This window comes from Oceanobacillus sp. J11TS1, assembly GCF_018333215.1.
Classification (GTDB): Bacteria; Bacillota; Bacilli; order Bacillales; family Amphibacillaceae; genus Oceanobacillus.
Genome location: NZ_BORO01000012.1, coordinates 57,672 through 115,342, shown reverse-complemented (window position 1 = coordinate 115,342; position 57,671 = coordinate 57,672). Strand labels below are relative to the sequence as shown.

General features: G+C 38.6%; 55 protein-coding genes, 3 pseudogenes and 1 riboswitch (1 of these 59 only partly in view). Of the genes and pseudogenes, 50 read left to right on the top strand and 8 right to left on the bottom strand.

Going from position 1 to position 57,671, the window contains the following annotated elements; translation table 11 throughout:
- From KI343_RS11405 to KI343_RS11395, 3 genes are all read left to right on the top strand, one after another.
- Positions 1-396, top strand: the end of a protein-coding gene (locus tag KI343_RS11405) for an MsnO8 family LLM class oxidoreductase (protein WP_212926543.1). 537 nt of this gene lie to the left of the window's left edge; the window shows 396 of its 933 coding nt (coding positions 538-933); the start codon falls outside the window, past its left edge; it ends in the stop codon at positions 394-396.
- 173 nt (positions 397-569) lie between these two features.
- Positions 570-1,184 (top strand): DedA family protein, encoded by a 615-nt coding sequence (locus tag KI343_RS11400; RefSeq protein ID WP_212926542.1) that lies wholly within the window; start codon positions 570-572, stop codon positions 1,182-1,184.
- 137 nt (positions 1,185-1,321) lie between these two features.
- The gene (locus tag KI343_RS11395) at positions 1,322-2,404 is read left to right on the top strand and encodes an Rpn family recombination-promoting nuclease/putative transposase (RefSeq protein WP_212926541.1); all 1,083 of its coding nucleotides are present in this window, start codon (positions 1,322-1,324) and stop codon (positions 2,402-2,404) included.
- Between the two features lie 266 nt (positions 2,405-2,670).
- Here the strand turns inward: KI343_RS11395 and KI343_RS11390 are convergent, their stop codons facing one another.
- On the bottom strand, positions 2,671-3,684 hold the full coding sequence (locus KI343_RS11390) for an aromatic acid exporter family protein (protein WP_212926540.1): 1,014 nt from the start codon (positions 3,682-3,684) through the stop codon (positions 2,671-2,673).
- Positions 3,685-4,111: 427 nt separating this feature from the next.
- Here KI343_RS11390 and KI343_RS11385 point away from each other — a divergent pair, with 427 nt between their 5' ends.
- From KI343_RS11385 to KI343_RS11375, 3 genes are all read left to right on the top strand, one after another.
- Entirely contained in the window at positions 4,112-5,581 is a 1,470-nt protein-coding gene (locus KI343_RS11385) for a C40 family peptidase (RefSeq protein WP_212926539.1), read from the top strand.
- A gap of 1,036 nt (positions 5,582-6,617) precedes the next feature.
- Positions 6,618-7,937, top strand: coding sequence for a hemolysin family protein (locus tag KI343_RS11380; protein ID WP_212926538.1), 1,320 nt, complete (start codon positions 6,618-6,620; stop codon positions 7,935-7,937).
- Between the two features lie 270 nt (positions 7,938-8,207).
- Positions 8,208-8,939 carry a VLRF1 family aeRF1-type release factor gene (locus tag KI343_RS11375; RefSeq protein WP_212926537.1) on the top strand — a complete coding sequence of 244 codons (732 nt, stop codon included), beginning with the start codon at positions 8,208-8,210 and terminating at the stop codon, positions 8,937-8,939.
- 100 nt (positions 8,940-9,039) lie between these two features.
- Here the strand turns inward: KI343_RS11375 and KI343_RS11370 are convergent, their stop codons facing one another.
- From KI343_RS11370 to KI343_RS11355, 4 genes are all read right to left on the bottom strand, one after another.
- Positions 9,040-9,483, bottom strand: coding sequence for an SH3 domain-containing protein (locus tag KI343_RS11370; protein ID WP_212926536.1), 444 nt, complete (start codon positions 9,481-9,483; stop codon positions 9,040-9,042).
- Between the two features lie 304 nt (positions 9,484-9,787).
- Positions 9,788-10,201 carry a Fur family transcriptional regulator gene (locus tag KI343_RS11365; RefSeq protein WP_212926535.1) on the bottom strand — a complete coding sequence of 138 codons (414 nt, stop codon included), beginning with the start codon at positions 10,199-10,201 and terminating at the stop codon, positions 9,788-9,790.
- Positions 10,202-10,216: 15 nt separating this feature from the next.
- A complete protein-coding gene (locus KI343_RS11360; RefSeq protein WP_212926534.1) occupies positions 10,217-11,041 on the bottom strand; it encodes a metal ABC transporter permease in 825 nt (274 codons plus the stop codon).
- 21 nt (positions 11,042-11,062) lie between these two features.
- Positions 11,063-11,812, bottom strand: a complete 750-nt coding sequence (locus tag KI343_RS11355; protein ID WP_212926533.1) for a metal ABC transporter ATP-binding protein — start codon at positions 11,810-11,812, stop codon at positions 11,063-11,065.
- A gap of 357 nt (positions 11,813-12,169) precedes the next feature.
- Between KI343_RS11355 and KI343_RS11350 the strand changes: the two genes are divergently transcribed.
- The 3 genes from KI343_RS11350 to KI343_RS11340 all read left to right on the top strand — a co-directional run bounded on the left by KI343_RS11350 (position 12,170) and on the right by KI343_RS11340 (position 17,682).
- Positions 12,170-14,563 (top strand): 3-hydroxyacyl-CoA dehydrogenase/enoyl-CoA hydratase family protein, encoded by a 2,394-nt coding sequence (locus KI343_RS11350; RefSeq protein WP_212926532.1) that lies wholly within the window; start codon positions 12,170-12,172, stop codon positions 14,561-14,563.
- 43 nt (positions 14,564-14,606) lie between these two features.
- Complete coding sequence (locus KI343_RS11345; RefSeq protein ID WP_212926531.1) at positions 14,607-15,782, top strand: acetyl-CoA C-acetyltransferase; 1,176 nt, start codon at positions 14,607-14,609, stop codon at positions 15,780-15,782.
- A 115-nt stretch (positions 15,783-15,897) separates the two neighbouring features.
- Positions 15,898-17,682 carry an acyl-CoA dehydrogenase family protein gene (locus tag KI343_RS11340; protein WP_212926530.1) on the top strand — a complete coding sequence of 595 codons (1,785 nt, stop codon included), beginning with the start codon at positions 15,898-15,900 and terminating at the stop codon, positions 17,680-17,682.
- Between the two features lie 152 nt (positions 17,683-17,834).
- Here KI343_RS11340 and KI343_RS11335 read toward each other — a convergent pair whose 3' ends face one another.
- Positions 17,835-18,641 (bottom strand): ion transporter, encoded by an 807-nt coding sequence (locus KI343_RS11335; RefSeq protein ID WP_212926559.1) that lies wholly within the window; start codon positions 18,639-18,641, stop codon positions 17,835-17,837.
- 318 nt (positions 18,642-18,959) lie between these two features.
- On the opposite strand from KI343_RS11335, the gene KI343_RS11330 reads away from it, so the two are divergent.
- From KI343_RS11330 to KI343_RS11205, 27 genes and pseudogenes are all read left to right on the top strand, one after another.
- The gene (locus KI343_RS11330) at positions 18,960-19,436 is read left to right on the top strand and encodes a DinB family protein (RefSeq protein WP_212926529.1); all 477 of its coding nucleotides are present in this window, start codon (positions 18,960-18,962) and stop codon (positions 19,434-19,436) included.
- A gap of 33 nt (positions 19,437-19,469) precedes the next feature.
- The gene (locus KI343_RS11325) at positions 19,470-19,826 is read left to right on the top strand and encodes an arsenate reductase family protein (protein WP_212926528.1); all 357 of its coding nucleotides are present in this window, start codon (positions 19,470-19,472) and stop codon (positions 19,824-19,826) included.
- Positions 19,827-20,008: 182 nt separating this feature from the next.
- Complete coding sequence (gcvH, locus tag KI343_RS11320) at positions 20,009-20,389, top strand: glycine cleavage system protein GcvH (RefSeq protein WP_212926527.1); 381 nt, start codon at positions 20,009-20,011, stop codon at positions 20,387-20,389.
- A gap of 177 nt (positions 20,390-20,566) precedes the next feature.
- Positions 20,567-20,932, top strand: a complete 366-nt coding sequence (locus KI343_RS11315) for a toprim domain-containing protein (protein ID WP_212926526.1) — start codon at positions 20,567-20,569, stop codon at positions 20,930-20,932.
- 81 nt (positions 20,933-21,013) lie between these two features.
- Positions 21,014-21,331, top strand: coding sequence for a thioredoxin family protein (locus KI343_RS11310; protein WP_212926525.1), 318 nt, complete (start codon positions 21,014-21,016; stop codon positions 21,329-21,331).
- A gap of 103 nt (positions 21,332-21,434) precedes the next feature.
- Positions 21,435-21,534, top strand: a riboswitch (SAM riboswitch).
- Between the two features lie 147 nt (positions 21,535-21,681).
- The gene (locus KI343_RS11305; RefSeq protein ID WP_212926524.1) at positions 21,682-22,701 is read left to right on the top strand and encodes a methionine ABC transporter ATP-binding protein; all 1,020 of its coding nucleotides are present in this window, start codon (positions 21,682-21,684) and stop codon (positions 22,699-22,701) included.
- Positions 22,694-23,362 carry a methionine ABC transporter permease gene (locus KI343_RS11300; RefSeq protein ID WP_212926523.1) on the top strand — a complete coding sequence of 223 codons (669 nt, stop codon included), beginning with the start codon at positions 22,694-22,696 and terminating at the stop codon, positions 23,360-23,362. The genes KI343_RS11305 and KI343_RS11300 overlap by 8 nt, the downstream gene beginning before the upstream one ends.
- Positions 23,363-23,424: 62 nt before the next feature.
- Positions 23,425-24,276: a MetQ/NlpA family ABC transporter substrate-binding protein gene (locus tag KI343_RS11295; RefSeq protein WP_212926522.1), complete on the top strand. Its 852-nt coding sequence runs from the start codon at positions 23,425-23,427 to the stop codon at positions 24,274-24,276.
- A 198-nt stretch (positions 24,277-24,474) separates the two neighbouring features.
- Positions 24,475-24,627 (top strand): YuzK family famiily protein, encoded by a 153-nt coding sequence (locus tag KI343_RS20710; RefSeq protein ID WP_483874250.1) that lies wholly within the window; start codon positions 24,475-24,477, stop codon positions 24,625-24,627.
- Between the two features lie 431 nt (positions 24,628-25,058).
- Positions 25,059-25,847, top strand: a complete 789-nt coding sequence (sufC, locus tag KI343_RS11290) for a Fe-S cluster assembly ATPase SufC (protein WP_212926521.1) — start codon at positions 25,059-25,061, stop codon at positions 25,845-25,847.
- Between the two features lie 16 nt (positions 25,848-25,863).
- Positions 25,864-27,174, top strand: a complete 1,311-nt coding sequence (gene sufD, locus KI343_RS11285) for a Fe-S cluster assembly protein SufD (protein WP_212926520.1) — start codon at positions 25,864-25,866, stop codon at positions 27,172-27,174.
- Positions 27,175-27,188: 14 nt separating this feature from the next.
- A complete protein-coding gene (locus KI343_RS11280; protein ID WP_212926558.1) occupies positions 27,189-28,412 on the top strand; it encodes a cysteine desulfurase in 1,224 nt (407 codons plus the stop codon).
- Complete coding sequence (gene sufU, locus KI343_RS11275; RefSeq protein WP_212926519.1) at positions 28,399-28,827, top strand: Fe-S cluster assembly sulfur transfer protein SufU; 429 nt, start codon at positions 28,399-28,401, stop codon at positions 28,825-28,827. Before KI343_RS11280 ends, sufU begins: the two co-directional genes overlap by 14 nt.
- 39 nt (positions 28,828-28,866) lie before the next feature.
- Complete coding sequence (sufB, locus tag KI343_RS11270) at positions 28,867-30,264, top strand: Fe-S cluster assembly protein SufB (RefSeq protein ID WP_212926518.1); 1,398 nt, start codon at positions 28,867-28,869, stop codon at positions 30,262-30,264.
- A gap of 450 nt (positions 30,265-30,714) precedes the next feature.
- A pseudogene (locus tag KI343_RS11265) lies at positions 30,715-31,039 on the top strand (DMT family transporter).
- 21 nt (positions 31,040-31,060) lie between these two features.
- Entirely contained in the window at positions 31,061-31,408 is a 348-nt protein-coding gene (locus KI343_RS11260; protein WP_212926517.1) for a DMT family transporter, read from the top strand.
- 421 nt (positions 31,409-31,829) lie between these two features.
- Complete coding sequence (locus tag KI343_RS11255) at positions 31,830-31,946, top strand: YezD family protein (protein ID WP_374705432.1); 117 nt, start codon at positions 31,830-31,832, stop codon at positions 31,944-31,946.
- Positions 31,947-32,076: 130 nt separating this feature from the next.
- Positions 32,077-32,790 (top strand): phosphoadenylyl-sulfate reductase, encoded by a 714-nt coding sequence (locus tag KI343_RS11250; RefSeq protein ID WP_212926515.1) that lies wholly within the window; start codon positions 32,077-32,079, stop codon positions 32,788-32,790.
- 32 nt (positions 32,791-32,822) lie between these two features.
- Positions 32,823-33,968 (top strand): sulfate adenylyltransferase, encoded by a 1,146-nt coding sequence (gene sat, locus KI343_RS11245; protein ID WP_212926514.1) that lies wholly within the window; start codon positions 32,823-32,825, stop codon positions 33,966-33,968.
- A gap of 37 nt (positions 33,969-34,005) precedes the next feature.
- A complete protein-coding gene (locus KI343_RS11240; RefSeq protein WP_280530133.1) occupies positions 34,006-35,082 on the top strand; it encodes a sulfate permease in 1,077 nt (358 codons plus the stop codon).
- Positions 35,083-35,132: 50 nt separating this feature from the next.
- Entirely contained in the window at positions 35,133-35,753 is a 621-nt protein-coding gene (gene cysC / locus KI343_RS11235; RefSeq protein ID WP_244856890.1) for an adenylyl-sulfate kinase, read from the top strand.
- Between the two features lie 76 nt (positions 35,754-35,829).
- On the top strand, positions 35,830-37,656 hold the full coding sequence (locus tag KI343_RS11230) for an assimilatory sulfite reductase (NADPH) flavoprotein subunit (RefSeq protein ID WP_212926513.1): 1,827 nt from the start codon (positions 35,830-35,832) through the stop codon (positions 37,654-37,656).
- Positions 37,657-37,676: 20 nt separating this feature from the next.
- Positions 37,677-39,398, top strand: coding sequence for an assimilatory sulfite reductase (NADPH) hemoprotein subunit (gene cysI, locus KI343_RS11225; RefSeq protein WP_212926512.1), 1,722 nt, complete (start codon positions 37,677-37,679; stop codon positions 39,396-39,398).
- A 152-nt stretch (positions 39,399-39,550) separates the two neighbouring features.
- Entirely contained in the window at positions 39,551-41,032 is a 1,482-nt protein-coding gene (gene cobA, locus KI343_RS11220) for a uroporphyrinogen-III C-methyltransferase (protein ID WP_212926511.1), read from the top strand.
- 81 nt (positions 41,033-41,113) lie between these two features.
- Positions 41,114-41,884 (top strand): sirohydrochlorin chelatase, encoded by a 771-nt coding sequence (locus KI343_RS11215; protein ID WP_212926510.1) that lies wholly within the window; start codon positions 41,114-41,116, stop codon positions 41,882-41,884.
- 4 nt (positions 41,885-41,888) lie between these two features.
- Positions 41,889-42,503: a precorrin-2 dehydrogenase/sirohydrochlorin ferrochelatase family protein gene (locus tag KI343_RS11210; RefSeq protein ID WP_212926509.1), complete on the top strand. Its 615-nt coding sequence runs from the start codon at positions 41,889-41,891 to the stop codon at positions 42,501-42,503.
- Positions 42,504-42,998: 495 nt separating this feature from the next.
- Positions 42,999-45,311: a polyprenyl synthetase family protein gene (locus tag KI343_RS11205; protein WP_244856889.1), complete on the top strand. Its 2,313-nt coding sequence runs from the start codon at positions 42,999-43,001 to the stop codon at positions 45,309-45,311.
- Positions 45,312-45,464: 153 nt separating this feature from the next.
- On the opposite strand, the gene tlp is transcribed toward KI343_RS11205, so the two are convergent.
- Positions 45,465-45,725, bottom strand: a complete 261-nt coding sequence (tlp, locus tag KI343_RS11200; RefSeq protein WP_212926508.1) for a small acid-soluble spore protein Tlp — start codon at positions 45,723-45,725, stop codon at positions 45,465-45,467.
- A gap of 194 nt (positions 45,726-45,919) precedes the next feature.
- Here tlp and KI343_RS20145 point away from each other — a divergent pair.
- The 11 genes and pseudogenes from KI343_RS20145 to KI343_RS11155 all read left to right on the top strand — a co-directional run.
- Positions 45,920-46,054: pseudogene (locus KI343_RS20145) on the top strand (hypothetical protein); the annotation flags it as partial.
- Positions 46,055-46,056: 2 nt separating this feature from the next.
- Positions 46,057-46,296: pseudogene (locus tag KI343_RS11195) on the top strand (SMI1/KNR4 family protein); the annotation flags it as partial.
- Entirely contained in the window at positions 46,274-46,564 is a 291-nt protein-coding gene (locus KI343_RS20140; RefSeq protein WP_280530131.1) for a DNA/RNA non-specific endonuclease, read from the top strand. The pseudogene KI343_RS11195 and the gene KI343_RS20140, both read left to right, overlap by 23 nt.
- Entirely contained in the window at positions 46,554-46,712 is a 159-nt protein-coding gene (locus KI343_RS20135) for a DNA/RNA non-specific endonuclease (protein ID WP_244856892.1), read from the top strand. The genes KI343_RS20140 and KI343_RS20135 overlap by 11 nt, the downstream gene beginning before the upstream one ends.
- 19 nt (positions 46,713-46,731) lie before the next feature.
- A complete protein-coding gene (locus KI343_RS11185; RefSeq protein WP_212926554.1) occupies positions 46,732-47,187 on the top strand; it encodes an immunity protein YezG family protein in 456 nt (151 codons plus the stop codon).
- A gap of 306 nt (positions 47,188-47,493) precedes the next feature.
- Complete coding sequence (locus tag KI343_RS11180) at positions 47,494-47,676, top strand: hypothetical protein (RefSeq protein ID WP_212926506.1); 183 nt, start codon at positions 47,494-47,496, stop codon at positions 47,674-47,676.
- A 755-nt stretch (positions 47,677-48,431) separates the two neighbouring features.
- Complete coding sequence (locus KI343_RS20130; protein WP_244856888.1) at positions 48,432-48,605, top strand: hypothetical protein; 174 nt, start codon at positions 48,432-48,434, stop codon at positions 48,603-48,605.
- A gap of 154 nt (positions 48,606-48,759) precedes the next feature.
- The gene (locus KI343_RS11170; protein ID WP_212926505.1) at positions 48,760-49,188 is read left to right on the top strand and encodes an SMI1/KNR4 family protein; all 429 of its coding nucleotides are present in this window, start codon (positions 48,760-48,762) and stop codon (positions 49,186-49,188) included.
- 240 nt (positions 49,189-49,428) lie between these two features.
- The gene (locus tag KI343_RS11165; protein ID WP_212926504.1) at positions 49,429-49,671 is read left to right on the top strand and encodes a hypothetical protein; all 243 of its coding nucleotides are present in this window, start codon (positions 49,429-49,431) and stop codon (positions 49,669-49,671) included.
- Positions 49,672-49,679: 8 nt separating this feature from the next.
- Positions 49,680-50,567, top strand: a complete 888-nt coding sequence (locus KI343_RS11160) for an HNH endonuclease signature motif containing protein (RefSeq protein WP_212926503.1) — start codon at positions 49,680-49,682, stop codon at positions 50,565-50,567.
- Between the two features lie 81 nt (positions 50,568-50,648).
- Positions 50,649-51,101, top strand: coding sequence for a YrhA family protein (locus KI343_RS11155; RefSeq protein ID WP_212926502.1), 453 nt, complete (start codon positions 50,649-50,651; stop codon positions 51,099-51,101).
- A 378-nt stretch (positions 51,102-51,479) separates the two neighbouring features.
- Here KI343_RS11155 and KI343_RS11150 read toward each other — a convergent pair whose 3' ends face one another.
- Positions 51,480-52,736, bottom strand: a complete 1,257-nt coding sequence (locus KI343_RS11150; RefSeq protein WP_212926501.1) for a DUF5068 domain-containing protein — start codon at positions 52,734-52,736, stop codon at positions 51,480-51,482.
- A 303-nt stretch (positions 52,737-53,039) separates the two neighbouring features.
- On the opposite strand from KI343_RS11150, the gene KI343_RS11145 reads away from it, so the two are divergent.
- From KI343_RS11145 to essA, 3 genes are all read left to right on the top strand, one after another.
- Positions 53,040-53,336, top strand: coding sequence for a WXG100 family type VII secretion target (locus tag KI343_RS11145; protein ID WP_212926500.1), 297 nt, complete (start codon positions 53,040-53,042; stop codon positions 53,334-53,336).
- Positions 53,337-53,634: 298 nt separating this feature from the next.
- The gene (gene esaA, locus KI343_RS11140; protein WP_212926499.1) at positions 53,635-57,198 is read left to right on the top strand and encodes a type VII secretion protein EsaA; all 3,564 of its coding nucleotides are present in this window, start codon (positions 53,635-53,637) and stop codon (positions 57,196-57,198) included.
- Positions 57,173-57,670, top strand: coding sequence for a type VII secretion protein EssA (gene essA, locus KI343_RS11135; protein ID WP_212926498.1), 498 nt, complete (start codon positions 57,173-57,175; stop codon positions 57,668-57,670). The genes esaA and essA overlap by 26 nt, the downstream gene beginning before the upstream one ends.
- Position 57,671: the final 1 nt, after the last annotated feature.

The window sequence follows — 57,671 nt, the reverse complement described above, 5'->3', positions numbered from 1 at the left end:
GTGAGTAAGAATCTCCCTTATGTATTTGGGCATTTTATGGGAGCGGATAATGGACCAGAAATTGTATCAGATTATCAAAAGCAGGCAAAGGAGCCGTCTACAATCGTTGCTGTATCTGTTCTTTGTGCAGAAACGGAAAAAGAAGCAATCGAGTTAGCAGAGGAAACAAGACGGAGAAAAGAAGAACAAGCGTCTGAACAGCATGGAGTTAAGGAAGAGAACAAACAAATTGCCGATAAACAGATTGTTGGAGATATCGCCCTCGTTCGAGAAAAACTAACCCAGCTTCAAGATGCATATCAATGTGATGAAATTATGGTACTAACGATGGCGCCAACCTATGAAGCAAGGGAATACTCTTATCGACAACTAGCAGGGATGATTAATAATCATTAAAAAGGAAGGAAGTTCAAAAGTTTTATTGGCGCCTTTTTGAACACATATGAAAGAAGCCGGCTAAATATTTCCCTAAGAATCTTAACACTTATTTTGAAAATGAAATAAAAGCATAGTCTTCCATATGGTAGAATATATCTTAATCATGAAGACAAGTTTAATTGGAGGATTTTATGGGAGAATGGGTTACATCCATTATGGAACAGTTCGGATATTTCGGGATTTTTTTAATGATGACTTTAGAGAATTTATTTCCGCCAATACCATCAGAAGTCATCCTTCCTTTTGGAGGTTTTTTAACGACTTATAGTGCACTAACCTATTTAGGCGTGTTAACTGCTGCTACTTTGGGAGCTATTATTGGTGCAATGCTTTTGTACTGCGTAGGCATGCTATTAGATGTTGAACGCTTGGAGAGAATAGTAGACCGTTATGGTCGCATATTGCGTTTGAAAAAAACGGATATTGATAAAGCAAATAAATGGTTTGAAAAATACGGTTATTGGACGGTATTTTTCTGTCGGATGGTCCCGCTTTTAAGAAGCCTTATTTCTATTCCAGCTGGCATGACAAAGATGAACTTTGGAATTTTTATTCTATTAACAGCCATCGGTTCTCTTATTTGGAATAGTATTTTAATCGGTGTTGGAGTAATCCTGGGTGAAAATTGGCACCATGTAGTTGGTTTCATGGATGGCTATTCAATGATTGTGTATGCTTTAATAATCATAGCGATGATTTTTTTCTTCATTTGGTATATAAAACAGCGGAAGACTGAAAAACTGTAGAAGCCGAGGCGCTCCTGCAGTTTTTTTGTGTTTCACAGGAGAAACTTTTCTCTTGACAAAGGAACGTATGTTTGGTTAACTGTATGTAGATTCGCATCTTTGTAAGTCCTCTATTTAAAAGAAAAGGACGTGTTTCTATGCTATTATCAAACGAAATAAATCTTCAGCAAGCATACGAAGACCAAGAAAACTACATGAATTTAAATGAAAACAATAGGGAAGCAAGAACAAGTAAATTATCTCAGCAAATCGATAGGCATCAACTGATGGATTTAAAGATTGGTTATGCTTTTAAACAGTTGTTTGGCAAGGAGCATCATAAAGATATGATTACAGCCTTCTTGAATGCTATTTTTGATAAAACAGAGATAGCGCCAATTCAATATCTCTCTTTCAAAAATATAGAAATAGCAGGAGAATATGAAGATGGAAAAGAAGCATGTTTGGATATGCTCGTTGAAACAGAAGATAAGGAATCTATCAATGTAAAAATACAATTTACAAATCAGCGTGAGCCAAAGAAACAATCTTTATCTTATTGGTCACAATTGTATCAAAAACAATTTGAAGGAAATAAAGATGACAATGAATTTAACCCCGTAGTCACAATCAATATTTTGAATTTTGATTTAATTGAAGACGACGATAAATTCCATCGTATTTTCCGCCTGTTTGAAAATGAAAAAAACTTTTGGCTAACAAATATGCTGGAATGCCACCTTATTGAGATACCAAAACTCATCCGTGCTTGGAAACAAGAAGCATTAAATCCGTGGGAGGACCATTTAGCAAGATGGCTTCTATTATTTGGGATTGTGGATGAATGGGAAAATTATTTTTATGATGATATCTATCAAGAATTGGAGAAGATTACATCCATTGATAAGACTTTAGAAAAGGCTATAGAGGGCTGGGGAAATTTAAGTAGCAGCAAGGAAGCGCGTTTAATATATGAAGCCCGTCTTAAGCAAATATTCGATCAGCAATCATTGCTGCAAGATATAGAATTAGCGATGCAAAAATGTGAGGTTCTGGAAAGAAAATACGAGCAGCAAAAAATAAAAACAGCGGAACAAAAGAAAAAATGGTTAGAAGCAGAGGAGAAATCGGTGACCGCTCGCCGTGAAGCTGCAAAAATAATCATCCGTTATGGGAAGATTGTTGCACGTAATTTATTAGAACAAGGAATGGATTCTGCCTTTGTTAGGAATGCAACATGATTATCAGAAAAAGAAGTAAAGATTATTCAAGAGGAGATAGAGCAAGAAGAAAAGGAATAGAAATCGTTTATAACAGAGGACCTTTCCGGAAAAAAGCTCCCGCCTGCAAATAGTCAAATAAATAAAGCTGGATAGGCGGGAGGTAATGGGAGTTTGTGCATTTTTATGCGGAAAGATGGATTTCATTATTTCAAAAATAAATTTATTATGAAAATTGCAGTAAACTTGGAGCTTTACTCTACATCGAAAAAGAGTAACATAACGATTTAATTCTTAGAAAAATACGCTTCTATAATTTGCACAATGGATATAAGTTCATAAACCGCAACTAATTCTATTGGCAATTTCGCTGCCTCGGATCTATCAATTTGAGCATCCCTTAATATCTCTTGAAATGTTTGATAGAGCTGGTCCCGTTTAACTTTCCAATCATCCTTATCAAAAGCAGTTTCCCCTCCCAAAACGTTTCCAAAATAAACAACATTTTCGAACATAAGCTTTTGTTTTTTGATATCCCACTTAAATTCTTGAGGAGGCTGCTCCGCGATGTTGGTTACATGATACTGAATCATACGTAAAGAATGAATCTGTTGTCGTAACTGTGTCAACTCCTCTTCATGTTTTTCCAAAATATGATGATATTTCAGATCGTTCTTTTGATAGAGAGAAAGTAATGCTGCGCTCTCAAGCTCTTTATACACGTTTCCTACTTTTTTATCCATTCCATAATCTAATGGCGCCTTTGCAAAAATTAATTCATAGTAGCAGCGTTTCATATGATTGCTTAATCGTTTACGGATGGATTCTATTTGCTTGTGTATCGAATGATGATAATTTGGCGGGAAAACAAACATATTTACCAATGTCGAAACGGATAAACCAATGGTCGTTGTTGCTAACCGTATAAGAAAGCTAAAAAAATAGCTGTCCTCAACTACTTCAATCATTGCAATGGCTGTAAGTGTAGCGACTAACAATCCAGCATGCAGTTTCAGCCGGAAACAAGTAAATATTGTAAGTACAGCCGCTAAGACATAGGTTAGTGGTGAATTATCAAATAGAGCAATAAATATAACTGCATAAGCTGCACCAATTGCTGATGCCGGGAAACGAACTAAACCCTTCTTAATTGAATCGGTAACTGTGGGTTCAATGGTCACAATAGCGGTAATGACAGCAAATGTAGGAGGAAAATCAAGCCATTTACAAATCAGTGCTGTGAAGAATACAGCGATTCCTGTTTTTATTACTCTATTTCCAATTATTGTTTGTATCTTCACATAATCCCCTGCTTTTCCTATCTATCTTAAATTCTATAGATTCTTTCTATAATATCTAACCTTACAAAAGTAGAAGGTTAATTGATTACATACTATTGTATCAAATTTAATGACGAAAAAAATTATATTTGGTATATTAAGCAAGAAAGTGAGAAAATGATGTAAATTTATCATAGTAGAAAGCGTTGATATAGAAGGGATATCTCGTATTCTATGACGAAATTTCGGTGGATTTGTCATTATTGAAACATAAATGTAATATTTCTATAACCTCTATGTCATTTTTATATGATAAGCTGTACGAAGTTATTAAGGAAAAGAAAACAACATTTTTGAGATAAATAATGAAATCGCAAAGCAACGGTACTATTTTAAAATACATAGATAATAGATTTGCGGTGTAAAAAATGAAAGCGGGGGAAAGAAGTTGAAAAATAAAATAATGACATTAACTGCAGCTTCTGTAGTGGGGCTTAGCAGTGTGTTTTTTGCGGGGCCAGTAAAAGCAGAATCAGTGGAAGATTTAGAGAATCAAAAAGTTCAAGTACAGGAAGAACGTGATTCTGTACAAGCTAATCTATCAGATGCGGAAAAAGAAGTAGCGGATGTTCTTGTTGAGCTAGAAGGTTTAAGAAGTGAGATTGAGGACATTAACTCAGCACTTGAAAAAAATCAGCAAACATTAGCTGAAACAGAAGACGAAATTTCTACAACAGAAGACGCAATTAGTGAACTGGAAGCGGAAATTAAAGAGTTAGAAGAAGCGATTGAAAAGCGTACGGAGATTTTAAAAGAACGCGCAGTAGCGCTTCAACAAAGCGGCGGGGATATCAGCTATCTGGAAGTACTATTTGGTGCTCAAGATTTTAGTGATTTTGTAAGTCGTGTTTCTGCAGTAAATAAAATTACAGATTCTGATTTAGCTTTACTTGAAAAACAAGAAGCAGATAAACAGGAAGTAGCTGAAAAACAAGAAACGGTGGAAACAAAACTTGATGAGTTAAATCAATTAAAAACAGATTTAACAGGTATCAATGCAACAATTAAAGAACAAAAAGAGGCTGCAGAAGATAAAGAAGCTTCCTTAAAAGATAAAGAGGCAGATTTAACTGCACTGATTGATGAATTACAAATTGAAGATTCTCAGTTAGCTGCTATTGAAGCGGATGTGTCAGATCGTATAGAAGTTGCAAATGCTCCAGCACCTGAAACTTTAGTAGCGAGTGCTAGTGTAGGGTCTAGTGAAGATAGCAGCAACGAAGACGAAGATACAAGCAGTTCAGAAAATGAAGCTGCTGATAGTGAACCGGCTGAGCAAGAAGAATCTTCCTCAAGCAACGAAGAAAATAGTGAAAGTAACAATAACAGTAATAGCAACAGCAACAGTAACTCTGAAAACAGCAGCAATTCTTCCAGCGCAAATGAATCGAATTCTAACGGTGGATCCAATGATTCAGGTCAACCTGCTGCTAAAAAAGAAACGAAAAAAGCGGAAGAACCAAAACAAGAATCTGCACCAACAGGTTCTGGAATTAGTGCCGTGATAAGCGCTGCACAAAGCCAGACATATCAAAATCAATATGTTTGGGGTGGGAAAAGCCCTAGCACAGGATTTGATTGTTCTGGATTCGTATCTTGGGCGTTTGCTCAAGCTGGATACTCTATCCCATCTTACACTGGCGCATTAGTAGGTACTGGTAAAGCAGTCTCAGCGAGTGATATGCAACCAGGAGATCTCGTATTCTTTGATACTAACGGTCCTAATGGTCATGTAGGAATTTATCTTGGCGGCGGCCAATTCATTGGTTCCCAAAGCAGTAACGGTGTAAAAGTTGCTAACATGTCTAGCGGTTACTGGGCTGATAACTTCAGCGGAACAGTACGTCGCATTCAATAATAATTATATAACCAAGGGTTCTTGCACGAGGAAATGCTTCGTGTGAGGGCCTTTTTTACGCTAATAAACCGACATGACCATCAAAAGAATCTTTTTCAAATATGCCGCGAGAGAAAGAATATATGTATCTATACCCATAAACTAAGACAATAAACCACTTTATATGGCAGTTAGCAGCATAATACAAGAACAATTCCCTTAATGATGCTGGTAATTCTGTTTGTAAAGATTGTTTAAAAGGTTGAGAAGGAACGAAAGCTATAAGCAATCATGTAAAAAAATGAGTCAGCTGTTAATAGGCAGTTGGCTTATTTTGTAAGTTAGTATAATTCCTTGTGTTCCTTTCGTAGTCAAGTAGACATATTATGCTTTTATCCCTTATAATAAAGAGAAGGGAAAGGGTGATTTCGATGGGAAGGTAATATGGAATATAATAGATAATTATCATACGGTGATATCCATGAAGCCTAATCATTGGAATCATCTACGTGTGAGCAACATAACGTTATAAATGTGTATGAATAATGAAATTCATTACGGTGGAGTCCATAAAAAACCTTGCGTTAAAACAGAAAAGCAATGAATCTGTTGAAGCTTGAGAGAATGGAAGGTTACCACTTTAATTTATTCGACTAGCCTTTAGCGGGAGAAGAAACCCGCCATGGAGGAGATATCATTTTATAACGAATATAAAGGGGCTAACACCAAAATTAATGGTTGAAATGAGTAAATAAATATGATAATAAGAACTAGATAGCGGAGGAAAAACACGGAGACTCCTACGGGAAAGCGCAATGGTCTTCGGTGGGGCGAGTAATCGCAGTCCCAGTGGGAAGACCCCGCAGGTAAAAAGCGATCTTCTTTTTACCGAGGAGGCTGAGCTCAAGCCCGTGGAAAGCGCAGTGTTTTTCCGTAGCGGTCGCTATTTATCAAATTTAATTTGTCAACCCTATATTTTAGTGAAGAGCCACCTAAAAAGGAATATTTAAATTTTCAGGAGGTGAAATCCTTGTGCTGTCTTGCGCAAGGATCTTAATTGGACATATCAACCTTGATTAATTTATTTGCGGTTGCCGTTTTAATCGCATTAACTGCTTTTTTTGTTATGTCAGAATTTGCTATTGTTAAAATTCGAAGTACACAGCTAGAAACGCACATTTCTGAAGGGAAAAAATCAGCTGTTTATGCTAAAAAAATCGTAACACATCTTGATGAGTATCTATCTGCTTGTCAACTGGGGATTACGATTACTGCTTTAGGAATTGGACGTTTAGCTGAGCCGACATTTGAGCGCATGCTACATCCAGCGATAGAGCAATTTAATATTGGGGCTGGATTTGTAACAACGCTATCTATCTTTATTTCTTTCCTAATTGCAACCTTTTTACACGTGGTTGTCGGGGAATTAGCGCCGAAGACATTGGCGATACAAAAAGCTGAACAGGTTACGCTCGCAGTTTCTCGGCCATTAACATGGTTTTATCGACTCTTGTTCCCGTTTATTTGGTTATTAAATGGATCAGCCCGTTTATTATCTCGAGCGGTTGGGTTAAAACCAATGAGTGGACATGAGGAGACGCATACAGAAGAAGAATTACGACTAATTCTGGCTGACAGTTATAAAAGCGGTGAAATCAATCAATCGGAAATGATGTATGTAAATAATATATTTGATTTTGATGAACGAGTAGCTCGAGAAATAATGGTTCCTCGGACAGAAATGATTTACTTTTCGTTAGAGGATAGTTTTGAAGAGAATTTGGAAATCATCCGTGAAGGTCAATTTACACGTTATCCAGTAGCTGATGAAGATAAAGATAATATTATTGGTCTAGTAAACTTAAAAGAAGTTTTTACTGGGAAATTAAATAATGACGAACCGGCAACCATTGAGGATTACGTTCGGCCAATAATTCATGTTTCCGAAGCAACACCCATTCGTCAGCTCCTCTTAAAGATGCAAAAAGAACGAATCCATATGGCGATTGTGAATGATGAATATGGAGGGACAGCAGGTTTAGTAACTGTTGAGGATATTCTAGAAGAAATTGTCGGGGATATTCGGGATGAATTTGACACAGATGAAGTGCCTGATTTTGAAAAATTAGATGATACCACTTATTTGGTTTCTGGTCGAGTCAGCCTCGATGATATTAATCAGCAGCTGGGAATTACATTAGAAGATGATGAAGTGGATACCATCGGTGGCTGGTTCTTTACCCATAACCTTGAGGCAGAGGTTGGAACTGTCATGGAATATGAGGGGTATGAGTTTGCCCTTGTTGAAAAAGACGGCTATCAAATCAAACGTGTGAAAATAACAAAGGTTTCTGAGGAAGTTTCCGAGATGGAATAGAAAATATTAAATAAATAGTAGAATAACAGTAAGATAGAAAATCCGAACGAATCTGAATCCTAATGGTAAATGGAATTCTGATGACAGTTCGGATTTTTGGTTTCAAAAAGAAACAATTTCTTCTGCAGTTATTAAGTTTAAGCTTCTTTTATTTCGGCTACATACTAAGTAGAGACTGATGATGAAGGAGGTCTTATTATCAAAGACATTCAAAATATTGTAAAAGAGTTGGAAAATGTAAGAGGAACAGGAGCAAATAAGATATTTTCAATGTATCTTAATACAGATTTAAGCGATCCGGATCAGCAAGGCGGAGAGTGGAAAATTCACTTAAAAAATGGTTTGAATAATTTTGAACATTACTTAAAAGAGGGAGGTAATGACGAAGAGCTGGAGAACTACAGAGAAGTAAAAAAGCAAGTCAAGAAGTTTATGGGAGAAATTGAAAGAAACTTCATGCGCGGAGTCATTATCATAGCTTCTGCTGACGAGGTTTTGTTTGCTGAACGTGTGCAGATGCGTCTGGAAAATGAGTTTGAATGGCAGGAAACGCCTTTACTAGATCAGTTAAAGTCTTTAGCAGAAAAATATCCGAAAACAGGAATTATTCTTGTGCAGCAAAATCAAGTGAAATTGATTGATACAAATTTAAACCAAGTTAAAGATACGACAGAATATGAATTGGATGTGGAAGAAGAAACTTGGAGGATAAAACAAGGTCCCCGCCAAGGAAGATCTGCAACAGGACTTGGTTCAGCCAACTTTCAAAAAGATCTGTTTAATGAACGTTATGAAGCAAATCAATATCGGTGGTATAAAAATATTGCTCCCAAGCTGGACAAGCAGGCAAAGGACAGGGAATGGAAGCGGATTTTCATTGTTGGAGAGGCTCCGGCATCCAAAACACTAGCAGCGGAAATGAACAAAGACGTGGAAGATGTGATCTTAAAAAATATGCTGGATCATGAAGAAAGTAAAGTTATAGAGAAAGTGCTAGACTAAATCTGCTAAGCTTTCTTCTAGAAAGATGCTTAACAACTAAAATCGTACGGCAAGCATGTAAACGTGTTAGCCGTACGATTTTTCTCTCTGAAGTTTTATTTTATTCCTCGTCAACTGATTCTAGATATTTACGGTTGGCATAGCCGGTAATATCTCCGAATGTAATTTCAATCCAGTCACTGCCGTCGTCAATCACTTGCACATGGTCGCCAAGAACCAATGTTTCTACAACCTCGTAATTGGGACCAGGACCACTGCGGATATTTAATAAATCTGCTGTGATTTGCCGTTCCTCTTCAATAATTTCGCCCTCTTCTTTCTCTTTCTCCTCCTCAGGTACAGAGACGTTAGCTTCTTCTTTTTCTGTATTTACATCCGTGTCTTCTTTTTCCTCGTCTTGTTTTGATTGGTGCATGCCCGCTACTTCACTTTGATAATCAAAGTCAGGATTATTGAATTGCCTCTGCATCATGAAAACAAATGCGATAAATATTCCTCCTGCGATACATAATAAAAACAAACGAAGTTTACTATTTTTACCCATATTACGCTGCTCCTAGTTTAATGATTTTAAAGGTAGTATACCTAACTTTTCGACATAAAGAAACAGGATTCCTAAAAAAAATTACATTTGTAACGTAATCAGGGGGAGTGCGATAAACTTAGTATGAACATCATTCTCCAACCTGAAAATATCTTTTCTTCGCAGCCTTAAAAAAACGCTGTGGAAAGTAAGCCTAACTAAAAACCCCGTTTCAAATCCTGAATGAATTTGAAACGGGGCGGTAGAAAAAAGACTTCTTCCACGTAAAGTTTTTCTGTACGTTGATTAGTATAGAAAGAAAATCTTAAGCGTGTTGACATGCAGGGCATCTGCCATAAATCTCAAATTTATGATCATCAATTTCGTAATTTGTCAGTTTTGCTGCAGCTGTATCCATTGGACAGATATCAATTTCTTTTGTCTTCCCACAATCTTTACAAATAAAATGGTGATGGTGGTGATGACTGCAGCTTAAACGGAAATGTTTTTCTCCATTTAAGTTGGTTTTTTCTAATATGCCTAGTTGATGATATAAATGCAGGTTGCGGTAAATCGTATCAAAACTAATTGCGCCATATTTATTTTCTAAATAAGCAATTAAATCTTTTGCACAGCGATAGCCGTCCTCTGACGAAAAGAATTCCAAGATATCTTTACGCTTGCCGGTTGTTTTATATCCTTTTTCTTTTAAAATATTAGTTGCATCTTGAAGATTCATTGAAAAAACCTCCGTTTATTTTCGTAATCTTTTTATTCCAATGGCGATTAGTAAAAGTATTAACGATGTGATGACAATGGTTCCTCCCGGTGGAATGTCCAGGTAGTACCCGGAAATTATTCCGAATACAACGGAAATTTCACCAAAGAGAATCGATAGAAAAATCATTTGCTTAAAACCTTTAGCAATACGCATACTTGCTGCGACTGGCAACGTCATTAATGCAGAAACTAGCAGCACACCAACAATACGGATCGAAGCAGCGATAACAAGAGCTGTTAATACAATAAATAATAAATTAATCCATTTTACATGCAGGCCCGCGATCGTTGCTTGTTCTTCATCAAAAGACATCGTAAATAATTCTTTAAAGAAGAGCCAAATAATGACAAGAACAAAAAGTGTAATGCCAGAAATAATGTAAAAATCATTGATACTTACCGCAGATACAGATCCGAATAAGTAGTTAAATAAATCTGTATTAAACCCATCTGCAATAGAGATAAAAATAACACTTAAGCCTACACCGGCAGATAAAATAATCGGGATGGAGATTTCTTGATAGGCTTTGTACACGGTGCGTAGTTTTTCGATAAAAATGGAGCCAATCACGGAAAAAACCATTCCACTATATATTGGTGATATCACCCAACCATATTTTTTCTCGGTCATTAGGCCAAATGAAATTCCCGCTAAGGTAACGTGTGAAAGAGCATCTGCTATTAGTGATTGCCTTCTCACAACGATAAATGTTCCGAGTAGCGGTGCGATAATACCAATTAAGATACCTGTAAGAAAAGTGTATCTTAAAAAGGGATAAGTTATAAAGTCCAAAAGCATTGTCTTTCCTCCAACTGTGAATTAATGCGTAACCAGGCTTACTGGATGCCCGTAAATTTGCGAAAAGTCCGTTTCCGTAAGGGATGCATATTCATCTGGATTTCCATGGAAATGCAGTGTCTTATTTAAACAAACAATATCTGTCGCATAGTCAGTCATTGTACCAGTATCATGTGTTACAAGCAGTAACGTTTTTTTGAATTCTGTATTAAGCTTATAAAGCAGCTCATAGAACCTTTTCACGTTTTCATAGTCTATCCCTACAGTAGGTTCGTCCAAAATAATCAGTTCAGGATCACTGACTAAGGCACGCGCAATAAATATCCGCTGCTGCTGACCCCCAGATAAGTTTCCTATATTTTGTTTGGTATATTCGGTCATCCCAACTTGAGCGATAGCTTCATGAATCTTTTGTTTATCTTTTTTAGATAAAAATCTAAAATAACCAAGCTGCGCAGTGAGCCCAGAAGCAACTACTTCATATACTGTTGCAGGGAACCCTTTGTTAAAAGCATTTGCTTTTTGTGAGACAAAACCGATTCGATCTTTATTTTTAAGTTTTTGAATAGGCTGCCCAAAAACCATTATTTCTCCCGTTTCCGGTTTTTCTAAGCCGAGGATTAGCCGAATTAAGGTGGTTTTCCCGCCACCGTTTGGACCAACTAATCCCATAAAGGCTCCCTTTGGAATTTCAAAGTTAATATTGTCTAAGACTTTACGAGATTCATAATGGAAGTTAATATTTGACATAGACACAACAGGCGTTGTCATGGTATCCCTCCATTTCAATTTAAACGATTTAATGTTAAAATCTAAATTACCTTACCTATGATATCGTAAGGATTACGAATTGTAAATAGGAATGATTACGATTTTTGAGGGGACCACACTAAACACATATGAAATAGGAGAGAATCGCGGTTTTCCCGTAGCGGCGGCAGGGAATTTTACTAGGTGTGGCGAAATAATAGAAATCGAATTGAAAACCCTTACGAAAATAGGGTTAAATATATTGCTAAAAGATAAATAATCCGTTATAGTATAAATAAAGTGAGATATGCCAATATCTTTATTTTTTGGCTTAAAAATGAATGAGTGTTCATTCAAGAAAGGCTGGAGGATTGTTAAATGACTTATTCCATTAAAAGCGTTGCAGTAATAGGTTCAGGGGTTATGGGATCTGGTATTGCTGCTCATTTAGCGAATTTAGGATTATCCGTAACCATGTTTGACAGAGTACCAGATTCATTGACGGACAAGGAGAAAAAACAGGGACTTACGTTGGAAGACAGGCAGGTAAGAAATCGAATTGTCGAGGAGAGCAAAAAAAAGCTGTTAAAACAAAAGCCATCTCCTATTACGTCTAAAAAGAGCTTAGCATTAATTCATATTGCTAATCTGGAAGATGACCTAGAGATTCTATCTGAGGTAGACTGGATTGTCGAAGTTATTGTGGAGAACTTAGAAGCGAAAAAAGCATTGTTTAAAAAGGTCGACAAATATCGTAAAGAAGGAACGATTGTCAGTTCGAATACATCCGGGATTTCTGTAGAAGCAATGATAGAGGACTCCTCAAAAGATATGCAGGAACATTTTTTAGGAACGCACTTTTTTAATCCGCCGCGTTATTTAAAATTATTAGAAGTCATTCCTACAGAAAAGACAAAACCAGAAGTGCTTTCCTTTATGAAGACTTTTGGAGAAGATGTATTAGGAAAAGGTGTTGTGGAAGCGAAGGACACACCAAACTTTATTGCGAATCGGATTGGGACATATGGACTTTTGGTAACGGTACAGGAAATGCAGAAGCAAGGACTTGGTGTTGGTGAAGTAGATTCTATTACTGGACCATTAATTGGCAGACCGAAAAGTGCAACATTCCGTACACTGGATGTAGTTGGGATTGATACCTTTTATCATGTAGCAAACAACGTGTATCATCATGTGTCTGATTCCAAAGAGAAAGAAGTTTTTAAGGTTCCAGACTTTTTAAAGCAGATGATTGAAAAGGGTTGGATTGGCGCAAAAAGCGGAAAAGGGTTTTATGAAAAGAAAAAAGATAGAACAATTGTTGAAATCAATCCGGATACACTTGACTATCAGGAAAGAAAGAAGTTAAAAACAGCAGCAGTAGAATTAGCAAAGCAGGAAAAAGGCGTTAAACGAAAAATGAAAGCGCTTGTAAATAAAAAAGGGGATAAAGCTTCCGATTTTATCTGGTCCGTTCTGAAACCTACATTATTATACTCTGCTGATTTAGTAGGTGAAATTGCTGATGATGTTGTTTCTATTGATGACGCAATGAAGTGGGGATTCGGCTGGGAATTAGGTCCATTCGAAATATGGGATGCGATTGGTGTGCGTGCTGCAGTTGAACGGATGCAGGATGAAGACGTATCCGTACCGAGCTGGGTGCTGGATATGTTAGAAGGTGGAAATGAAACCTTCTATAAGCAAGAAAATGGAGATATTTACTTCTTCCATGACGATGAATATAAACGGAAAGAAGTAAATAAGAAAGAAATATCGTTAGCAGCGATTAAACAGCAAAAAGGCGTTATTAAGAAAAATACAGGTGCGAGTCTTATTGATATCGGCGATGATGTTGCCTTACTAGAATTCCATTCACGAAGTAATGCGATCGGCCTTGATATTATCCAGATGGTGAATGCGTCCATTGAAGAAGTAAATAAAAATTATAAAGGGCTTGTGATTGGAAATCAGGGCAAAAATTTCTGTGTTGGAGCGAATTTAGCGATGATGCTAATGGAAGCACAGGATGACAATATTTTTGAATTAGATTTGGTTATCCGCCAATTTCAAAATATGACAATGAATATTAAATATGCCGACAAACCAGTAGTAGTTGCACCATTTAATATGACGTTAGGTGGCGGAGCAGAAGTGTCTTTACCAGCTGCTGCTATCCAAGCTTCTCCAGAAACCTATATGGGACTTGTAGAGTTTGGTGTTGGACTGATTCCTGGAGGAGGAGGTACAAAAGAACTTTATTTAAAAGAGCTTAGAAACCTTCCTGAAGGCGTCGATATTGATTTAACAAAGGTTGCAAATGATGTTTTTGAAAAAGTAGCAACTGCGAAAGTATCTACTTCTGCAAAAGAGGCAATGGAAAATGGTTATCTAAATAAAAATGACCGCATTAGCAAGAATCCAGATCATGTCCTCTATGATGCAAAAAATCGCGTCCTATCTTTATTCCATGCAGGATATGAAAAACCTGCCCGGGAAAAGATTCCAGTTGTTGGGGAAGCTGGTTATGCAGCCATGGTAATGGGAGCGAAATCCTTACATTATAGCGGCTATGCTTCAAAACACGATTTGAAAATTGCTGAAAAATTGGCCTATGTTTTATCTGGCGGAAGAATAAAAGAGGGTACAGAGATTGATGAACAGGTAATGCTCGATCTAGAAAGAGAGGCATTCCTTAGCTTAATTGCAGAACCGCTGACACAGCAAAGAATGCAGCACATGCTGGTAAAAGGAAAGCCATTACGTAATTAATCACGAAAAGTGAATGAACACGTATTTAAAGGAGGACACGTCTGTGAAAGAAGCAGTGATTGTAGCTGGTGCAAGAACACCAGTAGGGAAAGCAAATAAAGGATCATTACGGGATGTCAGACCAGACGATCTCGCTGCACTTACAGTAAAAGAAACATTAAAGAGAGCTGGCGATTATCAGGGCCCGATTGATGACGTTATTATTGGGTGTGCTATGCCAGAAGCAGAGCAAGGGATGAATATGGCGCGAAATATTGCCGGGCTGGCTGGATTAAGCCATGATGTGCCGGGAATTACAGTAAATCGTTACTGTGCTTCTGGGCTGCAGACAATTGCCTACGGTGCGGAACGAATTATGGTTGGCGGTGCGGATGCGATTATCGCCGGCGGTGCAGAGTCTATGTCCATGATCCCGATGGGCGGGCATGTTATTAAACCAAATCCGACATTAGTTGAAAATGCACCAGAATACTACATGAACATGGGGCATACAGCAGAAGAAGTAGCAAATCGATTTGAAATTTCCAGAGCAGATCAGGATGCCTTCGCAGTACAAAGTCATGAGCGCGCTGCAAAAGCACTGGAGAAAGGCCTGTTCAAAGATGAAATTGTTCCTGTAGAAGTGAAGCAGCGCTTTGTCGGAAAAAATAATAAGATTGAAGAAAAATCTTTCTCCTTTGAAATGGATGAAGGGGTTCGTGCAGACACCAATATAGAGGTTTTAAGTTCACTGCGTCCGGCTTTTCATGTAAAAGGAAGTGTCACCGCCGGGAATTCTTCGCAAATGAGTGATGGAGCGGCTTCTGTTTTATTAATGGAGAAAGAGAAAGCCGAAGCAGAGGGATTAACGCCGATTTTAAAGTTCCGTTCCTTTGCTGTCGCCGGAGTAGAGCCAGAAATTATGGGAGTCGGTCCGGTAGAAGCTATTCCGAAAGCTGTCAAGATGGCTGGATTAGAGCTGGCTGACATTGGCTTATTTGAATTAAATGAAGCCTTTGCCTCACAAGCATTAAGAGTAATCAGAGCATTAGATTTAGATGTAGATAAAGTAAATGTAAATGGTGGCGCTATTGCATTAGGCCATCCGCTGGGCTGCACGGGAACAAAGCTAACAGTCAGCTTAATGCATGAAATGAAGCGGAGAAATGAACAATTTGGAATTGTAACAATGTGTATTGGCGGCGGTATGGGAGCTGCAGGGGTGTTTGAGCTTCTATGACGCTGAAAAATGTCCGTATAGAAGAAAAATGAATCTATCAGACTGCGATTTTGCGGACGACAACAATCGGAATAAATTTTTATTTTATAATCCAATTGAAAAAGGAGAATGAATGATGAGCGAAACAAAAGAAAAGTTATTTAAAGGCGGCGGATTTTTAGTAGAGGATATTACCGGAGAAGACATTATTACACCGGAAGATTTTACAGATGAGCATAAGATGATTGCAAAAACGACAGAGGACTTCGTGTTAGGTGAAGTTGTTCCTAAGATTGATAATCTAGAAAATCACGAATTTGAGCATTCCGTTGAATTGCTAAAAAAAGCAGGGGAATTAGGTTTATTAGGTGCCGATGTTCCTGAAGCATATGGCGGTCTGGCGCTGGATAAAATTAGCTCTTCTTTAATTACGGAGAAGTTTTCCCGTGCAGGCGGTTTCTCTATTACACATGGGGCGCATGTTGGTATCGGATCACTGCCAATAGTCTTTTTCGGGAATGAGGCGCAGAAGAAAAAGTATTTACCTAAGTTAGCTACTGGCGAGTTGATTGCCGCTTATGCGTTGACAGAGCCAAGTTCTGGTTCTGATGCACTCGGAGCAAAAACAACCGCAAAATTAAACGATGCTGGAACACATTATATTTTAAACGGGGAAAAGCAATGGATTACGAATTCGGCCTTTGCTGATGTCTTTGTTGTCTATGCGAAGATCGATGGCGAGCATTTCAGTGCTTTTATTGTTGAGAGAGAATTTCCTGGTGTGTCTACGGGAGCCGAAGAAAAGAAAATGGGTATTAAGAGCTCTTCTACAAGAACACTTATCTTAGAAGATGCAGAAGTTCCTGTGGAAAACTTGTTAGGTGAAAAAGGCAGAGGGCACGTAATTGCCTTTAATATTTTAAATGTCGGCCGTTATAAATTAGCTGTTGGCGGAATTGGCGGGTCCAAGCGTGCGCTAGAGTTATCCGCAAAATATGCAAATGAGCGTAAACAATTCCAAACACCGATTTCAAGTTTTTCTCTGACTCAGGAAAAATTAGCAACCATTGCTTCTAAAATCTATGCAAATGAAAGTGCTGTATACCGTACAGTAGGCTTATTTGAACAACGAATGGGCTCCTTATCCGATGAACAATTGCAGGATGGACGTGAGGTTGCCAAGGCCATTGCGGAATATCAAATTGAATGCTCGATGACGAAATACATGGCTACAGAATTATTAGATTATGCAGCAGATGAAGCTGTACAGTTGCATGGCGGGTACGGTTTTATGCAGGAGTATGAAGTAGAGCGTATTTACCGCGACTCTCGTATTAACCGTATTTTTGAGGGAACGAATGAAATCAACCGGCTAATTGTACCAGGCACATTACTGAAAAAAGCAATGAAAGGCGAACTGCCATTATTAGAAAAAGCACAGGGACTGCAAGAAGAATTAATGATGATGATGCCAGAAGAAGTAGGAACGGAAGCATTGGATCAAGAAAAATATTTATTAAGAAACGCCAAAAAGTTGATTTTACTAGGTGCTGGATTAGCAGCGCAGAAGTTTGGCAAAAAGTTAGAGCGTGAACAAGAAATTCTTATTAAATTGGCGGATATGACAGCGGAAGTATTTAATATGGAGTCTGCTATTCTGCGCACAGAAAAAGCAATTGCCAAAGAAGGACGAGAAAAGGCACAACAAAAGTTACTTTATACGGAAGTTTATGTTCAGGAAGCATTTAATCGAATGGAAGCAGCAGCAAAAGAAATATTAATTACCGTAGAAGAAGGAGATACATTGCGGACTTTTCTTTCTTCATTACGAAAGCTTACTAGATTTACACCAATCAATGTGGTCAAAAAGAAACGTGAAATTGCTGCAAAAATTATTGAAGAAGAAAAATATATCGTGTAAAGCTACAAAGATAGGAAAAAGGCGCAACTCGAATAGTGCGCCTTCTTCTTAATTTAAGAAAAAAGTGAATGCCTTAATATGTTTATTTTAGAAATTGAAAAAATACCAGTATAAGTTTAAGAAAAATCAACAGTCCCTGAAAAAGGTCTCTCTTAATCTACTGACTTTTCATTTTGAGCGATTTTTTTTAATAAATCTTTCATTTCTTTTATTTCTCTATCCATTTCTTCCAGTTTTTTGTCTGTTGGGGTAGGTGTCTCCTCACGACTTGCTTCTTCGACATTATTAACGATCACACCCACGAATAAATTTACGATAACGAATGCCCCAATTAAAATGAAAGTGACGAAATACCACCAAGAGGAAGGGTCTTGCTCTAGAATAGGGTACATTACCCCGCTTGCCCATGATTCTAATGTGATTACTTGAAATAATGTGAGTAAGCTTCGGTGTAACGAGCCAAAGTATTCAGGTGAAATGGACCCAAATAGTGTGGTTCCAATAACGCCATAGATATAGAAAAATAGTCCTAACAGAATTGTGATGGTTCCCATCGAGGGAATAGTAAGCAACAAGGCATTAACAATTTTTCTAAGAGAAGGGATAATTGATATTGCTCTTAAGACTCGAAGAACTCTTAGAATTCGTAACACAATAATGTAACTAGAGCCAAGGAATACGAAACTCGCAGATACAATAACAAAATCAAATATATTCCATGGATTTTTGAAAAAAGTAATCGGGGAAGAACTCCCTATTAAACGGATAATAATTTCAATGGTAAATACGATTAATAATAGTGTATCCAACCAATAAATGGTGGAACCAAAACGGTTCGAGATGGAAGGATACGTTTCAAATCCGACAATAATTGCATTAAGGACGATGAGTCCAATAATCACGTTTATGAATGTTTTATTTTCTGCAATAGCAGAACACCTTGCTTGCAAAGATTTTATCGTCATGAAATTCCCGCTGCTCCTTTGTCTTTTATAATTACTTTACTGAATCTATAAAAATACGTAGATGCGATTATGGCTCTTATTCTTTTCAACTATTATTGTACGAATTCTTCTCCATCTTGTCACTTTTGATGACAATTGCAATTTGTTATACAGTGACTCAATATACTGGAATACTTCTCTGGATTCATGGTACCCTACATATAAACAGGATACTTCAATCGGTGAGAAAAATGGTGCTTTACCTGCTGTACTTTCTGACCGAAAACAGTTATCCCGCGAAGTAATATTACATTTCCAAAGGAGGAAAAACTTGTGTATCGAAAACTAAACGACTTTTTAACAGAGTGGTCAGAGTCTGCTGACGGAACAAAATCGGTCTTAAAAGCTTTAGAAGATGAAAAACTGAACCAATCGATTACAGAGGGACATAACAGCCTTGGTTGGTTAGGATGGCATTTAGTTAACAGTCCTGTTTTTTTCATGAATTTAGTTGGGGTTGAGCTAGAATCTCCGTATGATCCAGATAAAGTTCCCGCAAAAGCAAGTGAAATTCTAGAAGCTTATGAATATATTTCAAATCTTGTTGTAGAGAAAACAAAAGAGCAGCTGACAGATGATGCTTTGGTAGATGAGGTGGACAACTTTGGCGGACCTGCACCAAAAGGAAGCATTTTGCGTATATTGGTCAACCATCAAATTCATCATCGCGGGCAGATGACCGTTTTACTTAGACAAGCTGGTTTGAAGGTACCTGGAGTTATGGGGCCGACAAAAGAAGATCAGCAATAACAGTGATTACCAAGAAATAGCGGAGGAATAAACATGACATTATCTTTTTACTGGTATCCAAAATGCGGTACATGCAGAAATGCGAAAAAATGGTTAGATGAAAATCAAATCGATTACAAGCCAATTCATATTGTGGAAGAACCACCAAGTGAAAACCAAATACGCAGCTGGATGGAGACAAGTGACATACCGGCGAAGAAGTTCTTTAACACAAGTGGTAAAAAATACCGCGAGTTGCAATTAAAAGAAAAAATAAATGATTTATCCCATCAGGAAATGGCGGAAATCTTAGCTTCTGATGGCATGTTAATAAAAAGACCGATCCTGACAGACGGAGAGAAAGTGACAGTTGGTTTTAAAGAAGAAACTTATTCATCAGTTTGGAAGTAAAGGAAATAGAAGTACGTGGTCAAAAAAGAAGGATAACAAAGACGAAGAAGTTCCTTTTCGAAGTAGTCTTGTTACTGCATTTTTTAGAATAATCTCTAGAAATTAGATTCACTTCGATGTATAGTTAAATAGTAGTTAAATAGAATATTCAATAGTGGAATGAAAATTTGGAGGGATACGAAATGAGCTTACCAGAAGATTATTTATATTCAAAGGAACATGAATGGGTAAAAAAAGAAGATGGAAAAGTTCGTATCGGAATTACTGCCTTTGCGCAAGATGAGCTAGGTGATATTGTCTTTGTAGAGTTGCCAGAAGTTGGTGACACGATCGAAGTAAATGAGCCGTTTGGAAGTGTGGAGTCTGTTAAAACCGTATCCGAGCTATATGCTCCAGTAAGCGGGAAAGTTGTAGAGGTAAACGAAGCATTAGAAGATAGTCCAGAGCTTGTGAATGAATCGCCGCATGAAAAAGCATGGATGGTTGTTGTGGAGTTAGATGATGACAATGATTTAGCTGAATTATTAGATGTTGCAGCATATCAAGCATTGACGGAAGAATAGAATATCTTACCCTCGTTTAGAGATAGTGAAACTGCCAGGTCCTGGACCTGAAGTCTTCAACAGGCTTTAAAAAGGGCTAGAAAAGAGCTGACTTTTCCACAATCGTGTATAGTTTGCTCTTTTCTTTTCATATACTATAGAAAAAAGCATTTTAGTTGCGATAAGGAGTGCAAAACGATGATGGAAGATGATTACAACTCGGTCATAATCGTTGAAGGGTTATCTGATAAAAGGCATATTGAAAAAATCCTGGACGATAATACCATCACCATTGTTTGTACGAACGGAACCATTGGCGTAGAAAAATTTGAAGAACTGTTAGAATGCTATCATTTGGATGACACGGATGTATTTATTCTGGTAGATGAGGACGATTCCGGAATAAAACTTCGAAAACAGTTGTCAAAGGAATTACCGCACGCCGAGCATATTTATATCAGCAGCGAGTTTCGAGAAGTGGCTGCTACACCAATGAAAACGTTGGCGAGTATCTTGGCAGGAAAGCGAATTGGAATTGACCTTAATTATCTTGCAAAGTGGTAAAGAAAAACGTTAAAATGAAGAAAGGATAGGAGGCAGTTCATTCCTTCTAATATTCATGGAAAGTAGAAAGAGGGAAAGACCTTGAAACAGTTTAACGAAACAGAAATAAATAATGACCGCTTTATACTATATATTTATACACCGTTTTGCGGAACTTGTTCTGTAGCCCGTGCTATGCTTGAAAATGTGGAAAGAATGCAGCAAGAGATTATTTTTACAGAGATGAATGCTTCCATGCACCCGGAATTTATGCAAAATCACAAAGTGGAGAGTGTCCCGTGTCTTGCCTTTATGGAAGATGGACAAATGATAGAAAAAGTATATACATTCCAGTCTACAGCGAATATTTATCAATATTTAATGAAGTATAAACCAGAATTATTTGCATCCATGAATTAGGCTGTTTATGGTACGTAAAAGTGAGTGCTTTTAGCATGCCTTTATTGACAATGCACCCGATCGCATGCTACTATAAGGACACTTGATTAATAAAATATGAAAACTCTTATCTAGAGCGGTGGAGGGACTGGCCCTTTGAAACCGCGGCAACCTTCAGTTATTGAAAAGGTGCCAACTCCTGCAAGCAATTTGAAAGATGAGAGGACAATGGACGATATATTATGTTTTGTGGCGTCTTTCTGTTCTCTAGCAGAAAGGCGTTTTTTAGTTCTGTTTTGGGAGTAGAAAAAAATGGTAGTATAAATTGCGGAATAAGAAAACATGGTGGTATACACATAGGAGTGAAAAAATTGATATCCATTGAAGGATTAAGGAAGGTTTTTCCTTTAAATAAAAAAGATGTTATTGCTGTAGATAATATCAATCTTACAGTAGAAGATGGAGACATATACGGCGTAATAGGTTACAGCGGCGCTGGGAAAAGTACATTCGTGCGGCTTATCAATCGTTTGGAGGAGCCCACAGGCGGTACGGTGAAAATAGGTGATCAAGTCATTACCTCTTTATCTAAAAATGATCTGCGAATCGCCAGACAAGATATCGGCATGGTCTTCCAGCATTTTAATTTGCTTTGGTCTCGAACGGTTGCTGAAAATATTGAATTTCCTCTTGAAATTGCCGGTGTAGAGAAAAGCAAACGCAGAAAACGCGTCCTGGAATTAATTGATTTAGTTGGACTAGCCGGCAAGGAAAATGCTTATCCTGCCCAGCTGAGTGGTGGACAAAAACAGCGGGTTGGAATTGCGAGAGCTTTAGCTAACTCTCCAAAGGTATTGCTTTGTGATGAAGCAACTTCCGCCCTTGATCCAGAAACAACAAATCAAATCTTGCGTTTACTACAAGATATTAACGAGAAATTAGGATTAACCATTATCTTAATCACTCATGAGATGCACGTTATACGTAAAATTTGTAATCGAGTAGCCGTGATGGAGCAAGGGAAGGTCGTAGAAGAAGGCGAAGTGATTGATGTATTTACCAGTCCGAAGCAGCCTGTTACCAAGAAGTTTGTAGAACAGCTGACAGGTTCAGATGAAGAGGAAGACATTACTGCGATGAAAGAAAAATATCAAGAAGGCGCCTTGTTACGAATTCAATTTTTAGGAGAAAGCGCTAATCAAACAGTCATCAGTCAGCTGGCAAAAGATCTGGATATTCATATTAATATTCTGCAAGGAAAAATTACACAGACACAGGTTGGAAGCTACGGAACGTTAATCGTTCAACTGATAGGAAATCAGCAGGAGCAAGCTATCCAATATTTAGAGAAACAGAATGCCATTGAATTGGAGGTAATTCAACATGCTTGAGGAATTATTTCCAAACTTAGCAGCAGAGGATTTAGTCGAAGCATCCTATGAAACGCTTTATATGACCGCGATTGCGATGGTAGGAACAACGATCCTTGGTTTACTTTTAGGGTTACTGTTGTTTTTAACTTCGAAAGGGAATTTCTGGGCAAATCGGCCAATTAACTTTATCGTTGCCGTTTTTGTAAATGTGTTTCGCGCGATTCCCTTTATCATATTAATTTTATTATTGTTCCCATTTACCAATTTAGTAGTAGGAACGATACGCGGTCCCAACGCAGCTTTGCCGGCATTAATTTTAGGATCTGCTCCATTCTATGCAAGACTAGTTGAAATTGCCTTGAAGGAAGTAGATAAAGGAGTAGTAGAAGCTGCAAAAGCGATGGGAGCAAAAGCAAGTACCATTATCTTTAAAGTCTTGCTTCCTGAGTCCAAGCCTGCACTTGTTTCCGGCTTAACTGTCACAGCTATCGCTTTGATTGGTTATACCGCGATGGCAGGGGCTATCGGAGCTGGCGGATTAGGAAATTATGCATATTATTTTGGATTCCAGCGAAAAAGCTGGGACGTTGTTTTTGCTTGCACAGTGATTATCGTACTAATCGTATTTATATTCCAATTTATTGGGGATGCTATTACAAGGAAAATAGATAAACGTTAATGAGGTGGCATTCAAGAAATTCTTGATTCACATAATAATTAGAAAAAAAGGGGAGTAATTACATGAAGAAACTTTGGTTTTTAGCTGTAGCGAGCATTATCTTATTACTAGCAGCATGTGGAGGAAATGATGCGTCTTCAGATGATGCTGATAATGGAGATGCTGACCAATCCACAAAAATTACAGTAGGTGCCTCCAGTGTTCCTCACTCAGAAATCCTGGAAGAAGCAAAACCTTTATTGGAAGAAGAAGGAATTACATTAGAAATTGAGCAATACGAAGATTATGTTTTACCTAATGACGATTTAGAAGGCGAAAGAATTGATGCGAACTTTTTCCAACACCAGCCGTTTCTCGATCAGACAGTAAAAGATGCTGGATATGAGATTGAATCTATTGGCGGTATTCACGTAGAGCCAATGGGCGTGTACTCAAAAGGGATTAAAAACATAGAGGATATTCCAGACGGAACAGAAGTTGTTCTTAGTAATTCTGTGTCAGACCAAGGCCGTATTTTATCTTTATTTGAAGCTAATGGATTAATTACTTTGGATGAAAATGTGGATAAAGTAGCGGCAACAATAGATGATATTGTAGAAAATCCAAAAGATTTATCTTTCCACCCAGATGTTGCTCCAGAAGTTACACCTGATATCTATAACGCGGAAGAGGATTCTTTAGTAGTTATCAATACGAACTTTGCCATTGGGGCGGGTTTAAATCCGCTTGAAGATGCGCTCTTCATTGAAGGAGACGAATCTGATTATGTGAATGTCATTGCTGTTCGTTCCGAGGATAAAGATAATGAAGCATTAAATAAATTAGTTGAGGTGTTACAATCACAAGAAATGCAAGATTTTATGCTAGAAAACTATGAGGGAGCAGTTATTCCAACCCCAACAGATGCAAAATAACGAGTATTTAAGAAGAATTATAAGCATCTGGGACTTTATTCTATCGTGAAGTCCGATAATCCATCACTTTTCCGAAAATAAACGTTTAAATCGGTTTTGAGCGGGAATTATACTTGTGTTAACATAATAAATGTGTTAAACAAATTGAAAGGATGATTCATTATTCCCACTGAGAATAGTTTAAACTACACTTCGGAGATGGAAAAAGGGATTGGAAAATCAAGAGGTGTTAACTACGAAGAGTATCGCAGAAGCTTTGAAAAGAAATTAAACGTGGAAAAACAAAGGGAAAAGGAATATCAAGACGCAAAAATGGTCACATCGGGAATAGAATTTAACCGTATTAAATAAGTGAAATAGGAGCTGGTGTCAAACGACATCAGCTTTTTAAAGTGCGAAAACGGCTGATGCAATCTTTAGTCAGATGGATGGTTTCAAATGCGAAGGAAGCTGCCATGCCTGCGAACAACGATTAATTTTAGGAGATAGATATGGCAATGAAACTGACTAGGCCGGAAAAAGGAATCAGGACATTCCATGGTCTGCCAAAGATATTGTGGAAGAGTCATAAGAAGTAATATTAAATTAAATTTTCCTTTTTTTACAAAATTAAGTTGGAAACGTCTAAAAAAATCTTGCTTCAAGCCATATTTCAACACATGTTAAAGACGAACAATAACAGTTGCGAATTAATTTGAAATGCTTTAAGATTGTAATGAGAATAAATTGAGAATGGATATACTATTCATTTCATTTAAAATAAAGTTTTGGAGGTATGATTTATGTCAGGCTCAGTATTAGAAATTAAGAATCTTCATGTATCCATTGAAGACAAAGAGATATTAAAAGGGGTAGACCTAACGATTAAAGGTGGAGAATTCCATGCAATCATGGGACCAAACGGTACAGGTAAATCCACATTAGCCTCTGCTATTATGGGACATCCAAAATATGAAGTTACAGAAGGAACAATCACACTTGACGGGGAAGATGTATTGGAAATGGAAGTAGACGAACGTGCTCGCGCTGGTCTATTTTTAGCAATGCAGTACCCAAGTGAAATTAGCGGTGTAACAACTTCTGATTTCTTACGTTCTGCAATCAATGCACGCCGTGAAGAAGGTGATGAAATTCCTTTAATGAAATTCATCAAAAAATTAGACCAAGATTTAGACTACCTTGATATAGATCAAAATATGGCAACTCGTTACCTGAACGAAGGATTCTCAGGCGGGGAGAAAAAACGTAACGAAATCCTTCAATTAATGCAATTACAACCAGAAATCGCTATCCTTGATGAAATTGACTCTGGACTGGATATCGATGCATTAAAAGTAGTATCAAAAGGAATCAACAAAATGCGTTCTGATGACTTTGGCTGCTTAATTATTACACACTATCAACGTCTATTAAACTACATTACGCCTGACTTCGTACACGTGATGATGCAAGGGAAAGTTGTAAAATCTGGTGGTCCAGAACTTGCAAAACGTCTTGAAGCAGAAGGATACGAATGGATTAAAGAAGAACTAGGAATTGAAGACGAAGAAACTGCAGAACAAAACGCGTAAAGTAAGGAGGGATAACATGACTGTAGAGACAAAGCTTCCATTCAATCAAGAGTATATTCAAGCATTTTCCAAAGACCGTAATGAACCCGGCTGGATGGCTACGCTTCGTTCAAAAGCTTTGGAAATGGCAGATTCACTAGAAATGCCAAAACCGGATAAAACAAAAATTGCAAACTGGAATTTCACAGATTTCCAACATGTCTATAAAGAAGCAGATAAAATTGCTTCTCTTGATGAATTACCTGAACAATTAAAAGCATATTTTGATGAAGATACCAATATGGAGAATCTATATATCCAACGTAACCAAACTGCGGCTTATAATAGTCTCGCTCAGGATCTTCAAGATAAAGGTGTTATTTTTACAGATATATTCACAGCAATCAATGAGCATAGTGACCTTGTCGAAAAATACTATATGAATGATGCTGTTGCAGTTGACCAGAACCGTTTAACAGCGCTTCATGCTGCACTTATGAACGGCGGCGTATTCGTTTATGTTCCTAAGAATGTACAAATCGAAGAACCGCTTCAAGCAATCTTCTGGCATGAAGATGCAGATAGTGCATTATTGAATCACGTTCTTGTTGTCGCAGAAGAAGGCAGCTCTCTAACATATGTAGAAAACTATATTTCTCATAATGATACAGAAGAAACTGTTGCTAATCTTGTAACAGAAGTATTTGCTCACGAGAATGCACAAGTTGCTTATGGTGCAGTTGATAACTTTGCAGCAGGAACAACAACGTACATGAACCGCCGCGGAGTTGCTAAACGGGACGCACAAATTAACTGGGCACTTGGTCAAATGAACGATGGAAATACGGTTTCGGAAAACATTACGTATCTATTAGGCGATAATGCAAACTCAGAAGCAAAAGCTGTTTCTGTCGGACGTGGAAAACAAACACAAAACTTCACATCAAGTATTCGTCAGTTTGGAAAACAAACAGATGCTTATATTTTACAGCGCGGTGTTATGAAAGGTGCAGCTACCACTATCTTTAACGCTATCGGTAAAATTGAACATGGCGGTACAAAATCGAACTCTGAGCAAGAATCTCGCGTATTAATGCTAAGTGAAAAATCTCGTGGAGATGCCAATCCAATCCTTCTTATTGATGAAGATGATGTAACAGCAGGCCACGCAGCTTCTGTCGGCCGTGTGGATCCATTGCAAATGTACTACCTTATGAGCAGAGGATTAGAGCGTGAAGAAGCAGAACGTCTGGTTATTCACGGATTCTTAGATCCAGTTGTATCTCAAATTCCAATTGAGTCTGTTCGTAAGCAATTAACACAAGTAATTGAAAGGAAAGTTAATTAATGGGTGTCAAATCCATTGACGTCAAAGCCATTAAGGAACAATTTCCTATTCTTCAGCAGGAAGTAAATGGGCATCCCTTAGTATACTTGGATTCTTCCGCAACTTCACAAAAACCGATCCAGGTGATCGAAGCGGTGAGTGATTATTATAAATATAATAATTCAAATGTTCACCGCGGCGTGCACACGCTTGGTTCAAGAGCAACGGATCAGTATGAAGGGGCGCGCGAGAAAGTTCGGGAATTTATCAATGCAACAAGCACAAAAGAAATTATCTTTACCCGAGGCACAACAGCAGCACTTAACTTGGTAGCAAGCAGCTATGCAAAAGAAAATGTTGGCCCTGAGGATGAAATAGTGATTACGCCAATGGAGCACCATAGTAATTTGATTCCTTGGCAGCAAGTTGCTAAAGCGACTGGAGCTCGTTTAGTATATTTGCCATTACAAGAAGATGGTACGATTTCGCTGGAAGATGTCAAAAACACGGTTAACGAAAAAACAAAAATTGTTGCTGTCGCGCATGTATCCAATGTCCTGGGAACAATTAATCCAATTAAAGAAATAACGGAAATTGCACATCAGCATAATGCTATTATGGTTGTAGATGGTGCGCAGGGTGCTCCGCATATGAAGGTGGACGTACAGGCTATCAATTGTGATTTTTATGCTTTCTCTGGTCATAAAATGTGTGCCCCGACAGGTATTGGCGTACTTTACGGGAAACAGGAACTTTTAGAAAACATGGAGCCGATCGAATTTGGCGGCGAGATGATTGACTTTGTAAATCTATACGATTCCACGTGGAAGGAACTTCCTTGGAAATTTGAAGGTGGTACACCAATCATCGCGGGGGCGATTGGACTGGCAGCAGCAATCGACTTTCTTCATGAAATCGGGCAAGATGAGATATTAGCTTATGAAACAGAGCTGGCAGCTTATGCGTTAGAGCAGATGCAGACAATTGATGGTATCCAGATTTATGGACCGAAGAAACGAGCAGGTCTGGTTACCTTTAATTTAGATGATGTCCATCCGCATGATACAGCGACTGTTCTTGATGCGGAAGGAATCGCTGTTCGAGCAGGTCATCATTGTGCACAGCCCTTGATGAAATGGCTGGATGTAACAGCAACAGCAAGAGCTAGTTTTTATCTCTATAATACCAAAGAGGATATTGACCTTTTAGTAGCTGGGCTATTAAAGACAAAGGAGTATTTTGGGAATGGCTTTGAATAACCTCGATACACTTTACAGACAAGTTATTATGGACCATTATAAAAATCCGCGTAACAGAGGAAGTCTGGAGAAAGAATCTGTGACTGTGGATATGAACAATCCAACCTGTGGAGACCGCATTCAGTTACAATTAGATGTACAAGATGGCATTGTAAAGGATGCAAAATTCCAAGGAGAAGGTTGTTCGATTAGTATGGCATCCGCATCAATGATGACACAGGCAATTAAGGGAATGGAAGTGGAAGAAGCGCTTCATATGTCGGAAGATTTTTCAAAGATGATGTTGGGCGAAGAGATTGATTCGGAAGAAATGGGAGATATTGAAGCACTTCAAGGAGTTTCCAAGTTCCCTGCACGAATTAAATGTGCGACACTCGCTTGGAAAGCAATGGAAAAGGGTGTCCACAACGAATAAGACAGAAGCTTTAATGCTGTCAGAAGGAGGTTATTAACAATGGCAAAAAATATGCCGGAAATCGAAGAGTATAAATACGGATTTCATGATAAAGACGTATCTATTTTCCGTACAGAAAAAGGATTAACGCCAAATGTTGTTAAAGAAATATCTAAAATGAAGGAAGAGCCACAATGGATGCTTGATTATCGTTTGAAAGCATTAGAGCATTTCTATAATCGTCCAATGCCGCAATGGGGCGGAGATCTTTCTGGTTTAGATTTTGACGAAATTGTTTATTATGTAAAACCTTCTGAAAAACAAGGTAGAACGTGGGATGAAGTACCTGACGAAATCAAGCAGACTTTTGATAAATTAGGTATTCCAGAAGCAGAGCAAAAATATCTTGCTGGTGTTTCAGCCCAGTATGAATCAGAGGTTGTTTACCATAGCTTAAAAGAAGATCTTAAAGATCTTGGTATCGTCTTTAAAGATACAGATACTGCCCTAAAAGAAAACGAAGAATTGTTCAAAGAATATTTCGGAACAGTTATCCCTTATTCAGACAATAAGTTTGCTGCATTAAACTCAGCAGTATGGTCTGGAGGATCGTTTATCTACGTACCGAAAGGCGTAAAAGCAACGACACCATTACAGGCTTACTTCCGTATTAACTCAGAAAATATGGGACAATTTGAACGTACCCTTATTATTGTAGATGAAGAAGCATCTGTACACTATGTAGAAGGTTGTACAGCGCCGGTATATACAACAAACTCGCTTCACAGTGCAGTTGTAGAAATTATTGTTAAGAAAGATGGCTATTGCCGTTATACAACCATTCAAAACTGGGCTAACAACGTATATAACTTGGTTACAAAACGTGCAACTTGTGATGCGAATGCAACCATGGAATGGATTGACGGAAACATTGGTTCTAAATTAACAATGAAATATCCAGCTATCCTTCTAAAAGGAGAAGGTGCACGCGGAAATACACTTTCTATCGCTTTAGCAGGAAAAGGGCAATTGCAAGACGCAGGTGCGAAAATGCATCACTTGGCTCCAAATACGTCTTCCACCATTGTTTCTAAATCAATTTCTAAACAAGGCGGGAAAGTATCCTACCGCGGTTTAGTACACTTTGGACGTAAAGCAGATGGCGCTCGTGCAAATATTGAGTGTGATACACTTATTATGGATAACGAGTCAACATCAGATACAATTCCTTATAACGAAATCCTTAACGATAACATTTCCTTGGAACACGAAGCAAAAGTTTCTAAAGTATCTGAGGAACAGCTTTTCTATCTAATGAGCCGCGGCTTAACAGAAGAAGAAGCAACAGAAATGATCGTTATGGGCTTCATCGAACCATTTACAAAAGAGCTTCCAATGGAATATGCTGTTGAGATGAACAGACTTATCTCATTCGAAATGGAAGGTTCTATCGGTTAATACTTTAAAAAGCTGGATAACAAACTGGCTGGATTAAAAAAGTGGCTTCTGCGGAAGTCACTTTTTTAGTGTGTCATAAAAAATCTTTGGCTATTCAAAATAGGTTCTTCACCAAAAAATCTATGTTTGACAAACTATTGATAACGGGAACTGCCACAAAGCGGCATATATTTCTGAAGCGCGTATTCGCATAGATGAAGTTTGGCATTTGCGGGATAAGAAACACTTGTTTTTCAGCCTCTTTTACATAGCGTTTATGGATTGCAAAAGAAATCATCCAGAGGGTACAATAATAATGTTTGCAAAAATTAGGAGAGATTATGCATCCTATCAAGCAAAAAAACAGCATCTGAGTTTAAATAGTTGATATCATTCAAGTTGCATGCTGCTCCTTGAGGTAGACAACATTATTCAACAATGAATGAAAATGAAAAAATGCGAGGGATAATCATGAATGGATACTTACTATTAATAATAGCAATCATTGGCGAAGTATTTGGGAGTTCCATGCTTAAAGCATCGAATGGATTTAAAAAAATACTGCCCACCTTTGGAATAGTGATTGGTTATGCAGTGGCGTTTTATATGCTATCTTTATCATTAAAGGCGATTCCACTTGGAACGGCTTATGCGATTTGGGCAGGATTAGGAACAGCTCTTACTGCTTTAGTAGGAATTATCATATACAAAAGAAGGCTTCAACAGTAAAAAAATTTTAGGGCTAAGTTTAATCATTGGGGGAGTTATTATCTTAAATCTAGGTGGAACACATTAATTAAAAAAGGACGGATTAGTAATGAGAGCGTATATCTTTTTGACGATATCAATTTTAGGAGAGGTATTTGCGACAACTTTGTTGAAGGTATCGGATGGATTCACGGTATTGCTTCCCGCTATCGGAGCAATTGTTGGATACGGCGTTTCCTTTTTCTGCTTAGGTTTAACACTTAAGACAATGCCATTAAGTCTGGCTTATGCGATTTGGTCTGGGGCAGGTACTGTATTAACTTTATTTGTAAGTATTGCGTTATGGGGTGAAGTTTTAAGTGTTCTTAAGATAATAGGTATAATATTAATCATAAGCGGAGTGGTTGTATTAAATACTTCGAATAGTCGGGAGAAAGCGACAGCATCCTCCAATTAAATTATAATCACCTTTTTATCAAACGATTATGAATGATTGCGAGACGCTCGAACCAAAGCGCAAGATATAACATAAAATGAAACCTTACTACCCATCCATTAAATCATAAGGGATGGGTGTTTGATTAACTGTCTGCGAGAAGAAATAAATTTTAATAGACCAGAACCTCCATTTTTTACTCCATAGGCCATATCCTCTTTTAAAGTTCTTGCATTTCAATTTCCAAAGAATTAAAGTGTTATGATTAAATTTTTTGTTTATTTTGTTAAAAATTTTATAGAATGATTGACAAAAGATGAATTTCTGGATAGAATACTACTAAACTAATAAATCTTATCAAAATACAAGGGATTAAACTTCCTCAAGAATTAAAAATGATGGGGAGGAAGCAAACGTGACGAAAAAACAAGAAGTTAACGATTTGTGTTCAAAGGTGAAGGAATTATTAGAAGGTTTGAATTATGGTACAATTACGCTTGTCGTTCAAGATGGAAAAGTCATTCAATTGGAGAAAAATGAAAAGGTTCGATTGAAGTAAAATCAAAATAAAGTGACACTGCTGACTAGACAACTAGAGGCGGCGTTCACTCCAAGAAGAAATTCTGGAGGAGCGGCGCCTTTTTTTAATGGTCAGGCGTTGTCTTTAGCGGAATAGGGTGTGAGAAAAAATGAAGATAACTTATCAGCAGGCAGTAATCGAGGATTATGAAGCGATTAATCAGAAGCTTGAGAAGAAGGATAGTCTCGAGATTCTAAAATGGGCGTATCAAACGTATGGCGATGAGATTGTTTATGCTTGCAGCTTTGGGGCTGAAGGGATCGTATTAATCGATATGATTCATAAGGTGAAAAAGGATGCGGTCATTGTTTTTTTAGATACAGATTTTCATTTTAAAGAAACGTATGAATTAATTGACCGAGTGAAGCAACGTTATCCAACCCTGAAGATTGAGATGGTTAAACCCGAACTGACACCGGAAGAACAGGCGGAAGCTCACGGTCCTGCGTTATGGAAGGTAAATCCGGATCTCTGTTGTAAAATCCGCAAGCTGGTTCCTTTAGAGCAGGAATTAAATAAATACACCGCTTGGATATCTGGTTTACGGCGGGAGCAATCGCCGACAAGAGCCAATACCCAATTTGTCAATCAAGACCGGCGCTTTCAATCTACCAAAATTTGTCCTTTGATTCATTGGACGGAAGAAGAAATTTGGATGTATATCAAATTGCACCAGCTGCCTTACAATGAACTTCATGATAAGAATTATCCAAGTATTGGCTGTGCCTATTGCACAAAGGCTGTTTTAAATGGAGAAGATACAAGAAGCGGCAGATGGGCGAATACAAACAAAACAGAATGCGGTTTGCATCAAGACAGATAAGAAGAATTTGATGATTATTGGAGGTAAACTTTATGTCAACAATTACGCCACATGGAGGCACATTGATTCAACGGTATGAACCGGACTACGATACCAAAGGGATTACACAGGAACTGGAATTAGATTCCTTTGCGCTTTCAGACTTAGAACTAATCGGTATTGGGGCGTTCAGTCCTTTAACAGGTTTTATGGGGAAAGCAGATTATGGGACAGTCGTAAGAAATATGCGTTTAGCTGATGGCACGGCCTGGAGTATCCCAATCACTTTACCTGTAACAGAAGAGGCTGCAGATGCGCTGGAAATTGGAAAACCAGCAAAGCTTATCTACAACAATGAAGTTTATGGCGTGATAGACGTCAAGGAAGTATATGAACCGAATAAACTGGCAGAAGCAGAACAGGTATATCAAACAGCAGATAATAATCATCCAGGAGTAAAGAAGCTGTTTGCGCGCCCGGATTACTATGTAGCTGGACCAATCACTTTAATAAAACGGGTAAAGCGCGACCGTTTTGAAACGTACTACCTTGATCCAAAGGAAACAAGAGCACAGTTTGACAAGCTGGGCTGGAAGCAAGTCGTTGGCTTTCAAACAAGGAATCCTGTTCATCGTGCACATGAATATATTCAGAAGGCAGCGTTAGAAATTGTTGATGGGTTGTTCTTAAACCCCCTCGTCGGAGAAACCAAAGCAGACGATATCCCAGCTAACGTAAGAATGGAGAGTTATGAAGCTCTCTTAGCAAAATATTATCCGCATGATCGGGTATTTCTCGCTGTATTTCCAGCTGCAATGCGATATGCCGGACCAAGAGAAGCCATATTTCATGCACTAGTGCGTAAAAATTATGGATGTACCCATTTCATTGTCGGGCGTGATCATGCAGGGGTTGGGGATTATTATGGAACTTATGACGCTCAATTGATTTTTCGAAATTTTACGGAAGCAGAACTTGGCATCAGACCGCTCTTTTTTGAGCATAGTTTTTATTGCAAAGCATGTGGAAATATGGCATCCACGAAAACATGCCCGCATGATAAAGAAGATCATGTCATTTTGTCCGGAACAAAAGTACGGGAGATGTTAAGCAATGGAATTACTCCTCCTCCTGAATTCAGTCGGAAAGAAGTTGTTGAGGTGCTTATCCGGGGAATGAAGAAAAAAGTGAATGCGTAGTGCGTAGCCTAGGGAAGAGGGAGAGAGGTGTGGCATCATGCTGATAGCTGTTGCCTTTATAATTGCTTTATTCTTTGCAATGAACATCGGAGCCAGTGGGACAGTTGCCTCTATGGGGCCAGCCTATGGAAGCGGCGCAATTCCTAAAAAACGTGTTGCCATGATTCTAGTCGGTGTTTTCGCGTTGTTAGGCGCATTATCTGGAGGGGAAGTCGTTCGGACAATTGGTCAAGGAATTGTTCCTGGTGAGGTGCTGGATATAGAAATTGTTGTCATTGTATTAGGCGCTGCCTGCTTGACTTTATTTATTGCGAATATGCTTGGCATTCCATTGTCTACGAGTGAAGTAGTCGTGGGTGCAATTGTCGGTGTAGGTGTGGCCTACCAGTCTCTGTTCTGGGATTGGCTGCTTGTGATTGTTTCCTTCTGGCTTATCACTCCATTTATCGCTTTTTTTATCGGTTTGATTTTTGGCAAATGGATACGCTACGCAGAAAATCGCTGGAAAGACTTGACTGGTACCGGAAAGTGGAGAAAACCGCTAGCTTTCTTACTTATCGCTGCCGGCTGTATCGAGGCTTATGCCGCTGGAATGAATAATGTTGCCAATGCCGTCGGTCCATTAGTAGGCGTTGGATTGTTGGATGTGACCACGGCTGTCTTGCTCGGGGGAATCTTTGTATCACTTGGAGCGGTACTGCTGGGCGGACGCGTGATGGAAACAAACGGGAAAAAAATTACGCAGCTTTCCCTGCTGCAAGGAAGTGCGGTTTCCTTAACTGGAGGGAGTCTGGTAATAACAGCATCTGTGTTTGGCTTGCCGGTGCCGCTGACACAAATAACCACCTCTGCTATCGTCGGGATTGGCACAGCAGAGAAAGGGTTTCATATGTGGCAGCAGAGCATTATCAAGCAAATTATCAAGGTGTGGATCGTTTCCCCTGTTTTTTCGCTGGTGATGTCTTATGGACTCATTCTTCTATTCAAGCAGGCTGATTACTATTCACTCTTTGTGATCACGTCCGTTTTCATTGCGACAGTAGGTTTCTATAGTCTATATTTGTCAACTCGCGCAGAACGCCGCTCGACGTATGACGAAGGCGGAGGAATTTAACACATTTAAAACAGAGTAAACATATAAGAATAAAAAAGGTGGGTGCTGATTTGAAACAGGAAGCAGAACATATCGTGTGGCATGATACAGCAGTACAGAAAAAAGACCGGCAGCAGCGAAACGGGCATGGAAGTTGTATTTTGTGGTTTACCGGACTTTCAGGAGCCGGGAAGTCAACATTAGCAAACGCCTTGGAGCACCGGCTGTTTGAGCAAGGTTTAAATAGTTATGTGCTCGATGGGGATAATGTCCGGCACGGGTTAAATCAAGGGCTTGGTTTTAGCGAAGAAGACCGAAAAGAGAATATTCGGCGGATAGGAGAAGTGGCAAAGCTGTTTATCGATGCTGGTTTCATTGTTTGTACCGCATTTATTTCTCCTTTTGCAGAAGACCGGAATAGGGTGCGTGCTCTGGTGGAGGAAAATGAATTTGTTGAGATTTATGTCCGGTGCGCTTTGGAAGCCTGTGAAGACCGTGATCCGAAAGGGCTCTATAAAAAGGCGCGTACAGGTGAGATCAGTAATTTTACCGGAATCAGTTCTCCTTATGAGGAGCCGGAACGTCCAGAATTGGTCGTTGACTCGGACCAACTCTCGATTGACGCCTGTGTTGATAAAATTATCGCATTTTTAAAAGAGAGAAATCATTTGCCTGTGGAAGCAGATATATAGGTTATTCGGCATTTCAAATTTCAAGGCGCTAACAATAAAAAAATTGATAAAAAATAACTTTGTGAGGTAGATAACGTTGCAATTTCAAGTGAAAAATAGTCCATTTAATGAAGAGCAGGTTGATCTGCTCAATCGTCTTTTTCCGACATTGACGGAAACACAACAAATTTGGCTGGGAGGCTATCTGTCTGCAGTAAAAAATGTGAACCAAAGTGCACAGGTAACGGATGCGGCCCTCGCTGGTCCACAGTCTGCAAATGAAGCAGAGGCAGCTCCTGTAGAAGTTACGGTTCTCTTTGGCTCGCAGACAGGAAATTGCCAAAACTTAGCGACAGGCTTGTCAGAACAATTAGAGGAAAAGGGAATGAAAGTGACACTTGCCTCGATGAATGACTTTAAGCCAAACAAACTCAAAAACATTGAAAATTTACTGGTTATTGTAAGTACGCAGGGAGAGGGAGACCCGCCGGATAACGCGATTCAATTTTACGAATTTCTTCACGGCCGCCGTGCTCCGAAACTGGAAAAACTCAACTACTCCGTCTTGGCGTTAGGGGATAGCTCCTATGAACAATTCTGTGAAACAGGCAGAAAGTTTGATGAGCGATTAGCAGAGTTGGGAGGAACGAGACTTGCAGATCGTACAGATTGTGACTTAGATTATGATGAGCCAGCTGCAGAATGGTTTGAAAGTGTGTTAAACAAACTTTCTGAATCGCAGGTGTCCGTTCAAGTTCAACCTGATGCAATAGTCTCTGCAGCAGCAGAATCATCGACATTTTCACGTACGAATCCATTCGAGGCAGAAATCTATGAAAATATTAATCTGAATGGACGCGGTTCAAATAAAGAAACTTATCATATGGAGTTATCCTTGGAAGGATCAAATCTTCAATATGAACCAGGTGATAGCATTGGAATCTATCCTGAAAATGATCCAGAGATGGTTGATGCGCTGATCAAAGAAGCGGGATGGAAACCAAATGAACTTGTTCCTATTAATAAGAAGGGGGAAGAAGTTCTCCTGCAGGAAGCGCTCCAAAAGAATTTTGAAATTACCGTCTTGACGAAGCCATTACTGCAAAAAGTAGCTGCATTTACACAGAATCCAGAACTGCAACATCTGCTGGAGCCGGGGAACGAAGCAGCCGTAACTGAGTATATCCACGGTCGTGATTTATTAGATTTGATTCGCGATTATGGGATTGCTGGCGCCCCAGCTAAAGAATTTATTACCTTATTACGTAAAATGCCGCCGCGACTTTACTCTGTAGCCAGCAGTTTAAAGGCAAATCCAGAGGAAGTTCATTTGACAATTGGGGCGGTCCGTTATGAAACATACGGCAGAGAAAGAAACGGTGTGTGTTCTGTACAATGTGCGGATAGGAAAGAGCCGGGGCAAACGCTATCTATCTATGTTCATAACAACCCGAACTTTAAACTGCCGGCTGATCCCAGCACACCAATTATTATGATTGGTCCAGGAACAGGAATTGCACCATTTCGTTCCTTCGTGGAAGAGCGAGAAGTTATGGAAGCAGAAGGGAAATCATGGTTATTCTTTGGAGGCCAGCATTTTGTCACTGATTTTCTTTACCAGACAGATTGGCAACGTTGGTTAAAGAGCGGTGTATTAACAAAGATGGATGTTGCTTTTTCCCGCGATAATGCAGAGAAAGTATATGTTCAGCACCGCATGCTGGAGCAAAGCAGGGAGCTTTACGAGTGGCTGGAAGATGGAGCAACGGTCTATGTATGCGGTGATGAGAAGCACATGGCGAGTGATGTTCATGATACGTTAGTGACCATTATTGAAAAGGAAGGGAATCTCACTACCGATGAGGCCCAAACTTATTTAGATAATATGCTGCAAGAGAAACGTTATCAGCGAGATGTTTACTAAAAGGGGAGGGAGAACAAGAAATGACCAACGATAAAGTCATTCCAACACAAGATGGACCACCAAGTGATGTGGAACGGATTAAAAGAGAAAGCAATTATTTACGGGGAACATTATCGGAAACATTGGAGGACCGGTTAAGCGCTGGTATTCCAGACGACGATAATCGCTTAATGAAATTTCATGGAAGTTATTTGCAGGATGATCGCGATTTACGGACAGAACGGCAGCGCCAGAAACTGGAGCCTGCCTATCAATTTATGGTACGTGTCCGAGTACCGGGAGGAGTAGCGACCCCGGAACAATGGCTGGTTATTGATGAATTGGCGAGGGAATATGGGAATCATACTATCAAATTGACGACAAGACAGGCGTTTCAAATGCATGGAATCCTGAAATGGAATATGAAAAAAAGTATAAAGCGTATTAATGAAGCTTTGATGGATACCCTTGCTGCTTGCGGGGATGTGAACAGAAATGTGATGTGTAACCCGAATCCGGATCAGTCCGAGGTCCATGCGGAGGTTTATGAATGGTCGAAGGTTTTGAGCGATTATTTGTCACCGCGCACGAATGCGTACCATGAGATTTGGCTTGATGGGGAGAAGGTTGTTGACTCCAAAGAAAATGAAGAAGTGGAACCGATGTATGGGCCGGTTTATTTACCAAGAAAGTTTAAGATTGGGCTTGCGGTGCCGCCATCCAATGATATAGATGTCTTTTCACAGGATCTAGGTTTCATTGCGATACTGGAGGATGGACGATTGCAAGGATTTAATGTGGCAGTAGGCGGAGGCATGGGCATGACACATGGAGACACCAACACTTATCCGCAGCTCGGAAGAATCATCGGCTTCTGCAGACCGGAGCAAATTACGGATGTTGCCGAAAAAATTATTACTATCCAACGTGATTATGGAAATCGTTCTGTGCGAAAGAATGCACGCTTCAAATATACAATTGATGCGCGCGGACTTGACTGGCTCAAGAGTGAACTTACCGAACGTCTGGGATGGCAGCTGGAAGAAGCCCGTGATTTCCATTTTGATCATACCGGTGATCGCTATGGCTGGGTAAAGGGAACCAAGAACCATTGGCATTTAACCCTTTTTATTCAGAATGGGCGAATTCAAGATAAAGATGATTATCAATTGATGACGGGGTTGCGTGAAATTGCCAAAATTCATACCGGAGATTTCCGTTTGACACCGAATCAAAACTTGATTATCGGAAATGTCTCCAGCGAGAAGAAAGAGGAAATTGCCGAGCTTGTAGCGCAATATGGTTTGGCAGATGGGAAAGAGCAATCTGCATTGCGGAGAAATTCCATGGCTTGTGTAGCTTTTCCGACCTGTGGGCTAGCGATGGCTGAATCAGAACGTTATTTGCCTGCATTATTAGAAAAAATTGAAACCATGCTGGAAGAAGAAGGACTCCGTGATGAAGAAATTGTCATTCGAATGTCAGGTTGTCCAAATGGCTGTTCCCGACCGGCGTTAAGCGAGATCGGCTTTATTGGAAAAGCGCCTGGCAAGTATAACATGTACTTGGGTGCAGGTTTTTCTGGTCAACGCTTAAATAAGCTCTATCGCGAGAATATTGGGGAAAAAGAAATTTTAGAAACGTTGCAGCCGATTATACGTCACTATGCGAAGGAACGCTTAGACGGGGAGCACTTCGGTGATTTTGTTATCCGTACAGGATATGTGAAAGCTGTTACCTCGGGATTAGACTTTCACGATTAATTGTTTGAAATAGTTACCTTGAGACAGAGGGGCAGGACTGGATTTGCCGCCCTGCTCTTCTTTTTATTCTAAAGTCGATGTCTCCAGCTGGAAAATAGGTTCTATTTGATAGAACACGAAACAAGGAAAGCGAAAAGAGGGTGAAATAAACAATGAAAAAACAGGGATGTGTTTATCTTATCGGAGCGGGTCCTGGAGATATTGGGTTATTAACATTAAAAGGCTATACGTATTTAAAGCATGCTGATGTCGTTTTATACGACAGGCTGGTTAACCCTCTCTTACTGGAACATGCCTCACCTCAGGCGGAAATGATTTATTGCGGAAAGATGCCAAAGAAGCATATCCTGCGTCAAGAAGCGATTAATGCGTTATTAGTGCAGCATGGCTTAGAAGGTAAGAATGTAGTGCGTTTAAAAGGCGGCGATCCAAGTGTATTTGGCAGGGTTGGCGAGGAAGCAGAAGCACTAAAAAATGCAGGTGTTCCCTATGAAATTGTTCCGGGAATAACAGCAGGAATCGGAGCTGCTGCCTATGCAGGCGTGCCAGTTACACATCGTGAACATAGTCTCTCCTTTGCTGTGATCACAGGCCATGACAAGTCTCCAGCAGGCGAGCCGTTGATTGATTGGAAAGCCTTGGCAAATGGAATTGATACGATTGCGTTTTATATGGGAATCGGGAATCTGCCTTATATTGCAGAACAACTGACCTCACATGGCCGATCATCCGAAACCCCGGTCTTACTCATTCAGTGGGGGACGACGGGAAAGCAGAGAACCCTGCTAGGAAGCCTTGGAACCATTGTAGAGCAAGCAAAGGCAGACCATTTTAAAAATCCTGCCATTATTTTAGTGGGCGAGGTAAGCAAATTAAAAGAGGGAGAAAGCTGGTTTGAAAGCAAGCCGTTGTTTAGTCAGCATCTGCTGCTAGGACGGTCGAGTGAAGAAATGAGTGAAATCGGTGCGCGTTTAAGAGACAAAGGGGCAGAAGTCTTTGAGTTTCCGCGGATGCAAATAAAAAAGCAACTGCTGAGAGAAGCGGATATCCCGGTTCATCATGATTTGCTCTTTCTTTCCCCGGCAAGTGTAGAAGTTTTCTTTGCGTCTTTACAGGCAAATAACATGGATATTCGGAGCATTCAGGGAGAATTCTATGGTCTGTCTAAAAAAACAGTAAAGGCTTTAGAATCGTATCATTGTCTGGCAAGACAAATTTCAGAACGAGATTCGAATGCATCCCGGCTGGTGATCCTGGGTGATGCAGGTTGGATTGGAAAAGAAGAACTTCTATCTTTCGCTGAGGAGCAAGATTTTATTGTTACCCATGCATATGACCGTGTACCTCAAACGGAACAAACCTTCAGACGCCTCCGTGACGAAGAGCGAATGGATACAATCATTTTTCCTAACGCCCGTTCTGTCGAAACAGTTACTGCTGGTTTACAAGCGTGCGGAGAGTCTCCAGAAATGATCAGCAGTTATACACGTATTATTTGTTTTGGAGAAAAATCAAAGCAGGCTGCTGTGCGTGCTGGCTATACGGTGCATACAGTGCTGGCTCAGCCGACAGAAGAAGCTTTGCTAGAAGTACTTTTGAAAAAAGAAGCCTTGCTTGAAGCTGCTCTTTCCTAATGATAGAAGAGCGGCGACTGAGATAGCAAGGTATGAAAGCCTTGAGAGTTGAAAGGTAAATATGGAAGAAGGTGAACCTGCATGCAGGCAATTTTATATATTGGGCATGGAAGCCGTGTACAGCAAGGAAATAAAGAGCTGTTGGCTTTTGTTGAAAAGGCGAAGAAAAGTAATCCGCACATTAAAATTCAGGAAACATGTTTTATTGAGCTTGCTTCACCGACGATTCAAACGGGCGTAGACAACTGTATTTGGCAAGGGGCAACACAGATTGCGGTTGTGCCTGTCCTGCTTCTCTGTGCAGGGCATGCAAAGCAGGACATTCCAAAAGAAATAGACCAGGCCAAAAACAGATATCCAGACGTCACATTTTCATATGGCAAGGTGATGGGGGTCGACCCAGCAATGATTGATGTACTTAACGCACGCCTTGAAATGGGCGGACTTGCAACGAAAAGCCAACCCCCCGTTTATGAAGAAAGGGAATCGGTTTCTGTATTACTTGTTGGCCGCGGCAGCAGTGATCCGGATGCCAATAGTGATCTTACCAAAATTGCACGCTTATTATGGGAAGCTGCTCCAGTGCGAGAAGTAGCAACCTGTTACCTTGCTGCCACGCATCCGACATTGGATGAAGGGCTCGAACAAATGGTGGAAAGTGCCCATCCCCGTGTATATGTTGTCCCGTATTTGTTATTCTCAGGCGTATTGATGAGGGAATTGCGACAGAAATTAGATGAATTATCTGCAAGCACAGATAAACAATTTATACTCTGTCCCTATTTAGGATTCGATGATCAGCTGGTTGATGTTCTGGTCGACCGGGTCAATGCCCTGCTGGAGGAAAGGTGAGCCGATGCGAATTCCTATTCTTTTCGAGATGACAAATAAAACGGTAATTGCAGTTGGAGGGGGAGCCGTTGCAGCAAAAAAGCTGAAACACTTTATAGGCGTTGGAGCAGATATTACGATTATTGCACCATCGCTTCACCCTGCCTTACAGCAATTGTATGAAAACGGGCAGATTCAATGGCAGAAAAGAGAGGTCAGAGAGGAGGAACAATTTGACAGTCTGCTCCTCCTGTTAATGACAGAAAAGAAAGAATTGAACCAGTCTCTTTATGAAAAGAAACTGCCGCATCAGCTTGTTTACGTAGCCAACGATGCACAGAAAAGCGATATCCATTTTCCCGCAACACTTCAAAAAGGCCCATTAACCATGGCCCTTTCCACAGACGGTGCCAGTCCTGCCTATACAAAACAGCTTAAGAACAGACTGGCTGAACAGCTCCCGGCTGACATTGAAGGTGACCTTTATTTTTTAAAGCAGGCCAGAAAAATAATCCTTGCTGATCCATCTCTGGCAGAGCAGAAGAAACAGCTGCTGCAGCAAATTTCAACCGAAGAATTTCTAAGGCAAGAGAATCGGGATCAGCTCTTAGAAGCCATGCTTGAAGACGCCAGACAGTAATAAATGCCGGAAATAAAAAGAAAATAAGAACTGATCAAAGGCTAGAAATCACTTGATCAGTTCTGCTGATCACCTCAGGCCAAGGCGCTCCAACTTAGGTTGAAAGCGCTCGAAATCCAGCCAAAGCGCTCCAATCCAGGTCAAAGTCGCTCTAAATCCAGCGAAAGCGCTCCAATCCAGGTCAAAGTCGCTCGAAACCTGGTTAAAGCGCTCCAACTCAGGCCAAAGTCGCTCTAAATCCAGCGAAAGCGCTCAACCCCAACCTAGGCTAAAACCGCTCGAAATCCTAAATCGCTCCAATCCAGGCAAGAACCGCTCCAGATTCAGCCAAACCGCTCCACCCCAAGCCAAAAGCGCTCCAACCTCAAGAAATATACCCTCTAAAAGGTTATCTACGCTCTATTTAATAATGTAAAGGTTAAGTAAATTTTTTGCTCAATAAATGAGCGTTTTTCGTTCCTCATGTTATAATTAGAAAAAATATGAGGACGGAACATGTTAATGGGTAAAGATTATTTTCAAATGATGCAAGAACAAGCGAAAAACTATTTTCATTTATTGCGGGCGCAAGTACATCAAGAGGACTTTGCAGCAACGTTGATAGAGAGTCTTCAGCAGTATCAGCAAGCAAAAAAGAAAAGCTTAATAAATACAGATAAGTGGAAACAGCAGCCAAGTAATTTATTTATTTCCCAATTAGCCAAAATGGGGCAGCTTGATTCCTATTTGTTTCGGAGTGTATCTTATATCTATTTCCGAGATCTTGGCCGGGATATCACCACGGAATCTATGCGCCGGAGGATAGCGGATATCACAGAGGGGATAAAGCATTATTTAGACGGGAAACAGCAACACGTTTCTTTCCATATGGCAGAGTTATACCAATTTGCAGAGAAAGAATCCCTGGAGCCGGTTTTCTTTTGGGTTACAGATAAACTGAAATACATCTCTGCAATCCTTCCTGAAGGCTTTGATAAAAATGAAGCGAAACGAAAAATAATCAAGATTATTGCTGGCGTTATTATTCATGAGATCGAGGAATTAAAAGACGAAACATCAGCTCAAGTAAGAAGGCAACAATTAGATCAAGCGGTTCGCATTGGTTATTATTATGGTTTAACCTATCCGTTAATTGACGATGTTCTAGATGCGGATGTTTTGACGGAGGCTGAAAAGAAGGCATTTGCCTATTTTATCCGGCAAACATTATTAACTGGTGAAGTTATACCTATAAAAGCATCGGATTGGCAGGAAAACCATTGGGAGTTTATTTCCGCTGTGTATGATGGGTTGTCGGAAGCATTCACTTATTTGAAGGCTTGTCAGCCAATAGAGCGCAACAGGGATTTCTTAGATAACGCCTATTTGTTTTTTGAAGGGCAAGAACAGGACCGCCAAAAACAGTTAGATAATAGCAGTTATACAAATGAACAACTGTATGTTCCTGTAATTTTAAAATCAGCTTCTTCCCGGCTGATTGTGCGTTCTTTCCGGGCTTTTTCTAAGGATGACAAGATAGAAAAGAATATGTTTCATTATGGAATTTATAATCAGCTGGCAGACGATTTAGCTGATTTTGATGAGGATTTAGCTAATCGCAGTGTAACGCCCTACACCTATTTTGTAACACATCATCATCAGAACCAAAACGTAATGAATCCATTTGCGATGTATTGGTCTGTTATTTATTATTTTGTTCACACGATTTATGGAGGGAAACCAGAGATTCGGGATATTATATTGGATCGAGCCATCAATGGTCTTAAACGTTTAAAGCAAAGGCTGGGTAAAGAACGCTATCAAGCTTTTATGCAGCAGTTTTCTTTTGATACGAATTTTGATAAAACACTAGAAAAAGTAATAAACCGCAGTCAAAATGTGGCCTTCTTTGATAAATGGATCCGTGATCAATTTTTAGATACATTAAGGCAAAATGAGCAATCTAAGGAACAGTTTGTCTCTAAAATGAAAGAGATAAAGGAACAGTTAGAAGGGCACCTCAGCCTGGAATCAATAGAAAATACGTTAGAACAGGCAGCAGAGTACAGCTTAGGAGGTAATGCCAAACGCTTGCGGCCGATTATGACTTGGATTATGGCGAAGGAAGGCTTTAACTTACCGGACCAGATGATACTGCCACTAGCAAAATCAGTGGAGTATATGCATACAGCTTCCCTTATTTTCGATGATTTACCGTCACAGGATAATGCATCCACAAGAAGGGGAAAACAGACGCTGCATGAGAAGTATAACCATGCAGTAGCTGAACTGACAGGACTTTGGATAACGCAGCGGGCAGTAGAGGAACAAACTACAATTAAGCATGCAGACCCGGAGCGGGTATTAGAACTAATTGCTTATTCGACCCGGACAACACAAGATATGTGCAAGGGACAATTACTTGATTTAAATGCAAAAGAGAAACAGTTAACGCTTGAATCGTTAAAAGAATTATCCGTTTATAAGACGAGCCTCGGTTTTGAAGCAGCACTGATGATGCCGCTTATCCTGGCTGGTGCATCCGCAGACCGGAAGCAAGCGGTTAAACATTTAGCTTATCACGCTGGTATTGCCTTTCAAATTAAAGATGATTTATTGGATTTAACAGGTGACGCTATGCTGTTGGGGAAACAGCCAGGACAAGATCAGCGGAATAAGAGTGCAACTTTTGTCTCTATTCTTGGTCAGGAACAGGCACAAAAAGAAATGTGGAAACACTACTTAGCGGCTAGGGATTATCTGACCATGCTTCCAGATGTTCCTTTCTTTTATCAGCTGCTAGATTATCTGATATTTCGCGAGCACTGATACTCATAGAATAACTGATGTAGGCAGCACTTTGGGTCTGCAACATTTAAACCCGAATAAAATTCACGTTTTAGAACAAACTAGAGTGTGAATTTTATCCGGGTTTTATTATTCTTCAATCATTTGCTTGAATACTGACTGAAGTCTTTTCTGTTATTCCAATTCGTTTTGGTCCAAGTTTTGTGATGCGTAATTCGCTTCGTCTTTAATTTCGTCTCGAAGCCCATCAATGGTTTCTCTGCGTCTTTCATTCTTATTTTTGATTTTTTGCTTCTCTTGCGAACTTATTTCTTCTGCATGTGCTTTTACGTAATCTTCAGCTTCATCCATATTTTGCATCGTATGGTCGATGGTATTTTGAATTTTTTCTACGTTATCAGCGCGATTGTCTGGTTTTGGTTTCGGGTTTGTCATCACTATCTCTCCTTTTTTAAGATAATTCAATGATAGCTTCTCTAAATGGTTCTTTTTTATGTATCATTTTATGAATTTTTATAAAGAAAGAAGGGTGATAATATCTGTGGAGTCGTAACGGATGGAGATCATCTCTGTCATTCAATCCACTCCCTCATAATTTATTGTTGGAAAGATATTTATACTATTTACTTAATATAATTGAAAATACTTTTGGCGGAGAACATGAGTGGTGGAATATTCATCTAGCAAGATTTCCTAATGAACATCAAGCAAGTATTCACGGTGTAGGTTCTCCAGCAAATAGAATTTTTAAAGGGGGAAAATGAAAGTGAAGTACAGTTACTTAGCTTCTAATGTAAATAATAGTTTTTATTCAGTATCTATAGAGGAGATTAGAGACGTTGAAGAATCTTTAAAATTAAAATTACCTAAAGAATTAGTTGAGTTCTATCTTGAAGTTGGTTATGGCTTTATTAAGGGTTCAAAGTATAATGTTAACCGTATAATGAGCCCAAAATCTATCCGAGACTTTCGGTTAAAGCAAAATGATTTTGAATTTTTCCCTAATAAATATTCGATATCAAACAGGGGAATACGATTACTTTTATGAGACAGATAATTTAGGAAGAATTTCTAAGTTTGAAACAGATAACCTACAACTCACAGAACGTGAAGCTAGATTACCACATAGCAGGAATACGCCGGGGAAAATAAAAGGAAAAGACCATGGAGGGCATATAGTAGCCGATCGGTTTGAAGGTTCTTCTAAATATGATAATTTAGTTTCAATGTTATTAGATATTAATTTAAAAAAAGTACAAAGAGATAGAGGATAAATGTGCAAGAGCTTTAAAGGAGACGCCACCTAAAAAGGTAACAGTAGATGTCGAAATTATATATGACAAAAATAATTTACGACCTGAAAAATTTAATGTCAAATATACAATTGATGGTGAACCATATTCTGAAGTTTTTCTAAATTGATTTAAGGAGTGATATAATGATGGAGGAATTTGAAGCTAAATTTAGTGAATTACAAGCAGATATGGTATCTATTTGTATGGAATATGTAGAAAATAGAGCAGATAAAATATATGTGTATGCTTCGTGTGAAAGAAATCTGATTTCTAGTAAATTCTTTTATCTAATTAATAATAAACTTGTAAAAAGTCATAAACTGAACGATGCTTTGAAGCAAGGTGAAAAAGATTATGATGTATCTTTGGATCGAGGGTTTATGGTGTTAGACATCATAAATGAAGATATAGAAAAAATAAAAAAAATATGTGAAGAGTACAAAAAAGATATGCCTACGGAAATGAAATTAATTTATGATGTCAGAAGTGGAAAATTCAAAGCAGAATATAAATATGATTTTGTTTATACGGATAAGGATCATAAAACAGCAAGTGATATTGCTGATGAATGGTTTGAAGAAATAAAGAGTAATAATATTTAAGTATAAATGAAATAAAATAGGAATAGCATTAATTAAAATTAAAAATGTTTTTACCGCAGCCTAGTACCGATTTTGAATAGTGCTAGGTTGTTTTTATCCTTGTATTCTATCTTATTAAGCATTTGAAATTGAATGTACAGGTAGATAACGATCTTAGTGTGGCCAATCGAGTAAAAGAGGCTCAAAAACTAGCGTAAGTCGGGTTCAGCAATTAAAGAATAGTTTGCAAAATGGTGTTGCAGTGATTGGCAAAGAACCAATAGGAGCGGTAATGGATGTAGGGATGTAGATAGTGTCATCCAGGCGGTGATAAATAAACTTCCAATATCGGTACGTCAGGTAGAAAATACTGCAATGGAAGAAAAATCTTTTGTAGTCGTATCGAATGATGGCAGGCAAACCTTTAACTTTTTTGAAAACACGACTCGGAATGCAATGGATGCAGTGAAGAATTCGGATAGTTTCGTGGGGCTAGTGGAAGTCATTTAGATTTAGATAATGTTCCTAGAATTATAGAAGTCCCTTATGGAGAACATTATATAAAAGATGGGCGAAGAAAAGTATTAAAACCGAACGTTAAGTATACAAGTAAAGAAGGTGAGTATGGCATTCAGTATGTACCACCCTTGCAATCTTTTTTACCACGGAATGTGGAGAGTTTTACCACCTTTTGTGGAAGGGTTTACCATTTCTGATCATAGGCCGTCCTAATATTCCATCTATGACTATAATGACCTGTTCAACTGGAGAATAAGCACTGATTAACCACAGTGTTAACTGCTTGCCCTTGACCGCCAGCGGAACTTAGAAGTGATTGTCCGTGGTACCTATTTGAGCGGATGAAGTCCTAAAGGCTGCTTTTTCTCCATCCGCCATTAAAACCACTACCACGGATACAAACAAGGTCAAGGGTGGTGGAATGGTTGCTATATCATGCATGAAACAGTTTATTCCACTTCATTGGCTTGTCTCTGTATTGTATGGTGAAGAGCTCTGCAATAAGTGGTACATTTCTCCGCAAAGGGTGGTAAAAAAGATGGCACAAGTGGTAAAAATCGTCCGCCGTACTCAAAGAAGGATACAATTATACAACAGATAGTCAAGGTAGGATAGATAGAGTTGATGGGAACCTTGTGCTGGGAGAAGGTAAAATAAATATTACTCGGAGTGTAGAGTATAATGCAGGTAAAGATGGCACAGGATTTACCTATAAGGTATATCAAAGAGGAGATATTAAGTGGAATATGGTTCGAACAAAAGGTGCTAAAAAAGGCCACGGGTTAACAAATGCTGAAGCATCTGCGAAATACGGACTTGCCCCTATCCTTGATGATACAGGTATTGTTGCAACGTTGCATCATTCACAGCAAAAGGGTGTTGGACCACTATATGAGGCTTCAACTAGGTATGTATCATAATATCAGTAATGAAAAAAGAGCTCCACTACATCCTTTTAAGGGAAGGTTAAACCCATTTTATCCAATGGAGGAACAACTAGAGGAGCATTTCAAAAAGTAGATTCCATTAATTATTGGAAAATACGAGGAGAAGAAGCTTTAGGAGGAAAATAATATGAGTATTTTGCCTGAGAGATTAGATGAAGTTCTAGGAGAAGAAATATATAAGCGTGAAGATAGCAATCTAGTAAAGGATGCTCTAATAAGGCTAGATGTATACGTGTCAGAGACTTTCCAAAAATTTTATATTCAGTATGCAGGACCTTTTTGGGAAGAGCATGTGCCTTTTGAATTACTAGATATAGTAGATGAAGAAAATAATATTGAATCATACACACTCTTTTCTAGAAAAGAACATGGTTTCCCGAAGCAGTACCTAGTTTTAAGTGAAATGTCAGCAAATGCTGTATTAGTGCTGGATACTGTACCAGATAAAGTATATACAGTTAATTTTGAGGGTGGAGATGAACTGCTTTTAAAAGGGGAACTAAAGGAAACTTGGTCATCGTTTTTTGAGTTCTTAAAAGCATATTTTAATTGTTAATTATGAATCAATAAAAAAATAATTCATAGATACTTAAAGTCTTAATTGGTATTATAAATTGGAATCTGTAAAGTAGACAATGAAAATTAAAATATTTCAGTTTTAAGCCTGGATGACACTGATATTCTAATTGTGTCAGGCTGTTTTATATGTATAGGAAAGTAGGGAGCGTTCGAGTCTAGGGCATATTGTAGGGTGGGAACTCCATCAGGAAAGAACTAGCCACTCAGATGTCCATCGATGTTAAACAAATCGTCAATCAGAATAGCACAAATAGAAAATGCCGCTACAGAAGAAAGGTCTTTAGGGGTCGTACCGAATGATGGTTCGCAAACGTTCCATTTCTTTGAAAACACGGCGAAGAATGCAGTGAATGCTGTGATGAAATCGGATATGTTTAGTGGGACTAATAGTATCAGTGTAGATAATAGGATTATTCCAGGGGCATCAGGAGTTTTTCAGGTGGAAATTCTACTAGATTAGGAAAAAACTTGACGGAAGAAATGGGACTTAAGCGCTCTATAAAATGGAGTGGTTATCAAGCACAACATGCATTACGGGCGGCGCTAGGACCTTTAATGTCGGTACCGGGTATTCGTATTGCAGGTCAAACCAAAACCCTTGTCCGTAATGCGGAAAGTGTAACTAACGCAACCAGAAGCGCTGTAGCAAAAGGTGTAAATACAGCGATTACAGTCAAAGAAGGTGCGAATACAGCGGCTAACTGGGGAGCTCTTCGTTTCAGAAGTTTGGGGAATGCCATTCAAAATAGAGCAGTCACAGCCACGGACAATATGGTAGAAGGTGTGAAGAAAGGCACGAATCAGCTGAAAGAAGGATACGAAGTGCTTAAGTCTGGCCTTCAGCCAAAGATGGCGACAACAACAGTGCATGTAGTAAGTGATACAGGTGCAGAAAGTTTTGCTTATAGAGAAGCAGGGGAATCTGTTCGGCTGGAGCAGTGGAAGCGAGTTGCTGAGGGGTCTGTGGGTGAAGGATCTAATAGTATTAATAATTTCACATGGAAGTTAAGAGGAAAAGATGTTACATTACAAAACATTCAAACTGTTAATATAGAATATATTAAAAGAAATGCCGAAGAGCTAAATCATTTAAGGAATGAATTTAACCGTACAATAAGAAAAGACTTTTTAAAAAATCTAGGTGAGAATACTGATTATCTTAAGAATGCTGGCTTTTCAAAGACAGATATACTTAAATTACAGAACGGTAGGGTTCCAGACGGTTGGCAAGTTCATCATAAAATTCCTTTAGACGGTGGTGGAACAAATAGCTTTGATAACTTAGTATTAATTAAAAATGAACCATATCATAAAGTAATTACTAATATTTTCAAAACAGTTTTTCAAGAGAGTTAAACGCAGGGCAGATAAAAAATGTGGATTGGCCATTAATAGACGGAGTAATTTACCCACCAAAACACTGAAGGAGTGAGAAGTATGTGGCAAAGTAAGTTAAATGAGATAAAGCGGGAAAAAAAATTATACGAAGAAGAAATCAACATAGGCGCAGTAGAAAAAGAAATTTCTGATTTTGAAAAGAAGGTATTGGAGGAGTTTAAATGTAAGCTTCCAGAAGATTATAAGGATGTCTTAAGAATTATTAATGGTATAGAATTCAATGGCTTTATATTGTACGGTATTGATGAAGAAATTCTTAAAGATAAACCTAATCAACAAATTAATGGGTTTTTAGAATTAAATCATATTTGGCATGAGAACGTGGAACAGAAAAAATATTTATTTTTAGGTGAAAGTAATATTAGCTGGTATGTGTATGATTTAAAGAGCAGGAAATTTTTAGAACTAGACAACCCTTCTGGAGAAAAAATTGGAGTATTTAAAAATTTTAATGAGTTATTTACTAACTTATTAGAGGATGCATTATCGTAATTTAATAGAAAAGAAAGAGTTTCTTATATTAATAGCTTCTGATGAGAAGGTGCTAGGACATATATGTAGATGATACTCGCGACCACAAATATGGTCATTTATCATAGAAATTCTTTCAAAATCTTTTATCCTATTCGGGCATCTATGGTATATCAAAGAGCAGAATTTGGTTTCATTTCCTAGTCTGTTTGACCACACAAAAAAGAAAAGTGCGCCAAGGTAGTTTTTCCGCATGATAACACGTTCTTTTTGGTAGATTTGGTTAGTATCATAAATTTACCAAAAGTTCAGTGTTCATGCGGATTTTATTTACCTTTTTTGATTTTAGAGTGGACACCAAGAGCAACTATTTCAGAAATGCTACACTAGTCTTTTTACTTATTTTAAATCGAAAGTGACTACGTGTCCTTTAGAAATATCTTCATAATCTAAGTTATTCATTGGACCAATTTCAATTTCTATGCTTTTATCTTTCCAAATTTTTTCATACATTTCTTTATCTAATAAGAAAGTTTGTAATAACTCTCCTTTTTCACCGGCGGCAATATTTTCCTCATACTCATATGGACTAAGAAAAGACTCGTTTCGTAAATATTGTGTGCCGTCATTAAGAAATATTCGTGATGAAGTATTGTCCATACCAATTTCCTGATCACCCTGATTATCTATTTCAAACCTTACAGTAGCTACTACTAGATTATCAGGGTCTTCAAAACGATCTGCTTCATATTCATTTGGGGTGAAATCAACAAATTGATAACCATCCAATGTAATCGTTACATCACCTAATTCGTCACTTTCGCCAATTCCATCTTCCTGCTCAATCATTTTTTTATCGCCCATGTTATCTTTACTGATTTTATCTTGGTAGAAGTCTTCACTTTCTACTTTAGCGCTTTTTTCAGCACTTTCATCCGTTAGTGGCAGCGTCAATTCTGTACTCTGGCCAACCGTAAATTCTTTAGAGACCTCTTCAGCATCCGTAAATGGCGTTGAAATCTCTATCGTGACATTTCCTTCTTCGAGTATTCCTTCTAATTGTTCTTCACCAAAAGAATGAGCTAAATAACCTGTATATTCTTTACCAGCTTCAAGCAATTGTTCATTAGGGACAGATATCATGTCAGATAATTGTTCATCGAGTGGAATCAGATTTCGATTAATCCCAGTAGTTTTATTTCCACCAAAATAATTCACATAGTAATCCGGTGTATAGTATAAGTCCTGATCAGAATCATTCTTTACAGTGAATTCTGTTAAAAGAACACCACCATCCGTTTGATCATCGAAAGGAATACTAAAATCAGTATGTATATCTTTTAATTCTACTAATTGATAAGCATTTAAAGTTACTGTTACATCTTCCATTTCGTGTGTTTGAGTTTCATCATTTTCAAAGAGAGGAGCCGCAGTACCTTCTGTTTCCTCTTCCATCCAAGCAACTAAAGAATCAAAATTGGAATTTGTGCTCGTTTCTGTTTGTTTTTCATCAGCAGTATTCTCTTTTTGCTCGGAATCTGCTCCACCGGAAGAAGTGTCTTCATTATTTCCTTCTTCATCTTGTTCTGTGTCCTTTGGTTCTTCCTTCTCATTTTCTTCTTGATTTATTTCTTTAGAACTACTTCCGATAATCATACCAACTATTTTTCCTATTGATTCTTATGTATAAAACTATCAAAAAGTAATCTTTGAAAATTGTCTTCTATTGCTAAAAACCAATATTTTTCCTAAATAATTACATTAATAGTATTCTATACTCACACTTCTTTTGGCTTAAATTAAAATCTCCTTCTAATAGCATGTTGACAAGAGAAAACGCTATTATTATACTGACAACTAACACCTTGGAAAATAAGCTTTGGTGTTTGCTCTATAATAATTTTATAGGAAGCTTTTCACTTGAATTACTACTTATATTGATAAAGGAGATGGTTAATGATGGCAGGACAAATACGTATGAGTCCGGAAGAATTGCAAGCAAAAGCAAAACGTTATGGACAAGGATCAGAACAAATTGACCAAGTTTTGACGAATTTATCTAACTTACAGGATGAGTTACGTGGGGAATGGGAAGGACGCGCTTTTGACCAATTTGAAGTTCAATTCAGACAATTAGAACCAAAGGTTAAAGAATTCTCTCAATTGTTGCTTGATATTCAAGATCAGCTAACTAAAACTGCTGAGGCTGTGGCACAACAAGATGAGGCCTTATCACGTAATTTTGGTCTTAGTTAATTAAGGAATTTGTAATATTTTCAATAATCACTATCTTGAGCCGCGCGACGATTGTTGTGTGGCTCATGTTTATTTCATAGATATATAGAGGTAAAAAACATGTCTAAGGATTTATCAGGGAGAATTATCGGTAAAACTCCCGCCGCAAAGCAGTGAATAATAAATCTATTTTGATAGTAGTTAACGGAGGCTAACTCCTAGAATCACTTGAGGGAGTGGAGTGAAAAATAATCTCCACAGAATGAAGCTTTATTTTATATAATTGATTTTTTAAAGAATGTGCAGGAGTTGAAAATAAGTGAAAAAGCTAAATAAGCGAATTCTTTTGTTCTTAATTTTGATGCTTTTTCTTGCTTCAGGGTTGTCCTATCTTGGTTTTAACCAAGTTTCCACGAAGAAAACGGAAAAAGGAAAAGAAGAGCAAGTAATGGCAATGAACATAGCACTTGTAAACGAGGACGATGGTGCAACTTTTAATGGTAATGAGTTATCCTTTGGAGAAACGTTTATTAAAAGTATGGACAAGGATGAGTCGCATGACTGGTACGTTGTTAGTCGCGGTGTTGCTGAAAGCGGACTTGAAAACAATACATACGATATGATGATTATTATTCCCAATGATTTTTCAGTAAAAGCGTTATCTATGGATTCGGAATCACCGGAACAAGTGTCATTAAATTATAAAATTAATGCATCAGGCAATCAAAGGATACAATCTGAAGCAGAAAAGACAGCTAGTGAAATATTGAATGACGTAAACCGGCGAATTATCGATGTTTATTTTGCAAGCATCATAAGTAACTTACAAAATGCACAAGACAACATTGGTTCCATTGTGGAAAGACAAGCAGCACATACCTCTACTTATAATAATTCTATCAATGACCCACTCAGTTCTTATACGGACCGTTTTAGTGCAGTACAGGATAATACAGAAGCATCAATAGAGAGTTTTAGTAGCTTAGAAGAAATATTAGACACGTTTGATGATAGTTTAAATAGCCATGCTGAAACAAATCGAAGTTATTTATCAGCTATGGAAGATTATATTGCATTAAAAGATACAAATAACCATTTATCAAGGGACTTTTTAGGTCAGCTAAACGACTTTAGCAGCCAATTAAGTAATGAAGATATATCACAGCAATTAGTAGAATTAGAGGCAGCAAACGAAGCAATTAATAATCAGCTTCAACAGGAAAAAGAGGATAGACAAACTGCTGGTACAGATGCAGTAATGATACAAAGCCAGTTAGAAAACACAAGTGAACAAATTACAAATTTGGATATGTATTTGCAAGAAAAATTGGATTTGGATATGAATTCCAGAGTGAAAAATAGGCTATCAGGCATTTTTGAAGCAGCTTTAGATGGCGAAGAGGGTAATTTGAGCATACTGTTTGATGCAGCAGACAATCAAGCGCAACAAAGCATACAAAATCAGATAAATAAGTTACCATATCTCAATATGAATGAAATTAGGAGTCTTGGTTTATCGGAGCAGACCGTTACCGAATTGGAAAATGTTAAGAAAGTAACGGATAAGTATAATAAAGAGTTTGGATATGAACCAAAATACGCTAATGATAAGAAAACTTTACCTCAGCTAGTACAAGAGATTAAAACAGATTTAGCTAACAATGGGGTGGTAGTGAAGGATACGGTTAACATTCCTGAAGAAATTGAAGAACCAGGTTCAATATTTAAATTAAAAATCCCTGAGGCGTTTAAAGAGAGTGGTTTAACGCTCACTTTAAATAATAAAGAAGTCGATTATGAATATAATGGTGGGAATATCATACTTCCACCTTTGGATGCAGGGGAATTAACCGTTCAATTTAACCTGAAATTGAGAGACGCCGGATCTGAAATCGATGTTTTTCAGCCTGTTGGATGGAGTTGGGAAGTAGATTTAGCAGATATTAAAGATATAGATGAATCGGAATCCGCAATGACAGCTTCCGTTTTGGAACCGGCTCAGCCAGTTGTGACTAGATTGAGTACCAAAAAGACAGAGGAAGATGGAGAGCAAAAGGAGTCTGATAGTGACGCTTCAGAAAATGACGAGCACGAGCACCAGCCAGAAACTCCTGATGGCAGCATAAATGAAAAAGAAGAAGATACAAACGACTCTAATATTCCCGATTCAGATAATGATGTTGAAAAAGAGGAACCTGAAGAAGGGAACGGAGAAAAAGAGGGCGAAGATCCCGATTCAGATGGAACAGAAGGCGAGGAGCCAGATGAATCGGAAGAAGATACTGAGGGTGATGAAGGAAACGAAGACGAAGATAGTGATGATGAAGGAAACGAAAATAACGAAGAAGAAGAAAATGATGAGGTAGAAGAACCTGAAACGATTCATATAACGAATCATAAAATCCAGCATCAAATCGAGTCATCACTAACAAGTGATTCCACGGAAAGTTTAATTAATGCAGCATCTGACACAGTGGGCGATTATCAAAGAATGATTGCATTGTATGAAAATTATTTTGGAATTGATATAGGAAGCAGCGGTCCGGTGGGAAACCAATCATTAAAGGAACTTGCTACGGACGACTCTCTATATACCTTATTTAATGAACCAAATGTCGCTGATGTATTAGAAAATTATATGGTTAATCTTGTGACAGATAGAATTACAGCAGAAGTCCGGGAACCGATAGAAAGACTGCAAGATCAGATTCAAACGTATAATCAGCTTGTAAATGAAGTGGATGAAAACGCAGACCAGTTAGCTGAAGACATTAATCGTACGACAGAAGAAGCAGAAGTTATGAATAATGATCTAGAGGAAACCTTAGACAAGTTAGCAGCTTGGCGTGAGGAGAGCATAGGCCTGATTGATGAACAAGAACATGTTCAATCAAACAGAGGTGAAGAGCAGTCAGTATTCATGACAATGGGCAATGATTTACAATCCATTTTCTCAGAGACAGAATCACTTGCTAGTCAGGCAGCCACTAACTTGAATGCAGCTGATAGTGTGTACCAGACATTTGATGCAATTGATGAACAAGCAAGAGATATTCAAGAAAGTGGTGTCACTCTCGTAGAACAGGCTGAAACTCTATCTGTTGATATGACGGAGACACTGTTGGAGGATCAAAATTTTGCTGATAACTTTGCTGGTGTTCTTGCAAACAGCCGGGTCGGAGATAGGCAGAATGAAGATTTATATGAATTTCTTTCCAACCCTGTCGAAACGAAAAATGATGGCGTGATCGGGTCAAGAGGATCATCAGGCGAGGATAATGATAACAAAGCCTTTCTACCGTATTATTTAGTATTAATTTGCTTTATTGTTGCTTTGTTCACAGCTTACGTTATCTCAACCAACAATCAAAAGCGCGCAGAAGGAGATCAATTTGCGCAAGATAAATCGATAGTTGGTAAAAATCTTCCATTAATGGGACTCACTGCTGGCATCGGTGTTGTTGAAGGACTAGTAATTGGCTTGACTTCAGGCTATCTTTTGCAAGTTAGTGGAGGCAGACTTTTCCTATGGATTGGTATGATTACACTTATTATGTTAGCCATGTTACTTGTAGCAACGTATTTGTTAAGGCAATTGAAAATGATTGGTATGTTTATTCTTCTGGCTGTATTGAGCTTATATTTGTTCTTAACAGATATGCTTGCTATCAGTATGAATCAAATTGAAACAGTAAGGATGTTCTCCCCATTACAGCATGTTGAAACGATGTTTGCCAATGTTGTGAATGGAACTGCTAATGGCGTAATATCCATTATTGTCCTTATTGGTATAACCCTGATTGGTGTTGCGGCAAACTTATTCGTCCTACACCAAAATGTAAGGGAGGAGACGGAAGATGAGGATGCTGCTGAAGCGAACTAGTCTTTTGGTATTCTGTCTAATTGGCTTGCTGATGTTCACGCCGCTTCTGGTAGTTGCTAAAGATGACGCTGAAGATAGTGGCAAAATGGAACTGAAAATAGATCGTATCGGTGAAGATGGAACACAAAACTATCAAAATACCGAAACAGAAAAGGAAAAAAGATTTCCTCATCTGTTTAGCGAAGAAACAGAATCAGCTATTGAATCGAAGCAAACAGAAGCAGAAAACATGATGAAGGAATTGGAAGAATCACTGTTTATGATGGATACAGGTGCTGCTGATAATTTAGTGCAGGATACAAAGAATGCGTTATTTAACGAAGACTATACCGCTCCACAGACGGCTGCTAGTGACGACCAGGAAGAAGAGAGTGATGATGGTTTAGGAACTGCCCTCTATATCGGTTTTGCCGGACTCGTTAGTGTTTTATGTGTCGGTATTTATACGATGTTTCAGAGATTTACAGGTTAGG

What these genes read in the sequence shown, in the direction of transcription:
- KI343_RS11400 (WP_212926542.1), top strand. Translation starts at nt 570, where the DNA reads ATGGGAGAATGGGTTACATCCATTATGGAACAGTTCGGATATTTCGGG.
- KI343_RS11395 (WP_212926541.1), top strand. Translation starts at nt 1,322, where the DNA reads ATGCTATTATCAAACGAAATAAATCTTCAGCAAGCATACGAAGACCAA.
- KI343_RS11375 (WP_212926537.1), top strand. Translation starts at nt 8,208, where the DNA reads ATGTATCTTAATACAGATTTAAGCGATCCGGATCAGCAAGGCGGAGAG.
- KI343_RS11370 (WP_212926536.1), bottom strand. Translation starts at nt 9,483, where the DNA reads ATGGGTAAAAATAGTAAACTTCGTTTGTTTTTATTATGTATCGCAGGA.
- KI343_RS11365 (WP_212926535.1), bottom strand. Translation starts at nt 10,201, where the DNA reads ATGAATCTTCAAGATGCAACTAATATTTTAAAAGAAAAAGGATATAAA.
- KI343_RS11360 (WP_212926534.1), bottom strand. Translation starts at nt 11,041, where the DNA reads ATGCTTTTGGACTTTATAACTTATCCCTTTTTAAGATACACTTTTCTT.
- KI343_RS11355 (WP_212926533.1), bottom strand. Translation starts at nt 11,812, where the DNA reads ATGACAACGCCTGTTGTGTCTATGTCAAATATTAACTTCCATTATGAA.
- KI343_RS11350 (WP_212926532.1), top strand. Translation starts at nt 12,170, where the DNA reads ATGACTTATTCCATTAAAAGCGTTGCAGTAATAGGTTCAGGGGTTATG.
- KI343_RS11340 (WP_212926530.1), top strand. Translation starts at nt 15,898, where the DNA reads ATGAGCGAAACAAAAGAAAAGTTATTTAAAGGCGGCGGATTTTTAGTA.
- KI343_RS11325 (WP_212926528.1), top strand. Translation starts at nt 19,470, where the DNA reads ATGACATTATCTTTTTACTGGTATCCAAAATGCGGTACATGCAGAAAT.
- gcvH (WP_212926527.1), top strand. Translation starts at nt 20,009, where the DNA reads ATGAGCTTACCAGAAGATTATTTATATTCAAAGGAACATGAATGGGTA.
- KI343_RS11315 (WP_212926526.1), top strand. Translation starts at nt 20,567, where the DNA reads ATGATGGAAGATGATTACAACTCGGTCATAATCGTTGAAGGGTTATCT.
- KI343_RS11300 (WP_212926523.1), top strand. Translation starts at nt 22,694, where the DNA reads ATGCTTGAGGAATTATTTCCAAACTTAGCAGCAGAGGATTTAGTCGAA.
- KI343_RS11295 (WP_212926522.1), top strand. Translation starts at nt 23,425, where the DNA reads ATGAAGAAACTTTGGTTTTTAGCTGTAGCGAGCATTATCTTATTACTA.
- KI343_RS20710 (WP_483874250.1), top strand. Translation starts at nt 24,475, where the DNA reads ATGGAAAAAGGGATTGGAAAATCAAGAGGTGTTAACTACGAAGAGTAT.
- sufC (WP_212926521.1), top strand. Translation starts at nt 25,059, where the DNA reads ATGTCAGGCTCAGTATTAGAAATTAAGAATCTTCATGTATCCATTGAA.
- sufD (WP_212926520.1), top strand. Translation starts at nt 25,864, where the DNA reads ATGACTGTAGAGACAAAGCTTCCATTCAATCAAGAGTATATTCAAGCA.
- sufU (WP_212926519.1), top strand. Translation starts at nt 28,399, where the DNA reads ATGGCTTTGAATAACCTCGATACACTTTACAGACAAGTTATTATGGAC.
- sufB (WP_212926518.1), top strand. Translation starts at nt 28,867, where the DNA reads ATGGCAAAAAATATGCCGGAAATCGAAGAGTATAAATACGGATTTCAT.
- KI343_RS11260 (WP_212926517.1), top strand. Translation starts at nt 31,061, where the DNA reads ATGAGAGCGTATATCTTTTTGACGATATCAATTTTAGGAGAGGTATTT.
- KI343_RS11250 (WP_212926515.1), top strand. Translation starts at nt 32,077, where the DNA reads ATGAAGATAACTTATCAGCAGGCAGTAATCGAGGATTATGAAGCGATT.
- sat (WP_212926514.1), top strand. Translation starts at nt 32,823, where the DNA reads ATGTCAACAATTACGCCACATGGAGGCACATTGATTCAACGGTATGAA.
- KI343_RS11240 (WP_280530133.1), top strand. Translation starts at nt 34,006, where the DNA reads ATGCTGATAGCTGTTGCCTTTATAATTGCTTTATTCTTTGCAATGAAC.
- cysI (WP_212926512.1), top strand. Translation starts at nt 37,677, where the DNA reads ATGACCAACGATAAAGTCATTCCAACACAAGATGGACCACCAAGTGAT.
- cobA (WP_212926511.1), top strand. Translation starts at nt 39,551, where the DNA reads ATGAAAAAACAGGGATGTGTTTATCTTATCGGAGCGGGTCCTGGAGAT.
- KI343_RS11215 (WP_212926510.1), top strand. Translation starts at nt 41,114, where the DNA reads ATGCAGGCAATTTTATATATTGGGCATGGAAGCCGTGTACAGCAAGGA.
- KI343_RS11210 (WP_212926509.1), top strand. Translation starts at nt 41,889, where the DNA reads ATGCGAATTCCTATTCTTTTCGAGATGACAAATAAAACGGTAATTGCA.
- KI343_RS11205 (WP_244856889.1), top strand. Translation starts at nt 42,999, where the DNA reads ATGTTAATGGGTAAAGATTATTTTCAAATGATGCAAGAACAAGCGAAA.
- tlp (WP_212926508.1), bottom strand. Translation starts at nt 45,725, where the DNA reads ATGACAAACCCGAAACCAAAACCAGACAATCGCGCTGATAACGTAGAA.
- KI343_RS20140 (WP_280530131.1), top strand. Translation starts at nt 46,274, where the DNA reads ATGATTTTGAATTTTTCCCTAATAAATATTCGATATCAAACAGGGGAA.
- KI343_RS11185 (WP_212926554.1), top strand. Translation starts at nt 46,732, where the DNA reads ATGGAGGAATTTGAAGCTAAATTTAGTGAATTACAAGCAGATATGGTA.
- KI343_RS20130 (WP_244856888.1), top strand. Translation starts at nt 48,432, where the DNA reads ATGGTTCGAACAAAAGGTGCTAAAAAAGGCCACGGGTTAACAAATGCT.
- KI343_RS11170 (WP_212926505.1), top strand. Translation starts at nt 48,760, where the DNA reads ATGAGTATTTTGCCTGAGAGATTAGATGAAGTTCTAGGAGAAGAAATA.
- KI343_RS11165 (WP_212926504.1), top strand. Translation starts at nt 49,429, where the DNA reads ATGTTAAACAAATCGTCAATCAGAATAGCACAAATAGAAAATGCCGCT.
- KI343_RS11155 (WP_212926502.1), top strand. Translation starts at nt 50,649, where the DNA reads ATGTGGCAAAGTAAGTTAAATGAGATAAAGCGGGAAAAAAAATTATAC.
- KI343_RS11150 (WP_212926501.1), bottom strand. Translation starts at nt 52,736, where the DNA reads ATGATTATCGGAAGTAGTTCTAAAGAAATAAATCAAGAAGAAAATGAG.
- KI343_RS11145 (WP_212926500.1), top strand. Translation starts at nt 53,040, where the DNA reads ATGGCAGGACAAATACGTATGAGTCCGGAAGAATTGCAAGCAAAAGCA.
- essA (WP_212926498.1), top strand. Translation starts at nt 57,173, where the DNA reads ATGAGGATGCTGCTGAAGCGAACTAGTCTTTTGGTATTCTGTCTAATT.